General features: G+C 69.1%; 53 protein-coding genes and 2 pseudogenes (2 of these 55 cut by a window edge). 21 read left to right on the plus strand and 34 right to left on the minus strand.

Features of this window, described 5'->3' with window-relative positions; all coding sequences use genetic code 11:
• A protein-coding gene (locus tag HEP81_RS10020; protein WP_078967691.1) for a UvrD-helicase domain-containing protein crosses the window boundary here: on the plus strand, window positions 1-977 show its 3' portion. The gene continues 511 nt to the left of window position 1, outside the view; only the last 977 of its 1,488 coding nucleotides appear in the window; the start codon falls outside the window, past its left edge; the stop codon is at window positions 975-977.
• Window positions 978-1,276: 299 nt separating this feature from the next.
• Here HEP81_RS10020 and HEP81_RS10025 read toward each other — a convergent pair whose 3' ends face one another.
• From HEP81_RS10025 to HEP81_RS10040, 5 genes and pseudogenes are all read right to left on the minus strand, one after another.
• Window positions 1,277-1,681 (minus strand): hypothetical protein, encoded by a 405-nt coding sequence (locus HEP81_RS10025; protein WP_037662452.1) that lies wholly within the window; start codon window positions 1,679-1,681, stop codon window positions 1,277-1,279.
• A gap of 104 nt (window positions 1,682-1,785) precedes the next feature.
• Complete coding sequence (locus tag HEP81_RS10030) at window positions 1,786-3,555, minus strand: relaxase/mobilization nuclease domain-containing protein (RefSeq protein WP_037662449.1); 1,770 nt, start codon at window positions 3,553-3,555, stop codon at window positions 1,786-1,788.
• Entirely contained in the window at window positions 3,555-3,884 is a 330-nt protein-coding gene (mobC, locus tag HEP81_RS41445; protein WP_037662485.1) for a plasmid mobilization relaxosome protein MobC, read from the minus strand. The genes HEP81_RS10030 and mobC overlap by 1 nt, the downstream gene beginning before the upstream one ends.
• Window positions 3,866-4,483, minus strand: a pseudogene (locus HEP81_RS41450) (ATP-binding protein); the annotation flags it as partial. The pseudogene HEP81_RS41450 and the gene mobC, both read right to left, overlap by 19 nt.
• 68 nt (window positions 4,484-4,551) lie before the next feature.
• Entirely contained in the window at window positions 4,552-5,553 is a 1,002-nt protein-coding gene (locus tag HEP81_RS10040; RefSeq protein WP_037662445.1) for a hypothetical protein, read from the minus strand.
• A gap of 373 nt (window positions 5,554-5,926) precedes the next feature.
• On the opposite strand from HEP81_RS10040, the gene HEP81_RS10045 reads away from it, so the two are divergent.
• The 6 genes from HEP81_RS10045 (at window position 5,927) to HEP81_RS10070 (ending at window position 10,570) form a co-directional block, all read left to right on the plus strand.
• Window positions 5,927-6,427: a helix-turn-helix domain-containing protein gene (locus tag HEP81_RS10045; RefSeq protein ID WP_051850596.1), complete on the plus strand. Its 501-nt coding sequence runs from the start codon at window positions 5,927-5,929 to the stop codon at window positions 6,425-6,427.
• 164 nt (window positions 6,428-6,591) lie between these two features.
• Window positions 6,592-7,101 carry a hypothetical protein gene (locus HEP81_RS10050; RefSeq protein WP_243279367.1) on the plus strand — a complete coding sequence of 170 codons (510 nt, stop codon included), beginning with the start codon at window positions 6,592-6,594 and terminating at the stop codon, window positions 7,099-7,101.
• 17 nt (window positions 7,102-7,118) lie between these two features.
• Window positions 7,119-8,297: an MAB_1171c family putative transporter gene (locus tag HEP81_RS10055; RefSeq protein ID WP_421673953.1), complete on the plus strand. Its 1,179-nt coding sequence runs from the start codon at window positions 7,119-7,121 to the stop codon at window positions 8,295-8,297.
• Window positions 8,294-8,911 carry a phosphatase PAP2 family protein gene (locus HEP81_RS10060; RefSeq protein ID WP_037662440.1) on the plus strand — a complete coding sequence of 206 codons (618 nt, stop codon included), beginning with the start codon at window positions 8,294-8,296 and terminating at the stop codon, window positions 8,909-8,911. Before HEP81_RS10055 ends, HEP81_RS10060 begins: the two co-directional genes overlap by 4 nt.
• Before the next feature lie 130 nt (window positions 8,912-9,041).
• Window positions 9,042-9,716, plus strand: coding sequence for an HAD family hydrolase (locus HEP81_RS10065; RefSeq protein WP_037662438.1), 675 nt, complete (start codon window positions 9,042-9,044; stop codon window positions 9,714-9,716).
• Window positions 9,713-10,570: an NAD(P)-dependent oxidoreductase gene (locus HEP81_RS10070; RefSeq protein WP_078967690.1), complete on the plus strand. Its 858-nt coding sequence runs from the start codon at window positions 9,713-9,715 to the stop codon at window positions 10,568-10,570. The genes HEP81_RS10065 and HEP81_RS10070 overlap by 4 nt, the downstream gene beginning before the upstream one ends.
• A gap of 37 nt (window positions 10,571-10,607) precedes the next feature.
• Here HEP81_RS10070 and HEP81_RS10075 read toward each other — a convergent pair whose 3' ends face one another.
• Window positions 10,608-11,081, minus strand: coding sequence for a P-loop NTPase family protein (locus HEP81_RS10075; protein ID WP_338058740.1), 474 nt, complete (start codon window positions 11,079-11,081; stop codon window positions 10,608-10,610).
• A gap of 83 nt (window positions 11,082-11,164) precedes the next feature.
• A complete protein-coding gene (locus HEP81_RS10080) occupies window positions 11,165-12,205 on the minus strand; it encodes an AAA family ATPase (protein WP_037662435.1) in 1,041 nt (346 codons plus the stop codon).
• A gap of 209 nt (window positions 12,206-12,414) precedes the next feature.
• On the opposite strand from HEP81_RS10080, the gene HEP81_RS10085 reads away from it, so the two are divergent.
• Entirely contained in the window at window positions 12,415-12,612 is a 198-nt protein-coding gene (locus tag HEP81_RS10085) for a hypothetical protein (RefSeq protein ID WP_037662434.1), read from the plus strand.
• 263 nt (window positions 12,613-12,875) lie between these two features.
• Complete coding sequence (locus tag HEP81_RS10090) at window positions 12,876-13,103, plus strand: helix-turn-helix domain-containing protein (protein ID WP_274599483.1); 228 nt, start codon at window positions 12,876-12,878, stop codon at window positions 13,101-13,103.
• 108 nt (window positions 13,104-13,211) lie between these two features.
• Here the strand turns inward: HEP81_RS10090 and HEP81_RS10095 are convergent, their stop codons facing one another.
• On the minus strand, window positions 13,212-13,913 hold the full coding sequence (locus tag HEP81_RS10095) for a 2'-5' RNA ligase family protein (RefSeq protein WP_243279369.1): 702 nt from the start codon (window positions 13,911-13,913) through the stop codon (window positions 13,212-13,214).
• Window positions 13,855-15,300: a helix-turn-helix domain-containing protein gene (locus HEP81_RS10100; RefSeq protein WP_167739881.1), complete on the minus strand. Its 1,446-nt coding sequence runs from the start codon at window positions 15,298-15,300 to the stop codon at window positions 13,855-13,857. The genes HEP81_RS10095 and HEP81_RS10100 overlap by 59 nt, the downstream gene beginning before the upstream one ends.
• 441 nt (window positions 15,301-15,741) lie before the next feature.
• Here HEP81_RS10100 and HEP81_RS10105 point away from each other — a divergent pair, with 441 nt between their 5' ends.
• Genes HEP81_RS10105 through HEP81_RS10130 form a run of 6 tightly spaced genes read left to right on the plus strand, consistent with a single transcriptional unit; the run spans window position 15,742 to window position 21,550 of the window.
• Window positions 15,742-16,311: a class I SAM-dependent methyltransferase gene (locus HEP81_RS10105; RefSeq protein WP_243279793.1), complete on the plus strand. Its 570-nt coding sequence runs from the start codon at window positions 15,742-15,744 to the stop codon at window positions 16,309-16,311.
• Window positions 16,308-17,624 carry a N,N-dimethylformamidase beta subunit family domain-containing protein gene (locus tag HEP81_RS10110; RefSeq protein ID WP_037662429.1) on the plus strand — a complete coding sequence of 439 codons (1,317 nt, stop codon included), beginning with the start codon at window positions 16,308-16,310 and terminating at the stop codon, window positions 17,622-17,624. The genes HEP81_RS10105 and HEP81_RS10110 overlap by 4 nt, the downstream gene beginning before the upstream one ends.
• 13 nt (window positions 17,625-17,637) lie before the next feature.
• Window positions 17,638-18,780 (plus strand): glycosyltransferase family protein, encoded by a 1,143-nt coding sequence (locus tag HEP81_RS10115; protein ID WP_243279370.1) that lies wholly within the window; start codon window positions 17,638-17,640, stop codon window positions 18,778-18,780.
• Between the two features lie 6 nt (window positions 18,781-18,786).
• Window positions 18,787-20,382 carry a hypothetical protein gene (locus tag HEP81_RS10120; RefSeq protein ID WP_037662427.1) on the plus strand — a complete coding sequence of 532 codons (1,596 nt, stop codon included), beginning with the start codon at window positions 18,787-18,789 and terminating at the stop codon, window positions 20,380-20,382.
• Window positions 20,334-20,888 carry an FkbM family methyltransferase gene (locus HEP81_RS10125; RefSeq protein ID WP_037662426.1) on the plus strand — a complete coding sequence of 185 codons (555 nt, stop codon included), beginning with the start codon at window positions 20,334-20,336 and terminating at the stop codon, window positions 20,886-20,888. Before HEP81_RS10120 ends, HEP81_RS10125 begins: the two co-directional genes overlap by 49 nt.
• Window positions 20,889-20,911: 23 nt before the next feature.
• Window positions 20,912-21,550, plus strand: coding sequence for a histidine phosphatase family protein (locus HEP81_RS10130; RefSeq protein ID WP_037662424.1), 639 nt, complete (start codon window positions 20,912-20,914; stop codon window positions 21,548-21,550).
• 32 nt (window positions 21,551-21,582) lie between these two features.
• Here HEP81_RS10130 and metG read toward each other — a convergent pair whose 3' ends face one another.
• Window positions 21,583-23,307, minus strand: coding sequence for a methionine--tRNA ligase (metG, locus tag HEP81_RS10135; protein ID WP_037662422.1), 1,725 nt, complete (start codon window positions 23,305-23,307; stop codon window positions 21,583-21,585).
• 341 nt (window positions 23,308-23,648) lie between these two features.
• On the opposite strand from metG, the gene HEP81_RS10140 reads away from it, so the two are divergent.
• Window positions 23,649-24,944, plus strand: coding sequence for a nucleotide sugar dehydrogenase (locus HEP81_RS10140; RefSeq protein WP_037662419.1), 1,296 nt, complete (start codon window positions 23,649-23,651; stop codon window positions 24,942-24,944).
• 11 nt (window positions 24,945-24,955) lie between these two features.
• A complete protein-coding gene (locus HEP81_RS10145; RefSeq protein WP_078967689.1) occupies window positions 24,956-26,002 on the plus strand; it encodes an NAD-dependent epimerase/dehydratase family protein in 1,047 nt (348 codons plus the stop codon).
• Between the two features lie 390 nt (window positions 26,003-26,392).
• On the opposite strand, the gene HEP81_RS10150 is transcribed toward HEP81_RS10145, so the two are convergent.
• Window positions 26,393-26,707, minus strand: a complete 315-nt coding sequence (locus HEP81_RS10150) for a helix-turn-helix transcriptional regulator (protein ID WP_338058741.1) — start codon at window positions 26,705-26,707, stop codon at window positions 26,393-26,395.
• Window positions 26,708-26,946: 239 nt separating this feature from the next.
• Here HEP81_RS10150 and HEP81_RS41455 point away from each other — a divergent pair, with 239 nt between their 5' ends.
• The gene (locus HEP81_RS41455) at window positions 26,947-27,597 is read left to right on the plus strand and encodes a hypothetical protein (RefSeq protein WP_243279371.1); all 651 of its coding nucleotides are present in this window, start codon (window positions 26,947-26,949) and stop codon (window positions 27,595-27,597) included.
• Window positions 27,598-27,645: 48 nt separating this feature from the next.
• The gene (locus HEP81_RS41460) at window positions 27,646-28,317 is read left to right on the plus strand and encodes a tyrosine-type recombinase/integrase (protein ID WP_243279794.1); all 672 of its coding nucleotides are present in this window, start codon (window positions 27,646-27,648) and stop codon (window positions 28,315-28,317) included.
• Window positions 28,318-28,567: 250 nt separating this feature from the next.
• Here the strand turns inward: HEP81_RS41460 and HEP81_RS41465 are convergent, their stop codons facing one another.
• Window positions 28,568-28,726 carry a site-specific integrase gene (locus HEP81_RS41465; RefSeq protein ID WP_243279372.1) on the minus strand — a complete coding sequence of 53 codons (159 nt, stop codon included), beginning with the start codon at window positions 28,724-28,726 and terminating at the stop codon, window positions 28,568-28,570.
• A gap of 449 nt (window positions 28,727-29,175) precedes the next feature.
• A pseudogene (locus tag HEP81_RS42645) lies at window positions 29,176-29,292 on the minus strand (site-specific integrase); the annotation flags it as partial.
• Between the two features lie 451 nt (window positions 29,293-29,743).
• Here HEP81_RS42645 and HEP81_RS10170 point away from each other — a divergent pair.
• Window positions 29,744-31,489, plus strand: a complete 1,746-nt coding sequence (locus HEP81_RS10170) for an MOSC and FAD-binding oxidoreductase domain-containing protein (protein ID WP_037662416.1) — start codon at window positions 29,744-29,746, stop codon at window positions 31,487-31,489.
• 105 nt (window positions 31,490-31,594) lie between these two features.
• Here HEP81_RS10170 and HEP81_RS10175 read toward each other — a convergent pair whose 3' ends face one another.
• From HEP81_RS10175 to HEP81_RS10230, 12 genes are all read right to left on the minus strand, one after another.
• Window positions 31,595-32,521, minus strand: a complete 927-nt coding sequence (locus HEP81_RS10175; RefSeq protein ID WP_243279373.1) for an ABC transporter substrate-binding protein — start codon at window positions 32,519-32,521, stop codon at window positions 31,595-31,597.
• A 59-nt stretch (window positions 32,522-32,580) separates the two neighbouring features.
• The gene (locus HEP81_RS10180; RefSeq protein ID WP_037662414.1) at window positions 32,581-33,336 is read right to left on the minus strand and encodes an SDR family NAD(P)-dependent oxidoreductase; all 756 of its coding nucleotides are present in this window, start codon (window positions 33,334-33,336) and stop codon (window positions 32,581-32,583) included.
• On the minus strand, window positions 33,333-34,025 hold the full coding sequence (locus HEP81_RS10185; protein ID WP_078967687.1) for a TetR/AcrR family transcriptional regulator: 693 nt from the start codon (window positions 34,023-34,025) through the stop codon (window positions 33,333-33,335). Before HEP81_RS10185 ends, HEP81_RS10180 begins: the two co-directional genes overlap by 4 nt.
• A gap of 848 nt (window positions 34,026-34,873) precedes the next feature.
• The gene (locus HEP81_RS10190) at window positions 34,874-36,097 is read right to left on the minus strand and encodes an MFS transporter (protein WP_051850594.1); all 1,224 of its coding nucleotides are present in this window, start codon (window positions 36,095-36,097) and stop codon (window positions 34,874-34,876) included.
• Window positions 36,097-36,615, minus strand: coding sequence for a GNAT family N-acetyltransferase (locus tag HEP81_RS10195; protein WP_037662413.1), 519 nt, complete (start codon window positions 36,613-36,615; stop codon window positions 36,097-36,099). Before HEP81_RS10195 ends, HEP81_RS10190 begins: the two co-directional genes overlap by 1 nt.
• 1 nt (window position 36,616) lies before the next feature.
• On the minus strand, window positions 36,617-37,873 hold the full coding sequence (locus HEP81_RS10200) for a type III PLP-dependent enzyme (protein ID WP_078967686.1): 1,257 nt from the start codon (window positions 37,871-37,873) through the stop codon (window positions 36,617-36,619).
• Window positions 37,870-39,156: a DUF6271 family protein gene (locus HEP81_RS10205; protein WP_037662411.1), complete on the minus strand. Its 1,287-nt coding sequence runs from the start codon at window positions 39,154-39,156 to the stop codon at window positions 37,870-37,872. Before HEP81_RS10205 ends, HEP81_RS10200 begins: the two co-directional genes overlap by 4 nt.
• Window positions 39,153-40,184, minus strand: coding sequence for a phytanoyl-CoA dioxygenase family protein (locus HEP81_RS10210; protein WP_037662408.1), 1,032 nt, complete (start codon window positions 40,182-40,184; stop codon window positions 39,153-39,155). Before HEP81_RS10210 ends, HEP81_RS10205 begins: the two co-directional genes overlap by 4 nt.
• A gap of 670 nt (window positions 40,185-40,854) precedes the next feature.
• Window positions 40,855-42,342, minus strand: a complete 1,488-nt coding sequence (locus tag HEP81_RS10215) for a glycoside hydrolase family 3 protein (protein WP_037654352.1) — start codon at window positions 42,340-42,342, stop codon at window positions 40,855-40,857.
• Between the two features lie 6 nt (window positions 42,343-42,348).
• Window positions 42,349-43,179 carry a carbohydrate ABC transporter permease gene (locus tag HEP81_RS10220; protein WP_037654350.1) on the minus strand — a complete coding sequence of 277 codons (831 nt, stop codon included), beginning with the start codon at window positions 43,177-43,179 and terminating at the stop codon, window positions 42,349-42,351.
• Window positions 43,176-44,174, minus strand: coding sequence for a carbohydrate ABC transporter permease (locus HEP81_RS10225; protein ID WP_037654347.1), 999 nt, complete (start codon window positions 44,172-44,174; stop codon window positions 43,176-43,178). Before HEP81_RS10225 ends, HEP81_RS10220 begins: the two co-directional genes overlap by 4 nt.
• Before the next feature lie 109 nt (window positions 44,175-44,283).
• Window positions 44,284-45,561 (minus strand): extracellular solute-binding protein, encoded by a 1,278-nt coding sequence (locus HEP81_RS10230; RefSeq protein ID WP_037654346.1) that lies wholly within the window; start codon window positions 45,559-45,561, stop codon window positions 44,284-44,286.
• A 324-nt stretch (window positions 45,562-45,885) separates the two neighbouring features.
• On the opposite strand from HEP81_RS10230, the gene HEP81_RS10235 reads away from it, so the two are divergent.
• Complete coding sequence (locus tag HEP81_RS10235; RefSeq protein ID WP_037654344.1) at window positions 45,886-46,626, plus strand: GntR family transcriptional regulator; 741 nt, start codon at window positions 45,886-45,888, stop codon at window positions 46,624-46,626.
• Between the two features lie 23 nt (window positions 46,627-46,649).
• On the opposite strand, the gene HEP81_RS10240 is transcribed toward HEP81_RS10235, so the two are convergent.
• The 9 genes from HEP81_RS10240 to HEP81_RS10280 form a co-directional block, all read right to left on the minus strand.
• Window positions 46,650-48,221: an MmgE/PrpD family protein gene (locus HEP81_RS10240; protein WP_078967293.1), complete on the minus strand. Its 1,572-nt coding sequence runs from the start codon at window positions 48,219-48,221 to the stop codon at window positions 46,650-46,652.
• A gap of 100 nt (window positions 48,222-48,321) precedes the next feature.
• On the minus strand, window positions 48,322-48,690 hold the full coding sequence (locus HEP81_RS10245; protein WP_037654340.1) for a nuclear transport factor 2 family protein: 369 nt from the start codon (window positions 48,688-48,690) through the stop codon (window positions 48,322-48,324).
• 51 nt (window positions 48,691-48,741) lie between these two features.
• The gene (locus HEP81_RS10250) at window positions 48,742-49,692 is read right to left on the minus strand and encodes a diacylglycerol/lipid kinase family protein (protein ID WP_037654338.1); all 951 of its coding nucleotides are present in this window, start codon (window positions 49,690-49,692) and stop codon (window positions 48,742-48,744) included.
• Between the two features lie 193 nt (window positions 49,693-49,885).
• Complete coding sequence (locus tag HEP81_RS10255) at window positions 49,886-50,974, minus strand: cytochrome P450 (protein WP_243279374.1); 1,089 nt, start codon at window positions 50,972-50,974, stop codon at window positions 49,886-49,888.
• Between the two features lie 330 nt (window positions 50,975-51,304).
• Window positions 51,305-52,798, minus strand: a complete 1,494-nt coding sequence (locus HEP81_RS10260; RefSeq protein WP_078967292.1) for an MFS transporter — start codon at window positions 52,796-52,798, stop codon at window positions 51,305-51,307.
• 99 nt (window positions 52,799-52,897) lie between these two features.
• Window positions 52,898-54,409: an MFS transporter gene (locus tag HEP81_RS10265; protein ID WP_037654333.1), complete on the minus strand. Its 1,512-nt coding sequence runs from the start codon at window positions 54,407-54,409 to the stop codon at window positions 52,898-52,900.
• 53 nt (window positions 54,410-54,462) lie between these two features.
• Window positions 54,463-55,473, minus strand: a complete 1,011-nt coding sequence (locus tag HEP81_RS10270; protein WP_037654332.1) for a ketoacyl-ACP synthase III family protein — start codon at window positions 55,471-55,473, stop codon at window positions 54,463-54,465.
• A 133-nt stretch (window positions 55,474-55,606) separates the two neighbouring features.
• Window positions 55,607-56,374 carry a thioesterase II family protein gene (locus HEP81_RS10275; protein WP_037654405.1) on the minus strand — a complete coding sequence of 256 codons (768 nt, stop codon included), beginning with the start codon at window positions 56,372-56,374 and terminating at the stop codon, window positions 55,607-55,609.
• A 29-nt stretch (window positions 56,375-56,403) separates the two neighbouring features.
• Window positions 56,404-56,560, minus strand: the final stretch of a protein-coding gene (locus HEP81_RS10280; protein WP_387904787.1) for an LLM class flavin-dependent oxidoreductase. It continues 884 nt past the right edge of the window; only the last 157 of its 1,041 coding nucleotides appear in the window; its start codon lies off the right edge, out of view; the stop codon is at window positions 56,404-56,406.

Raw genomic sequence — 56,560 nt, forward strand, 5'->3', positions numbered from 1 at the left:
GTGCAGGGCGGTGTACGCACGACAACGTGCGCGAAGTGCTGCAGGTTGCTCTTCGTATCGAGGGCGTCCGCGCCTGCGTGATGGCCTACTTCGCCACGACGATCCGATCCCTGCTCGTCGACGAGGTCTATGACGCAAACGACTTGGACCTAGGGGTCATCCACCTTGCGGCAGACGCGGGCCTCGTCATCACCCTGGTAGGAGACCCGTGGCAGGCTCTCTACGGCTTTCGCGGTGCACGCCCAGAGAACGTCCCCCGCCTCCTGAACCGACTGGGCTTCCAGCGCAGTGAACTCCAGACCTCGTTCCGCTGGCGTGGCAGCGCAGCTCAGACATTGTTGGCACGCCAGCTGCGCGGCAAGGAGAGGGTAGTCCTTCCCGAAGGGGAGGCACGCGACGTCGATGTCGTCCTCGCACGGCAGTGGAGACTTTTGTGGGATGCCGACCCTCATATCCTTCCTCTGGCCGTCAGGACCAAGACAGGCCAGTTCCAGGAAGCCGTCTGCACCCTGCTCCTGAACGAACTCGCCCAGAGCACCTTCGGCCGGCCGGGCATCGACCTCGTCGATGCCCGGACCAGCCTGGGCATCATGGAGAGCGACACTCTCGCACAGCTGCGTCCGCATCTGCGTAATGCCCTTGAGCGCCTGGCAGGTCAGGGCAATCTCAGCGGAATCTGGACCGACTTGGCATCCACAATGGTCGCTATGACGCCCGTCGTGCCGTCGGAAGGCCAGAAACGGACACCCCGGGCCGCCCTCGCCAAGCTGCGCGCGAGGCTCGAGGTCGCCCGTGAGGGGCTGGTCCCCGGCATGACCTGCCACCAGGCGAAGGGGCGGGAGTGGAACCGGGTCGGGGTGAGGCTGGAGGAGATCGACGAGGCCGCGCTCCTGAGAGGTCTCAACCCCACCAACGAAGCCCACCGCGCGCTCTACGTCGCGCTCACCAGGGCACGGCACCTCAGTCTCGCGGTATAAGAGGTCTTGACAAGGACGTTGGACGTGTTCGTGGGTAATGAGGCAGGTCGCGAGATCGGTGGAGGCTTCACGGACGTCGTCGAGTCGTTCTTCTCTGTCTCTCGGCCTGAAGTTGGGCACGGGCACCGACGTGTGCCAGCTGCGCCTCGTACTTGTGGGCCCAGCCGCCGCGATACTCCATCCGCAGTCGGTCGGCCGTGGTCGCATCCCTGAGAGCACGGCCGATGCTCGACTGCCGGTGTCGCCCGATCAGGGCCGTCGGCCGCCAGCAGGGTGGCCGGGCCAGCAGCGAGCACCAGTTACTCCAGATAGGTGCCAGCGAAGGCGCCGTCGAAGCCGAGTGCGATCAGGCCCTGCTCGACACTCGGGTACGTCGTCCCGTCCGGGATGGCGATCATGGAGTCGAAGTCGGCGCGGCTGATCTCGGGCTCGAGCCACTGGTTGCTGCAGCGGCAGCGGATCCAGACGTTGCGGCCGTGGTTGATGAGCAGCCAGTCGCGCCGGGCCCGGCAGGCCGAGCACATCACGGGGATCCCGCGCAGGGTCAGCTCCGGCGGTTGGCTGAGGCAGCGCGTCGCGCCGGGTCCGCTGTGCGGCTGCGTCTCGTACCGGAGTTGCGGCAGCGGATCGCTTGCGGCGGGGGCGACGGGCAGGACGTGGGTCGGCTCTACGTGGTGGTCGGTCGTTCTGAGCACGGGCGTCATCTCCCGGTCGAGGGCTTTCTCTTCATCCGTAACAGCCGGTGAAACCGGTTGTCCAGGGGCTTCGCGCGGTCGGGAGGCCAGTGGCGGGCCTGCCGGACTGCTGGTCAGCGGCGCGGCGGGCGGCTGTGCGGGCCCGGGGCGGCGGGCTTGGGCGAGGCCGAGGGCGCGGTCCGGACGCCGGTCCCGTTGGCCGGAGGCTTGGCGCGGCCGGTGCTGGCCTGCGGGCGTCGAGTGGCTTCGCCCGGGTGGGCGGGGAGCTGGGCGAGGCGGCGCAGTCGCCAGACCAGGACGTCGTTCACGTCCTCGGCCGTGTCGAGTTCGCGCATGGTGATGGCCTCCTGCAGGAGGGCCTTCGGGTCGTGGCCTGCCTGCTCGGCCTGAGCCAGGGTGGCGGCCAGGGCGTCGTTCTTCGTGCTCGTGCCGGGTCGGGTGCGGTTCTCGGGCAGGACGGTGCGGATGGTGGTCTCGTAGGCGCGGCGCTGGGCTTCGGGCAAGGCTCGGCCCTGGTCGCGCAGGGCCTGCATGGGTGCGGCGGCGGCCTGGTGGTAGGCGGCGCGAAGGTGCTCGGCGGCCTGCCGGGATGCTTCGGCCTGCTGGGCGTGACCGCGTGCGGAGTGCCAGCGTGCTGCGGCCAGCGCCACCAGGACGAGGGTGGAGACGAGCATGGCGGTGGTTCCGCCGTCTTCTCCTCGGCCGAGCGCACCTCCGGCCTGGACGATGCCCCGAGCCGCCGAGCGGATCGCCCGGGTGTCGGCGCGTTCGGCTCGGACGTGGCTGCGGGTGGCTCGTTCGAAGGAGCGAGCGGCGGCGCCAAGTTCGGCGCGGGTGGCGGCCGGGGAGGTCTGGGCAACGGCGTCCAGGAGTTCGCCGACTCCGACGAGTTGGGCTGCGGCTTCGTCGTCGTCGCTGTCCAGGAGGACTGCGGCGCGCTCGGCGATCCCGGTGGCGGTGCGTCGCCCCCGTGCAGGCGGTGACCAGTCCGAGCGGCTGCTGTCGGCTTTCGGCAGCAGGCCTGTGTAAGGGGTTCCGTCGGCGAGGCGGCGCTGGATCCTGGGATAGGAGAGGTCGGGGGCCAGGGTCGAGCCCGCGAACCAGACCGGCTCGCGGTCGCGGTTGCGGTCTCCGGGCAGCGCGACCGTGTAGCCGAGGACGTCCCCGGAGGGGGCGTGCCGGAGCTTTACGCGCAGGCCGGCCTCGCGAAGGCGGGTGAAGAACTCGGCTTCGCCGACGGCTCCGGCGACGGCCTGGCGGACGGCTTCGCGCAGCGTCTCGCGCGGTGTCTCGGGTCGGCCGACCCGCTCCGCTTTGAAGCGCTCGGCACTGGTGGGCGTGTTGGCTCCGGTTCCGTCGCCGGGCTTGAGCCGACGCAGGCCCATCTCCTGTTCGATGCGACGGCATTCGGCCTGGGCCTTCTTGAAGTCGTAGTTCATCCTCGGGCGGCGCAGGTCGCCTCGGACCATGGTGGCGAGGATGTGGATGTGGTCGTCAGCGTGGCGCACCGCGACCCAGCGGCAGCCGTCAGGATCGCCTTCGGGGGCGAGGTTGACAGCGTGGACCAGGCGGCGGGCGACGGTGTTCCACTCGTCGTCGGTCAGGATCCGGTCGCCGGGGTCGGTACGGACCGAGCAGTGCCAGACGTACTGGGCCGGCGCCTTGTCGCTGGCCTGCTTGACCCGCAGGTCCAAGGCGGCGGCAAGCCGGGCCAGGGTGACCTTGGGGTCGGGGTCGGGGCTGGTGTCACGGCCGGGGTCGGGGGCGAAGCCGTCCCAGCTGCCGACGAGGTGGGGGTCGGTGTGCTCGTCGCGCTTGCCGGGGCCGTACAGGTAGACGAGCAGGCCGTGGGTGCGCGAGCCGCGTCGGATCTTGGGGACCATCAGAGGCGCTTCTTCACCAGGATGTCGGCCGCGTCGTCCACGCGGGTCAGGACGCGGTTCACGGTCGTCAGGGCGCGGTCGAGTTCGCCGGGGAGGGGCTGTCCTCCGGCGTTGTAGACGAAGGCGATCTGGTTGACGTTGTTGCCGACACGGGAGATGGCGGTGCGCAAGGCGACCAGCTCGTCGATGGCGGCGTCGAGCTGTTCGTTGGTGTGCACGGTCGTCGAACCGCGGGCGACGGCGAGGCCGGCGGCGGCGAGGAAACGGGCGACGGTGACGGCGCGCTGCCTGGCGGCGGCGGTGATCTCGGTCTTCTCGGTGTCGGACAGGCGGGTGGTCGTCTTGTGGGTGCGCTGGCTCGGGTTGCGGGTGCGTCGGCGCGGCTTGCGGTCGGGGAACTTTCGCGGAGGTCGCGCATAGCGAGGTTGGTGGTGATCAGCGTGGGGAGCATCAGGTTGTACCGGCGGTTGATCAGCCGGTAGGTGATCTCCTCGACCCACTCGGAGGTCTTGGCCGCGCCGAGGTCGTCCAGGATCAGCAGCGGGTAGCGGCTGACTGTCTCGAGTTCGCGTTCGGTGTCGTGTCCGGGGCGTGGGCGCAGGTCCGCGTAGAGGTCGGCGGCCGTGGTGGCCCGCCACCTGACTGCGATACCCGCTTCGCCGAAGGTTCGGACCGCGCCGTAGACCTGGTGGGTCTTGCCCGCGCCGGTGACGCCGGCGAGGAGCAGGCTGGGGCCGGTGGTGATCTGTCGTCGCGCGCCGGGGTTGGGTGCCTCGGCTCGGGCGATCACGTCGCGGGTCCAGGCCAGTACCTCGGGGTGGTCGGCGCGGGCAGTCCGGTACCGCGGGGGCATCCGGGCGTCCAGCAGACCCAGCGGCGTGTAGGGCTGGTCCTCGTCAGGGGCGTCGGGGAGGTGCTGCGGGTTCATGCCTCGGGCGGTGAGGATCCGCTGCAGTCGCTGGAGGGCTCCGGCACCGAGGAGCTCGGGCTCGCGCCTCACAGCTCCTCCGCGTAGGCGGAGACCGGGTCGACCGGGTTGATCCACGCTCGGTGCGTGACGCCGGGCCGGGATGCCGTCTGGGCCGGTACGCGGGCGTTCATGGCGTCGTTCACCAGGCTCGGCAGCCTTGAGGGATGGCCCTGGATCTCGGCGTAGCGGGCGAGGCCGGCGCGGATGTGGTCCACGTCGATGCCTTCGGCCAGCAGCTTCTTCAGCAGGCGCCCGAGGTGTCCGAGGACGTCACCGGGCGGGCGCTCGGTGCAGATGCCCACGTACTCAGCGAGGAGGTTCTTGGCGGTGACCGTGCCGTCGGGCGCTGTGCGCCCCGTAGGTGAAGACGATCCAGGATCCATGATCCTGGATCCGGACGTCGAGGCTCCGTCGAGGTTTCGCAGAGGGTTCGGCGAAGCCTCGACGAACTGGCCTTGACCTGTGGTTTCCCCTCCCGTTGGGGAGGCCGTCCCGCTGGTGTCGGGATGCCTGTCGTCGCCGGTGCCCGGAGCCGTGGCGCGGTCGCTGTGGGGACGCGCGGGCTGTGCGGGGCGCGGGTCGACGGCTCGGTGAGGGTTCGCCGAGGGTTCGTCCACTGCTCCCCGAGTCTTCGCCTCGACCTCGACGCAGCCGGCCTTGCACGGGCCGCACCTCTTGTCGCTGTTGTGGGCGACGCAGACCGGGAGCCGGGACTGGCTGGGCCGGTCGATCTTCTGGTGCTCGTACCAGCCGTTCATGTGGAGGTAGCGCTTGCCGTCGCAGCCGGTGTACCGGCAGATCAGTCCGGCGTCGGCGAGCTGCTGGAGGTCCTCCTCCACGTGTACGGGAGTGTGCTCGGCGCGCAGCGGCCAGAGGAGGCCGGCGATGATCGCCGGGTTGTCCCGGTGCCGCCCGTGGTCGTCGGACTGGGTGAACAGGCCGATGTAGGTGACGACCGCGGTGACCGAGCAGGCCGCGACCCGTTCGTTGACGAACAGGTCGGGCTTGACTGTCCGGATGCGGGCCATCAGCTCTCCCGGCGAACTCGACGACGCTGGAGCCGCTGGCACCGGCCCCGCGTCGGGGCTGCCGGGATTCCGCTGCTGGGTGGGCGCATGTGATACTCCGTCTTCATGGACGGGGCTGCGCGGTTGTCGCCTGCAAGCTGGCCGCGCGGCCCCGGATCATTGGGTGCCCTCGGCGAGGGCAGCCGACGGATGTCCGGGAGTTGGCGCTCCCGGGCATCGTCGTTTTGGCTCCACCCCGGCCTGGACCGTTTTCGTGGGTGGGTGGCACGATGATCACACTAGACTGAGATGGGGCGCGGCTGTCAACCAGGGAAGATGAGGATAGGGTGGCCATTCACGCCAGTGGAAGTGACGCAACCGGAGGACGGCCACAATGGACCACGAGAACAACCCACCTGCGGCGCAGGCGGGCGGCGGGGTCACGCTTGCCGGTCGCCTGGATCGGCTGTTCACCACCGTCCACCCGAAGGGGCGCGGCCCGTACAGCTACGAGGAGGTGGCGTCGGGCATCCGCCGACAGGGCGGCCCGACCATCTCCGCGAGCTACATCTGGCAACTGAGGACCGGCGCCAAGGACAATCCGACCAAGCGCCACCTCGAGGCCCTCTCCACGTTCTTCGGCGTGAAGCCCGCCTACTTCTTCGACGACGACGAATCAAAGAAGATCGCCGCCGAACTCGACGCACTCGCCGCCATGCGAGATGCAGGCGTGAGATCAGTGGCGCTACGTGCGTCCGGACTCTCCGACAAGAGCCTCAAGATCATTTCCGAATTCATCGAACGCGCTCGCGAACTCGAAGGCCTCGGGGTCCTCGAAGAGGATTCAATCACCGCCACGGATTCCAGTGGCAAACATCACGGCAGCGTGAGCTGATGCCCCATTAGCAAGGATTAGACGCCCCACTTGCGCATGATTGTCCTGATTCAACCGGCACAGTCGGCAGCCCTCCATATGTGCGACCGGAAATGATCCATATACTCGCCACGGCATCGCGGCAGTGAGTCGCGCGTTCGAGAAGTGTCGGAGTCGGAGGGCAGATGAAGTCCGGTCGTTCGGGGCCTGCCCAAGATCAGGAAATCCGGCTCGCATCCGTCCTGGACGATCTCGACCTTCCGGACCCCTTCAAGATCGAGGAACTGCTCGCCCGCGTGTCCAAGAAGCGCGGCCGGCCTATCCACCTGCACACCTTCCCCGCGATCACCGGTGACGAACTGCCCTGCGGAGCGTGGCTCGCCACAGACAAGGCAGACCACATACTCGTCGAGGACGCAACCAGTCCCCTCCACCGGGACCACATCGTGTTGCACGAGGTCAGCCACATGCTTCTCGGGCACACCCCTCGCCAAACCCTCGGCCGAGCCTTTCACCACCTCGACCCTGACCTCGTGACGGGCGTCCTTGGCCGCACGAGCTACGAGACCGAGGAGGAGCGGAGCGCGGAGACGCTGGCCGGCCTCATCGCGACCCGCGCCGCTCTGCGTAGAACCAGCGACCGGCCCACCCCCACCACCTTGCGTCGGCTCAATGCCGCGCTCAGCGATACCTGAGACGTCCCCCACAAATAATTGACGCGATACCCGCCGTCCTGCTCTGGGCCGTCACCCTCTGGCGTGCCCGCTCCGCCTTCCGGAGACCCGAACGACTCAGTCTCTGGCTGGCCTTCGCGGCACTCGCCATAGCCATGACGGTCCGGCCGGGCGCCATCGCATCGGCGGTCGACAAACACCTGCACGTCACCAACCTGACGTTCCTGATCAAGCACATCTGCGGGACCGTCGCGGCGGCATCGGTCCTCACCTTCGTCGCCGACATGGCCGAGTCGAAGACCGAGATGCGCGTATCCAGGCTTCACAAGGCCGTGCCTGCCATCACGGTCGTCCTGCTGGCTGCCTGCTTCTTCGTCACGCCCCAGCCTCACGAGGCGGAGGACCTCCTGGCGGACTACGCCGACCACGCCACGATCCTCGCGTACGGCGTCATATGGACCTCCTACCTCGGCGCCGCCCTGCTGAGCGCCACACTGCTCTGCTCCCGCTGGGGGCGCCGCCCCGACAGCGGACTCGTGGGCCGAGGGCTGCTCCTCATCGGCACCGGCACCACCGTCGGCCTCGTATACGCCTTTCACCGCGTCGCCGTGCTGTTCATCGACTACCTCGGCAACAGTCCGCGCAATGAACGCGTCAACCACGCGCTCAGCACGGACCTGCTCTTCCTAGCCCTGCTGCTGATCGTGCTGGGCAGCACACTCCCCGCCGCCCCACGCCTCCTCGCCCGCATCCGGGCCCACTGGCAGCTCGTCAACCTCTACTCCCTGTGGCGCACCCTCACCGACGCCGTCCCGGAAACCCGGCTCGACACACCGCCGAGCCGCGCCGCCGACGCCACCAACCCACTGCGTACGCACGACCGGCTGTACCGGCGCACCATCGAGATCCGCGACTCGATCCTCACTCTCGCCGACCACGCACCGGCTGAACTGCGCGGACGCGCCTACGACCGCGCGACCTCCCTCGGCTTCATCGGCGCCCACGCCGACATCACCACCGAGGCCTGCTGGCTCGCCGTCGCCCGCGAGGAGCGGCTCCGCGGCGCGGCCACCGGTTCCGGCGAGCCCATGCCTCCCGCCAGCGGAGGCCGCGACCTGGCCACCGAGATCCGCGCCCTCACCACGCTCAGCACCGCCTACCGCTCCCGCGCCACGCAGGACTTCCTCCGCGCCCACCTTGAGGAGACACCGGCATGACCACGACCACGCAGCTTCCGCCCACTGCCGCTGTTCCTGCCGAGCGGCGCTCGGCCCGCCTAGTCACCGAGGTCCTGGCGCCCGCCAACCTGGTCGTCGGCGTCCTGCTGGTCATCGGCTGGCACTCCACCAACTCCCTCGCGGGTGTGAGTTGGGGCCTGCTGGCCGGCGCCTTCTGCGGCGGCCTGCCGATCGCCTACATCGTCGCCGGCGTCCGCCGTGGCCGCTGGACTGACAAGCATCTCAAGGTCCGCTCCCAAAGGTGGATACCGCTCTTCGTCACCCTTGGTTCTGTCCTCGTCGGCACGAGCCTGCTCCTGGCGCTCGACGCGCCCCGCGAGGTCGTCGCCCTGGTCGCCGCCATGATCGCTGGCCTGGTGCTGACCATGGCGGTCACCGTCTGGTGGAAGGTCAGCGTCCACACCGCCGTCGCCTCAGGCGTCGCCGTCGTCATCACCGTCGCCTACGGCTGGTGGGCCGCCCTCCTCTTCCTCGGCGTCGCCGCCGTCGGCTGGTCCCGGGTCTCGCTGCGCGACCACACGACGGCACAGGTGATCGTGGGCACCATCCTGGGCGGCACGGCGGCAGCCGTGGTGTTCGCGGGACTGCGCTGACCCGTTCGCGCAGGTTCCCCGCGGACCAGCGGACCGAGAGGATGCGCCGGTGGGCCGGGCGGCCGCATCCGGCTCATGGTCGACGAGGCCGTCCGGCCTTACGACGAGCCCGCGCATTAGGCTGCGGGATGTGCGGCGCCCTCTTGTTCTCTTCGACCTCGACAACACACTCGTGGACCGGCGAGGAGCCCTCGCCGACTGGGCCGCCGAGTTCACCACCCGGCACGGTCTGGAGGACGGGGAGCAGGCGTACGTGCTGGGCATGGTGGCCGAGCGGGCCTATCCGTCCACCTTTGACTCGATCCGCACCCGGTACCGGCTGCCCCTATCGACCGTGGAGCTGTGGGGCGCGTACTGCGCAGACATTGCGGACATGGTGTCTTGCCCGGCCGAGGTCCTCGACGGGTTGGACGAGCTGCGTGCAGCGGGCTGGCGAGTGGGCGTGGCGACCAATGGTTCGGTCGACATCCAGCGCGCCAAGCTGCGGGCCACCGGTATCTCCGAGCGTGTGGACGGCGTCTTCGTCTCCGAGGAGGCCGACGCGCGCAAGCCGCAGCCCCGGCACTTCGCCTTGGCCGCGGCCCGCTGCGGCACCGTGCTGGGTGCTGGCGGTTGGATGGTCGGCGACAACCCGGTCAACGACATCGGCGGCGGACGTTCAGCAGGGCTGCGCACCATCTGGATCGGTAGCGACGGCTCTTGGCCGGCGGACGATCCCGGGCCGGACCACATGGTGTCGCATGCCCGCGCCGCCATCGATTTCCTGCTTCTGCACGCCGCCGACCGCGCGAGGACCACGGCGTGACGGACACCATCGGGTTGCTGCACCCCGGCAGCATGGGATCCGCCTTCGGCGCGCAACTGCGCGCCCGCGGCCACATCGTGCTGTGGTGCCCCGACGGACGCAGTGACGCAACCCGCCGCCGGGCCGAGCGCGTGGGCCTCGAGCCCGAGGCACTGCCCGAGCTCGTCTCCCGCTCCGACGTGCTGCTCTCCCTGTGCCCACCGGCCGCCGCGGAGGAGGCTGCCGGTCAGGTGGCCGAGCTCGGCGTGGCTGGCACGGGAACGATCTATGTCGAAGCGAACGCCGTCACGCCGTCGCGTGTGCAGCGCATCGCCGACCGTTTGGCCCCGATGACGGTCATCGATGCCGCGGTGGTCGGATCCCCTCCAGTGGGCGGCAAGATTCCGGTGCTCTATCTGTCCGGCCCCGGCAAGCAGGTCGACCGGATCGCCGAACTCTTCGCCGGAACCGATGTGCGAACTCACGTCCTGGGCGACAACATCGGGCAAGCCTCCGCACTCAAGCTCGCGTACTCCAGTTACCAGAAGGTCTCCCGCGTACTGGCAGCCGTGGCGTACGGAGCGGCCGAGTCGTACGGTGTCGAGGACGAGCTTTTGGTGATCGCAGCGAAGCGCACCCGTAGCTACCTCGTGGAGACGGATTACATCCCCAAGACGGCTGCTCGCGCCTGGCGTTGGGGACCTGAGCTTGAGGACGCGGCGGCACTTCTCGCCGACGCGGGGCTGCCGGACTCCCTCATGCATGCCGCTGCCACGACGCTCGCCCGGTGGGACGGCAACAGAGACGAGCGACTGGATATCGCCGAGGCACTCGAAGCCCTGCGCGGTGAGCGAATCCTGGACGACCGGACTTGAGCAGGGTGCATCCGCTGGATCGCTGACGTCCTGGCCGTCAGGGGCGAGGTGATGTGGTGCGGACGATGTCGTCGATCTTCCTTGCGGCTTCACTGGCTGGCGTCATATCCGTGTCCACGCGCAGCTCCCACTGAGCCTGCGGGTATACCGCAAGGTCGGCCTGGGTGGCGTCCCACGCGGCCAGCCGAGCCGCCGTGTCGGTGTCGCCCCGCTGCGGTGAACGCAGGGCGGTGGTCTCCTTGGAGCACCACAGCAGAACGCGCACCCAGTGCGCCGGGAAGACGGCGGCCACCTGCTTCATCCCCACCATCTGACCGAGGTGGACGACGGGGATTCTGCCGCCTTCCATGGCCTGTTCGAGGCCGGGCCGGTCGATGACATAAACGTTGCCGTACCGGTCGTTGCGGTAGATAACGTCGCCGCGTGCTTCCAGGGCGGCCAGCTGCTCAGGCGTGCCCATCCGGTAGCCCTTGGTCTTCCCGTTCCCGATCTTCAGCCGGGTGAACAGCACATACCGTCCGTCAAGTTCGGTGAGTGCCTCCGTGATCGTGTCTTTGCCTGCCGCCGGCGGTCCGTACAGGAGAACGCCCTGCTTCACTGGAACACCGTCCCGAAGACCTGGCGCACCTGGTCCGTAAGTGAGATCGCGGCCCCAAGCCGGTTGTCGACTACCAAGTGCGGTGTTACTGGTCGCAGTTCGAGGTCGATTCCCGCAGCGTACGTGTCCCAGTTCTGGAGCTTCCAGCTGTCCCGGGCGGCGGACCGGAAGCTGATGTACTCGTGCATCGTGTCGATGTCGCACTGGATCCAGACGACAACGACGGTGACGCCGCGTGCTTCGCAGCGATTGATCAGGCGTCGCATCCACCGAGGATCGGTGGCCTCAGCGATGAACGGCGCGGAGAGCACCGTGCTGATCGCACAGTCGATGTTCGCGTACGCGGTCTCCAGCAGGCACTGGTACTCCAGCGGGCGAACCTTCTCCCGGTAGAGGTCGGTGTGCCGGTCATTCGGATCGCTGCCCATCTCCACGAGGAGCCGCTCGACGAGGGGGCGCGTGATCGGGTCCTTGTCGAGGACGGGCCAGCCGGTGAGCTGGGATATGAAGCGCGCGAACTCCGACTTACCGCTGCCCGCGTAACCACCGACCATCATGAGTGTCGGCTTGTTCGGGTCACCGCCGGTGTGCCGTCGCTTCCAGGCGTCGAGGATGCGCTGCTGCACGCCCTGCCCGTCCGTGTCCTCCGTACCGGGCGAGAGTTGGAGCAGGGCTCGCTCCACAGCCAGCACATGGGCTCCGTTGTGCGGCTCGGTCGACGCGGTGAACCTGAGCGTCCTGGCCTCGTCGGGAAGAGCGTTACGGAAGCCGAGTTCGGGCTCGGTCGCGCGGTAGAGCAGGCAGTACGCGCGGCGGTAGTGCGGTCCCGGGTAGACCTCACCCTGCTCGTGTTGCCAAAGAGTCTGGAAGTTGGCGGCCGGCACTGTGAGCCCGGCGGCCCGGGCCACCTCACGGAGTTGCTCGCCCGCCCCTTCGAGCGTCAAACCGTGGGCTTCCCGTTGCTGTCTCAGCTTGTCCGGGCGCCACCCCGGGCGAGTCTTCCCCACTTCGCCTACCGCCTGCCCATCCCTGGTCATGATCCGGAGCCTAGGTCAGCCTCTCACGAACGCGTGTGATAGCGGGTGTTGAAAAGTCAGGTCACAAGCCCATGAGTATTCGATGAGCAGCATCGGCAACAGCTCGTGATACTCCGTGGACCTCTGAGCCGCTGTCATGGTCACACCGACGCGATCGTTGCTCACCGCCTCGGTCTCCACTATCCGTACGAGTTCGGAGGGGCTCCGCAGTGGCTGTCGATGTTGCTGTCCTGCTGATCCTCGGCATCGTGATCGTCTTCTCATGCCGCGGAGGCGGGCTGAAGGCAGGACACGCCTTGGCCTGTGCTGTTTTCGGCCTCTACCTGGCCGGGACTGAGAACATAGGGCCTTTCGTGAAGGACGCCACGGCGTCGGTCGCGCACCTACTGTCGGGGCTGAGGCTGTGATCGCGACAGCGGCGGCCCCCGGTCCCGGAGAATCTGCCCTTCTTGATCGGGCTTCCGGAACAGATCTGGGCCAGCGCGCCCGCCGGTGTCGGCGCTGCCACTGTCTACTCAGCCGATACAACGGGGACCGTTACTGCGGCAGCTGTGCACGCACAACACGGCATCAACCTGCACCGGCACCCCGCGTACCGCCCGGCGTATGGGCTCGTGCCGACGTCCAGGAAGCTCTGGTCGCTCGCGACTTCGGCAGGCTGTGCCAGCTCGTGCGTACAGTCAGCGGCTTACGGCAGAGCGACATGGCCGAGCTCTCCGGACTGAGCCAGGCCTTCCTGTCCATGCTGGAGTCAGGCGCGCGACGACTGACGAACATCGACAAGATCGTCGAACTGCTCACGGGACTCAACACTCCAGCGGAGTTCACCGGCCCCATGCTCCGAACGCCGAACGGTGCGGGCAATGAGTCCGACGAGTGGCCTGACGCGCGTGCGTAAGCGAGTAGTGGAAGGGCCGTCCCACGTGCGGTGCTCCGCAGTACGGCCAAGTCAGGCACGCCGCGCCGGCACTCTTGCGCTGACGCGCTCTGCTTTGCGGGAATGCGCTCAGACCAAGTCTACTTGATCGATGACATGCCAGCGATAGGCCCGGTCTTCGCGGCGCATCTCGACAAGATGTAGGTGGTCGACCGGCAGGCTGACACTGTCGATGTCGCGGAGCGGGCGGATCGCCTCCCGGACAATGCTGGCGTCCGTCGGGCGGTTGCAGTACGCGATGCCGATATGCGGCCTCAGTGCCGCGGTCGGCTTTCTGAAAGGCAGTTGGCGTTGCGCGCCTGCGACGGACAACTGGGAATGCAGGTCAAGCACGGGAGTCCACGGGGCAACGCTGTAGCGGACCGCGCCGCGGGACGCGGTCATGGGTACGGCCTGGAGCCGGAACCGGCCCGTCGGCATCGCGGCGGTGGTGGCTAGGAGCGTGTCCAGTTGCTCCAGCGAGACTTCTTCGATGGTGCCGATCCGGCCAAGGGTCAGATGCAGGCCATCGGCGTCGATGGAGTCGAAGTTCAGGTCCCGGATCTCGTCCTGGCAGTTTCGAGCGTGCTCGGCGAGCGCCGAACCGGCGGGAAAGACGAGCATCCAGTAGTAGGCGCGCGTCGACGGGGTCCACCCACGCCGGTCCCAGTGGTTGCTCATCTCCTCCACTCGGTCGAAGGCCGCCCAGTCGTGTGCCGCGATGGCCTTGGGGTCAGCCATGTCCGGCGGCGGGGCGGAAGGAAACGCGCTGGTGTCGTGGCTGAGCAGCACCCGGTGCCCTTCTCTTACGGCTATCGCTCGAGAGTGCCATCTTGGCAGAGTTGGTCACCGCTTGGGTCAAGGGAGCGTTGTGCCAGCGTCGTAGCGACTCGGCGTAGTCCCTCACAGTCGGCACCTGATGCCAGGGTGCCGCAGTGGCGTGAAGTTCACCGGCGCGCTGGATGACCGATCGTATCGGCGGACCGCCCCCGGCTTCGAGGACCTCCAAGCCAAGCATCATGGCGTGCTCCACGTCCGGCTGAGGGCCGGCGAGCAGTGCAGTGGCCACGTCCAGGCGAACCAAGGCCCGGCTCCAGGCGGAGTCGGACTGCTCGACGAGTTCGTCGACCTGCTCCGCGTACTGGATGACCTCCCGGGTGTTGCCGAGGGCGACGTGCGCGGTGGCGGCGTTCGCCAGGGTGCGGGCGATGCTGTACGGGGAGAAGGCTATGCACGGTGTCAGACCGTCGGGAAGCCGGTGGTCACTGCTGAGGTCCTCGGCTTCTGCGATGGCCCGCTGTGCACCGACCGCGTCGCCGAGCTTGCCAAGAGCGCGTGCTCGGCCGTTGGCCAGTAGCCGGATCGCCTGCGCGTTGCCCCGATCGATGGCCAGGCCGGCATCGGCCCACTCGAGTGCCCGGTGGTACCGCCCCGCGTAGTAGGCGCCCAGAGACCTGGTGCCGAAGATCCACATCATCAGCTCCGAGTCGTCGATCTCCCGGGCGAGCTGAAGGGCTTCGGTGCTGTACGCGTCGGCGTGGGCCTCATAACCTGCGTTGACCGCCATGTAGCTGAGCAGTCCGGAGGCTCGGGCGGCCAGGCGGAACAGTTCGGCGCGCTGCCGAGGCGGCTGGCGCCCTTCCAGCAGTGTCTGGATGAAGTTACGCAACTCGGACGTCTTGGGGCCGAGCTTGTGCGGCCCGTCAGCCTCGTACCGGTCCACTATGGCACCCACCTGTTGGGCCAGCACGGCCAAGGTGGCGGGCTCGGCGTTGGACGAGATGGTGGTGCTCAGGCGCTTGGCCACGTCGAGCGGGCTCTCCCAGGGTTCCACGGCAACTGGTCCGTGAACTGGCACCACGTGCGGGCGCGGTGCCTCGATCGGATCGTGGGGGCATCGAGCGAACAGCCGCGGCAGGGCATGCTCCGGCACCCCCAGCCGCTCCAGCACAGTCACGATCTTGTCGTAGTGGGTCAGCCGTCTCGATCCGGACTCGAGAGCAGAGAGGAACGGCTGACTCAGGCCGGTGACGCGAGCCATCTCCTCCTGCCGTAACGAGGCAAGCCTGCGGACCCTGGCGATAGCTGGCCCGAAGTCGCCGTCGCGCATGGCCGTGACCACGTCGGCGTCCTGCCACACATGGTCAGGCACGCTGACCGGATGGGGCTCGGCTGCCACCAGCAGCCGAGTGCAGGGGCCACAACGCGGCTCACGGTTGTACCGGCTCAGGTTGAGCCCACATCCATCACACCGTCTTGGCTCGCCTGCCATCACTACCGCCGTCCTCCCCCTGCCGGCTTCTTGCGGATCTCCAGAGCCGGATCACACCAGTGATATCACCGCCGAAATGTGCCATCAGCCGGTTCCTGCCACATCGTTGATGGCCACACCAGGCCCCGGCCGCTGAACCAGCGACGAAGCCATGGCGGCGTCCCGCTGGCCACACACCGTGTGGCCACGCCGAGGAGGCCGCGGCGCACCGGGAGCAGCGGATGGCACCGCCACGTGGAATGAGAGGTCATCGTGCACGACGGCAGGGAAGAACACGACTGGTCACAACGCCAGATCGCCTACTACCGCGCAAGGGCCGCAGAGTACGACGACGCGTACGACGAGCGCATGGACATGCCCCGGCTCGTCGAGGCCCTCGACGAGCTGCCCGTCAGCGGGAACGTCCTGGAAGTCGCGTGTGGTACGGGTCAGTGGACCCAGTTGCTCGCCGACCGCGCGCGCAGCCTGACCGCACTGGACGCCGCCCCGGAGATGCTTCGCATCGCCCGAGCCCGGATGCAGGACACACCGACTCGCTTCATCGAAGCAGACATCTTCACCTGGGAGCCGGACCGTCAGTTCGACACCGTCTTCTTCGCCTTCTGGCTCAGCCACGTGCCGCCCGTGGAGATGGAAGCCTTCTGGGACTTGCTGCGATGGGCGCTGGCTCCCGGTGGCTGCGTTGCGTTCTTCGACGACGCACCCGCGAAGGCGGAGATCGAAGAAGCCGTCTCTGAAGCGCAGGTACCCACCGTGCGTCGTCGTCTCGCTGACGGGTCCCAGCACCTCACCGTGAAGGTGCTGCATGACGCTGCCGGCCTCACCAAGCAGCTGGACAGCCTGGGCTGGGAGGCGCACATCGAGCCGGTCGACACGTACCACTTCGCCGGCATCGCCCGTCCCCGGGGCAGCGAATGAGCACGATCAACGGCTACTGCGCCCGCCCGAGCGTCCGTGCCGGGGAGGTGCTCCGGCTGCATATCGCGACGTCGGCCTCTCGTTTCCGCGTCGACTTCTACCGGTGCGGGGCGGCTCCTGAGCACGCGGGGCACGCCGAGTGGCCGGGCCGCGCCGCCGATCCCGGAACATTCGACGGGGACTGGCAGTGGCCTGCTTACGAGTTCCTCGTACCCCCCGACTGGAGGTCGGGGGTCTACGTGGCCGTGCTGGCCACGGAGGCGGACTACCGCACGCCATCCATGGACTCTCGTGAGGCGCGGATCCTGCTGGTCGTCACTCCCGCCGCTCCCTCGGGCCGCAAGATCCTTTACAAGATCCCGACCTTCACCTACCAGGCCTACAACACGGCCGGCGGCGGTAGCCTGTACAGCGCCTCCCGCGTGACCATGCGCCGCCCCGGGGGCGGCGTCGGGGGCCCTGTCAAGGGGCTGCCCGACCCTTATGAGGCCGCCTCTCCCCGCCAGACGTTCGCGCACTGGGACGCCCCCTTCATCGCGTGGATGGAGGCGAACGGGCTGGAGAGCGACTTCTGTACCGATCTGGACCTCCACGAGGGTCGGCTTCTGTACGACGGATACCACCTTCTGCTCTCCACCGGACACGACGAGTACTGGAGCGCCGAAGGCCGCCGGAACGTCACCGCCTTCCGCGACGCCGGCGGCAACATCGCCAACTTCGGTGCCAACACCTGCTGGTGGCGGGTGGACGTCGCTCCGAGAGGTGCTGGGCTGAGCTGCGACAAGTTTCCTCCCGGGGCCTCCGCCTCGACGGACCCGGACAGCTCGTACGGCTGCCCGGACCACTGGTGGGAGTCCGAGCCCGAGAACACCCTGCTCGGCGTGAGCTACCGCAACGGCGGCGGCCACTGGGAGGGCCCCCGCGCACCGCTCGGGTTCACCGTGACAGAGGGGCACCACTGGATCTTCTCCGGCACCGGCTTGAAGACGGGCGATGTCTTCGGACGCGAGGCAGCCCTGGTCGGCTACGAATGCGACGGGGCAACGTACGAACTCGACGCGGTCGGCCGACCGCGTCCGACGGGCCAGGACGGTACGCCTGAGAACTTCGAGATCCTCGGCATCGCCCCTCTGCCCCCTGACTGGAGCTTCCCTGCCCGTGAGCCGACGACCAGCCCCCGCGCGGCCACCCTCGGCCTGTACACCGCGGCCGGCACTGTCTTCACGGCCGCGACCACGGACTGGGCGCGCCTGCTGGCCACCGACCCTCAGGTCGCCTGCATCACCCGCAACGTCATCACTCGACTCTCCTGACGAAAGGATCAACGTGTTCGAGTACCCGCGTCCACTCAGCGTGGTCATCGGCGTCAACGGCATCGGCATGGGGCACTCCGTCAGGCAGAGTGTGATCGCGCAGTACCTTCGCGACCGCGGACACCTCGTGCGGATCGTCACCAACGGCTCCGCCCGCGTGGAGTACTTCCGCGATCTCGGCTTCCCCGCGTGGGACGGGTGGATGCCGACGCTTCTTGCACGGGGCGACCGCTTACACGCAGGGGATGCCGTGCGCGCCAACGTCTGGCAGACACCCGCCGGTGCCGCCAAGCACCTGCGTCTGCGCCGGATACTTCGGGACACCGGTGTCCCGGACGTGTTCATCACCGACTACGAGCCCAACACCCCGCGTCTGGCTTACCACTTCGGGAAGCCGCTGATCTCCGTCGACCAGCAGAGCAAGTACCGGCACCTCGACCTGCCTCCTGTCGGCCGGTACGCCCGCACCGCTGACGAGCAGCGTCTGCGCTACTTCGCGCCCCACGTCGATCGGTCGTTCATCTGCTCCTTCGTCCCTCTCAAGGCCGACGACCAGAAGCTGGAGTTCATCGCGCCTGTCGTCCCCGACGTGGTTCGGTCCGCCCGGGTCAGCACCGAGCCCCTCGCTACGGCCTACTTCTCACGCTACTTCGACCACGGTCCGGAGGAGTCCGTCCGGGCCCTTGCCGAGATCTTCCGCAAGCATGTCCCGGATCGTGCCCTGCGCATCTACGCCCAGGCGTCAGAGACCAGGGATCTGCGCCAGTACGCCGACGAGAGGATCGAGATCTGCACCTTCGACCGTGAGGCATTCATCGCCGACATGGCACGCTCCGAGGTGGTCTTCTCCAACGCCGGCTTCAACCTCATCAGCGAAGCCTTCGTACTCGGCAAACCGGTCCACCTGATCCCTCTCCCCACCTATGACCAGCACTGGTGCGCCAAGGTCGTCCACGAGGCGGAACTGGGCACCGCATCACCGCACATCATCCCCGGAGCTGTACTCGACTTCCTCAGCCGAAGCCGGGAACTTCACAACAACGTCGTACGCCACCGGGACCAGCACCTCTTGGCCGACCCACGGGAACGGATCGCCTCCTGTCTGGAGACACTTCCCGCGACCAGTCAACGGCCCCTCGCACCATCCGCACGGTAGGCGGCCATGGCGACTCCCCCGCTCCCCGTCTCCCTCGGCATCGGAGTATCAGCGGCTACCGTCGTGGCCTGCTATCGCTTTGTGGTCTCTCCGGCTGTACGAGCCCTCGCCCGCCGCCGCCGAGTCCTGCTGGCCGTGGTTATCGCACTCCCTCTCACGGTACTGGCCGCGTTCCGGCCGTCACCCGAGCCCGGCCCACTGCGCTGGTTCGTCATCATCGTGATTGTCCTGCTCACCTGGCAGGGGGCGACCAGCGACTACGACGTCACAGAGCCCATCGCGCCCCAGCGCCTCGACAAACGGCTCCTGCTCCTCCTCGCGGCTGCCTCGTGTCTGTGGCCGGCGGCCCTGCTGCCGTGGATGGCCGTGCACTGCGGCAGGCTGCGCGGCTGGAAGCACCACGCCATGATGCCCCTGCGTCTGCTCAAGGCGTACCTCGCCTGGTTCTTCGTGGCGATGCTCTTCGGTGCCTCGTGTTCCGTAGCGGCGCTGCTGCTGGTCCTCGGCTGCGTCTCGTTCTCCCACTACGTCAAACCGGTGTGGAGCAAGGCCCGCCTCGGTCCGCACCTCTGGTCGTGGGCCTGGTACAACCGCACCCACTACCTCATGGCCTCCGCCTACTCCTGGGGTTGGGCACGCTTCCTGCGAGCCGAGACCACGGCCCGAGTGCTGCGCCGGGCACGCGTCCTCGATCGGCCCGTCAACTTCCTCACGATGGCCGTCGAGGGCGCTGGACTCATCGCGTTCCTCGACCGCCGTCTGCTCATCGTGCTCCTCCTGACAACCGCCCTCTTCAACTTCGTCGTCGCCCTCGCCTCCGGAATCCTCTTCTGGGAGAACATCGGCGCCAACGTCGCCCTCGCGATCACCGTCACGCTGCTTCCCGGTGCGGAGTACGGCCCGGCGTTCGGCGCGGCCGGCACACTGATCGCGCTCGTCCTGCTCCTGCTCAGCAGCGCCGACCTGCTGTGGCAGCCCTGGCACCTCGGGTGGTGGGACTCGCCCTTCACGGCACGTGTCCACTGGCAGGTCGAGACCGTCTCAGGGGCGAGGTTCGGTCTCTACAACGACTTCATGTGCCCCTACGAGCGCGAGTACGGCCGCGTCCTGGGCTACTTCCTCACCGACGAGCCCGTCCTCCACGGCCACCTCGGCATCGTCTGGGACCGGGAACTGCGTGACCTCCTCGTCCAGGCGGACGGCGACCGGGACCGACTGCACGCGCTCAAGCAGACCTACGGACGCGTACAGGCGGACGAGGAACAGGCGCGCGAACACATCGCCTACCTGACCAGGATGTTCACCCAGCTCAACGCCGGCGCGCAGAAAGGCCCCCTGTCCCGATCACTGCGCCGTCTCAAGGCCCCGGGCGGCCAGCTCTACGGGTGGGGCGACCTTCCTCCTTACCGCGGTGAGGAAGCGGTCCGCCGCATCACGATCCGCTATGAGGAGCGCTTCTACCGCCCCTCCACCGGCGACTTCGTCCTGCTCACCAACCGCACCGTGCAGGAGATCGACCTCCTGACACCCGGCCCAGACCACGGGAGTACCTCATGCGCAAAGTCTTCGTCGACTGCGGCGCGAACCTCGGAATCGTGCTGAACCGCTTCATCCACGAACTTCCCGACCACGACTTCTACGCGTTCGAGCCCAACAAGGACCTGCACCCTTCCATCCACCAGCAGGTCGCGCAGGCCTTCTACTCCCCGCGCGTCAAGATCTCCCAGAGCGCGGTATGGACCCACGACGGGACGATCGACCTCTTCCTCGGCCACCACGAGAGCTCCACCGTGATGCCCGGCAAGCGCGTACCGCCGGTGTATGACCGGCAGATCGACTACAGCTCACCTGTCCCTGTCCCCGCGACCGACTTCAGTTCGTGGCTGCGCCGGACCGTCACCGCCGACGACCACGTCGTCGTGAAGATGGACATCGAGGGCGCCGAGTATCCGGTCCTCAGCAAGCTGCTCGCCGACGGGACGATCAACCTCGTCTCCGTGCTGTACATCGAGTGGCACTACGACCGCTTCCCCGCCATGAGTCGAGCCGACCACGACCAGGTCGCAAACGCCGTATCCGCCTGTGTCGAAGTCCGGGAATGGGACTGACCCGAAGGAGGGGACACCACGCCATGCACTCGAAGCAGATCTACCTGATCAAGCACGGTGAGACAGAGGAGAACCTGCGGGGCATCCACCAGGGCCAGGCGCTCGGCGGCAGCCTCAGCCAGCGCGGAGTCGACGACATCCGCAAGGTCGGCGACAGCCTGGCAGCAGCCGGCATCACCGTGGACCAGATGCTCCTCAGTCCGATGTCCCGCTGTCGGCAGTCCGCCGCGCTGCTGGCCGCCACGCTCGCCCCCGCCGACGTACGAGTCGACGAGCGCCTGGCCGCCAAGAACAGCGGCTACCTCGGAGGCCGGCCCAGGGACCTCGCAGTAGCGGAAGCGAACCGCCGAGGCGTCCCCATCCACCAGCTCCGCACGCCGGGCGGCGAGTCGTCCGAGGACGTGCAGGCCCGCTACATGCGCCTGTGGGACGACGTCTGTGCGGGACCGAACCGCACAACCGTCCTCGTCGGGCACGGCGGAGGAATCGCCTGCCTGCTGCTACGGCTGACCGGGCAGGGCTTCGATCGCTACCTCGATCACGTGCCCGGATCCGCAGGCGTCACATGGGTTGAGGTTGGCGGCACCGCTCCACGAATCCGGCTGATTAACGTGCCGGGTGCGGACCTGCCCGGTCGGCTCAGCACCCGTACCGACCGATGAGAGCGCGGGCGGTACAGGTGCGAGAGATGCGGTCAGGCGTCCTCGGAGCCGCCGAATCGCTCCCGGTAGGACTCCAGATCCTCCTCAGTGATCTTGGTGAAGAGCACCGGCGGAACGGTGAACGCAGTCCCGGCCGGAACGGTGTCCAGGGCCTTGGCCTGCTCGGCGGTCACCCACCTAGCGGTGTCGCCCTCCAGCGCGAAGGCACCACGCATGGCAGCAGCAGTGGACGGAATGAACGGCTCGGAGACCACCGCATACAGGTGGATCAGGTTCATTGCGGTGCGCAGGGTCAGCGCGGCGCCGTCCGGGTCGGTCTTGATCTCCAGCCAGGGCGCCTTCTCCTCCAGGTAGGAGTTGCCCGCGGACCACAGCGCGCGCAGCGCAGCGGCGGCCTTGCGGAACTGGAGCGCCTCCATGTGCTCCTCGTATTCGGCGAGGAGCCGGGCGATCTCCTCACCCAGCTTCGCCTCCGCCTCACCGACCGAGTGGCCCGCCGGGACCTCGTCGCCGAACCGCTTGCGCGAGAAGGACAGCACGCGGTTGACGAAGTTCCCCAGGGTGTCAGCCAGGTCCTTGTTGACCGTGGCGGTGAAGTGCTCCCAAGTGAACGACGAGTCGTCGGACTCCGGAGCGTTGGCGATCAGGAAGTAGCGCCAGTAGTCGCCGGGCAGGATCTCCAGGGCCGCGTCCGTGAAGACGCCTCGCTTCTGGGACGTGGAGAACTTGCCGCCGTAGTACGTCAGCCAGTTGAAGCCCTTGACGAAGTCGACCTTCTTCCACGGCTCGCGCACCCCCAGCTCGGTCGCAGGGAACATCACCGTGTGGAAGGGGACGTTGTCCTTCGCCATGAACTGGGTGTAGCGGACAGTGTCGTCCGCCTCGTACCACCACGACTTCCAGTCACGGACCTCGCCATCCGAAGCGGCGTCCGCCCACTCCTTCGTCGCGCCGATGTACTCGATCGGGGCATCGAACCAGACGTAGAAGACCTTGCCCTCGGCCGCGAGCTCCGGCCAGGTGTCGGCAGGGACCGGGACGCCCCAGTCCAGGTCGCGGGTGATCGCCCGGTCGTGCAGTCCCTCGGTCAGCCACTTGCGGGCGATGGAGGAGGAGAGCTGCGGCCACTCCTCGCCGACCGCGTCGATCCACGCCTCGACCTCGTGCTGGAGCTTGGACTGCAGCAGGAAGAGGTGCTTTGTCTCGCGGACCTCCAGCTCCGTGGAGCCACTGATCGCCGAGCGCGGGTTGAGCAGGTCGGTCGGGTCGAGGACGCGAGTGCAGTTCTCGCACTGGTCGCCACGGGCCTTGTCGTAGCCGCAGTGCGGGCAGGTGCCCTCGACGTAGCGGTCCGGCAGGAAACGGCCGTCGACAGGCGAGTACACCTGACGGATGGCGCGCTCCTCGATGAAGCCGTTGTCGTTCAGCTTGCGCGCAAAGTGCTGGGTGATCTCGACGTTCTGCTGCGACGAGCTGCGCCCGAAGTAGTCGAAGGCCAGCTCGAACCCGTCGTACACGGCCTTCTGCGCGTCATGGGCCTGAGCGCAGAACCCCTCGACCGAGAGTCCGGCCTCCTTGGCGGCCAGTTCGGCCGGCGTGCCGTGCTCATCGGTGGCGCAGATGTAGAGGACGTCGTGGCCGCGCTGGCGGAGGTACCGGGAGTACACATCCGCCGGAAGCATCGACCCGACCATGTTGCCCAGGTGCTTGATCCCGTTGATGTAGGGAAGCGCGCTGGTGATCAGGTGTCGAGCCATCCTCGGATGCTCCATTTCGTACGTACGGCGCCGGAGCCGGTGCCACGGCGGGCCAAAGTCGGGACGCCGCAGCCGTCACGATCGCTCAGCTCGCGGCTTGACGACACTCACCGTGACGATACGGGTCTCCAGGCCACCGCCATCGTATCGAACCAGCGGTTTGCCTTTCCCACAGGTTTCGCGACCTGCATGCCCAGAGCCAAGAAGGCGCTCGGCCGTCCGAGACAGGCGGCCAAGCGAGTCTCGTACGGCCGAGGCGCCTCCCATCTTAGAGCGTCCGCAGCGCCGACGGTCTACATGCACCGCCCTCGTCCCCGCCCGAAGCCCAAGAGGTGGACAGCATGATCAAATACCGCGAGTTCCAGCAGCTCCGCGTCGTCGTAGTCGGGCAGGGATACGTCGGACTCCCGCTCGCCGTCAGAGCCGCTGAGATCGGGCACCGGGTCGTCGGCTTCGATGTGGACGCCCAGCGCGTCAAGCGGCTCGTACGCGCGGAGTCATACATCGAAGACATCCCGGACTCACGCCTTGCTCCGCTCCTTGCCGCCGGCGTCTATCTCCCGACCATCGACCCGGCCGACTGCGCGAACTTCGACGTAGCGATCGTCACGGTCCCCACGCCCCTTCGGGACGGGGTCCCGGACCTCTCCCACGTCGAGGCAGCCGCACGGATGCTTGGCCAACACCTCACACGCGGAGCGACCGTAATCCTGGAGTCCACTACCTATCCCGGCACGACCGAGGAAGTCTTCGGCCCACTCCTCGAAAGCGCCTCCCGCCTGACCGCCGGCCAGGACTTCCGCCTCGGCTACAGCCCCGAGCGCATAGACCCTGGAAACGCCACGTGGAAGCTGGAGAACACTCCCAAGGTCATCTCGGGCATCGACCCCGCGTCCAAGGAAGCCGTCCACCACTTCTACGCGTCCCTCGTCGAGAGGGTCGTCCCGGTCACCAGCTGCAAGGAGGCCGAGCTGACCAAGCTGCTCGAGAACACCTTCCGGCACGTGAACATCGCCCTCGCGAATGAGCTGGCCATCTTCGCCCACGAGCTGGACATCGATGTGTGGTCGGCGATCGACGCGGCCTCCACCAAGCCGTTCGGATTCATGCGCTTCACGCCGGGCCCGGGTGTCGGAGGCCACTGCCTGCCCATCGACCCTTCGTATCTCTCCTGGCGCGTCCAGCGCACCCTGGGCCGCAACTTCCGCTTCGTCGAGCTGGCGAACGACGTCAACAACCACATGCCCGACTACGTGGTCCGGCGCCTCATCGACGGCCTCAACCGGCGCAGGAAGTCCGTCAACGGTTCTCGGGTCCTGCTGCTCGGCCTCGCTTACAAGGCCAACACCGGGGACGCCCGCGAGACTCCGGCGGCCCGCATCGCCGAGCTGCTCATCGGCATGGGTGCAGTGGTCCAGGCGGCCGACCCTCACGTCCTCGACGACGCTCACCCTCGGGCTGCCGACCTGGAGAAGCTCCAGCGAGTGGAGGTAACCCCCGAGTGTCTCGCGGCAGCCGACGCAGTGGTCCTGCTCGCCGACCACGACGCCTTCGACTTTCCCCTGATCACTGCACACGCCCCGTACATCCTCGACTGCCGCCGTCGGCTCGCCGGCGCGCACGTCGACTCTCTCTGAAGGGAAGCCACGTGAAGATCGTGATCACCGGCGGCGCCGGGTTCATCGGCAGCAACCTGGCCCGGACTTTGCTGGAGCTCCGCGAAGTCAGCCAGGTCCGTGTGATCGACAACCTCTCCACCGGTGACAAGGAGAGCATCGCGGGTCTCGACGTCCACTTCTTCGAGGGCGACATCCAGGACGCCGCCCTCCTGGAGCGGGCATTTCACGGCGCGGACGCCGTCGTCCACCTGGCCGCCCTGCCGTCCGTGCCTCGATCCGTGAAAGACCCCCTGGCCAGCCACCACGCCAACGCGACCGGAACCCTCCAGGTCCTCGAAGCAGCCCGTCGGGCCGGCAACCTGCACGTGATCGCCGCATCCTCGTCCTCTGTCTACGGCGCGAACCCGTGTCTCCCGAAGCACGAAGGCCTCACCACCGCCCCGATGAGCCCATACGCGGTCACCAAACTCGCCACTGAGGCATACCTGGGCGCGTATCACCACAGCTTCGGCCTGCCGGTACTCCCCTTCCGCTTCTTCAACGTCTACGGGCCCGGCCAGCGCGCCGACCACCCCTACGCCGCGGTCATCCCCAAGTGGATCAGTGCCGCCCTCAACGGACACGTCGTCACTGTCCACGGTGACGGCACCCAGACACGCGACTTCACGTATGTAGGCACAGTCTGTGAGGTTCTCGCTGACGCTGTCCTGCGCCGGGTCGTCGAACCCAAGCCCGTGAACCTGGCCTTTGGCACTCGCATCTCCCTTCTGAGCCTTGTTCCGGAGATCGAAGCCGCAACCGGGCTCCGGGCTGTCACGGAGCACAGAGCCCGCCGTGTCGGGGATGTCCCTCACTCCCAGGCGGACCAATCACGCCTGCGTGCCCTCTTCCCGACGATCAGCCCCACGCCCCTGCAGGAGGGGATACGAGCAACGGCCAATTGGATCAGTCGCACGAACGAGCGCTGCACATGCGGGCAGGGCGGTAACGCCGCTGCGGGTTGCCGGGGCGCCGCGCGGTTCCGCCGCCTCGGGGATCCGAGCATCCATATTGCGAGTGCTGCACGAGACTGCTGATTCCCTACCGGTGTTCGTCAACAACTGGGACCCTGCCTCTGCCACCCTCCCTCGGGCCCACGCTGCAACGGACGCCGCTTTTTTTTCTCCGCACGGGACGATCGCAGAGCCCCGCACTGAGACCGACGGGACTACGACCTGTCCCAGGTCAGAGGGGTTCCTCGTATCTCCGTTCCAGGGACTTTTCAGGGACTTTCATCCCTGTCCGAGGGACTTCCGAGGGACTTTCCGCCGCGTAACGCGGCAAGCCCCCGAAAGACCGGAAAGGGCCTCCGACGCAGGTCAGAGGCCCTTTCCCAGGCAAAGCCGCAGGTAGCGACAGACGAGTCGGGCTGTACGCCGGGTTCTGTCGCCCGACCAAGGACAAGGGCACTAGCCAATCTTGGCCGATCAGGTCGCGCGATTCACCGCTTGAGCTTCCAGCCATGCCTCTACCTCCGGCCAGCGGTAGCGCAAATAACGGCCGACCTTGTGGGCTCGCGGCCCCTGATGTCGGTGATTCCATATGTGGACCGTATTCAGAGGTACGCCCAGGAAGTCGGCCAGCTCCTCCGCGCTCATCAAGGGACAACGGTCCCCCGCGCCACTGGCGGCTTCTTCCGCACGGGCAGTGGTTCGACGCATGGGCACTCCAAACGGTTCGAAGCGGGCAGGAAAGAACCACGTGAGCGGTACTCCGCTGTGGTGGTGGGCGAACGTTTGCATTGAATTCCGGCCGGACCAAACAGAGGGCCTTTCGGCGAAATACCTACGACTCTTGCGAACTCTCGAAGAACACAGGCGAATCTTCGCTGAGGGTTCGTCGAGCCCTCGTCGAACCCTCAGCGAGAATTCGTCTAGGTGAAATCTTCTCTACCACTCTGCGCCCTTTGTCGCGAAGACCCCAAGAATGCATTTGACATCTTCAGCTCGCCTGGATCAACATCCAATTCACTCAGGGCGCGATGAACGGGCAGACAATCTCGCCGTCGACGATGACCCTGATTGAAAAGAGTCCACAAATAGACTCAAAGGGCCGTTGGAAACTAGGAGTTGAGTCGATGCCGTACGATCGCTGGCACAAGTCGCGCCCGAAAGACGGGGAGTCGACCTGCAAGGAACACGGCAAAGTTCCGACGCGGGACCACGGGACGGGGAAGCGGTGGCAGGCCCGATGGCGCAACAGGGAAGATGTACAGCAGACAGAGCTGTTCCGCACCGAGGTCGAAGCCCGCAGGCATGAGACCAAGATGCGGTCCGGAGTGGACGACGGTTCGTACATCAACCCTCGCGCCGGGGAGGTCAGGGTCAGTGAACTCGCCCTTACGTGGCTCAAGGGGCACGAACACAAGAATCCACGGACTTACCGACGCCACAAGGAGCGGATTCTCCTGCACGTCGTTACTACCGCAGTTGGGAAGATGCGCGTAAAGGACGTGAACGCGTCGTCTTTGCTGGACTGGCTGCACGACCGTCGTCGACTGCTCGAAAGTTCCACGCTGCGCCTGGTCTTCGACAATCTTCGGGCTGTCTTTGACCTGGCCGTGGACGACAGCCTGATACCCAAAAATCCATGCCTCGCCAAATCAGTGCAGGACGCCAAGCCGAAGCGATGAGATGGCGGCCGGGCAGAGCTGACCCTGACGTGGGAGGATACCGAGAAGATCCGTGCCGAACTTCCCGACCGCTACAAGGCACTCGTCGACTGCGGTCGCGGCCTGGGCCTTCGCAAAGGGGAAATATTCGGCCTGTCGCCAGAGGACATCGACTGGGCACATCCGGACGGCCCGATGGTGCACGTGCAACGGCAGGTAGTCCACGACGGCTCGTTCCTGGTGTACGCCCTCCCCAAGGGCGGAGACGACGATGACCCGAAGGACCGGTGGGTCGAACTGACCGACGACGTGGCCATCCCCCTGCGCGAGCACATGGAGAAGTACCCGCCCGTCGAGGTGACCCGACCGTGGGGCAGCAAAGGCGGCGACTCGGTCACGGTGCAGCTGATCTTCTACACTCGGGAGAAGACCGCCATTCAGTCGAATTGGTTCAACTCCTACCGCTGGAAGCCCGCTCTGGCGGCGGCCGGCCTCATCAAACCCCTTGACCCCAACACGAAGGGACGGCGCTGGGAGAAGTCCCGCGACAAGATGATGCACGCCCTTCGACACCTGTACGCGTCGATGATGATCAACGGCGGGGTAGACGTGTACACACTCGCGGATCGGCTCGGACACGCCGATCCTGCGTTTACTCTGCGTAAGTACGTGCACCGGATCGTGGGAGCCGGTTCCAAGATCCGCATCGCGGTCCGGAGCGCCTACACGAAGGCCGCGTGACTCCTGCACTGTTCGGCTTGTGCAACGCCCGTGCAAGATGATCTTCAGACGGTTCGTTTGCGCAGGTCAGAAACTTCGTATAAGAGTTCCGGGACATCTGATACGAGGGTGCCGCCGCACCCCGTCTGACCTGCTTTTAGCGGGTCAGGGAGGGGTGCGGCGGCATCTCTGGGACCTCTCTGGGACTTTGGGCCCCGCAGCGGGCTACGAGCCACGCTCCACGGGCTCGACCGACCGGCCACGGCCGCGGCTACGCGAAGATCGCGAAGTACTTCCGCAGCGTGAACCCGGGGTCGGAGTGCCCCAGCCAGCGTGCCGGGGAGACGATCGATTCGCCAGCCTCCAGTTCCTCGGAGGCGTAGAAGTGGCGCAGGGCGTGAAAGCCGTGCTCCCGGGACGGCTCCCACACACGAGCACCGTCGGTGTTGCCCTCGTCCCGTCACCGAGAGGTTGTAGGTCCTCGGCCGCCGATGCTTGGCCTCCACCGGCGTCTCGGCCGGAGTCGGGTCGTCCCAAGGCAGTGTGACCGGCACCCGCGCGAATGGCTCCATGTGCTGCCGGATGGCCTGGGCCACGCTTGACGGCAGCGGCACGTCCCGGACCTTGCGCCCCTTGGGAAGCGCGAAACACAGCTTCGCCCGCACCATCTTGACCTGCCGCCGGACGTGCACGACCTCCTTCTCGAAGTCGATGTCGTCCGCTGAAAGACCGAGCGCCTCCCCTTGGCGGAGCCCGAGAGCTGGGCCTCCCGTACCGCCAGGACCCGTTCGGGCGGCCACGCCTCGACCCTGCCGGGTGCGTCTCCAGCCGCTTCTGCCAGTGGCGCAGGACTTCCGTACCGATGGCGTTGAGCGGCTGAGCACCCAGGTGGGGAACGATGTGCCGCCGTACCCTCTGCTCGATCCGCTCGATCGTGGACGGGTCACCACTCCGGGTGGGCCACCAGTGGGTCGCGATGCAGTCCTTGAGTGAGATGGCCCCGTCGCGGGGATCGACGAACTCGCCTCGGCGTGCATCGGTCTGGGCCCGGGCGAGCCAGGTCTTCGGGTTCGTGTCAGGAAGCGGTAATGCGGGCGGAACGCTCCTGAGGCCGGACGATGAGCGGGTTGAGGGCGGGGTTGGAGCGGGAGTCGGCCTGCTCCTGTTCGCGGAGCGGACGCGGCAGCGCGGACAGTGGCAAGCCGGCGTGGCGGTTCACCTCCGCCTGCGCCGGGTGCCCGGCGAGGGCGCGCCGCTCACGGGCGGTATCGGTCGTCGGCCGATCCGCATGCATGGGCACGGAGTGGCGAATCCGCCTTCTGGCAGCGTGCCGTCAGAAGGCACGCATACGATGGGAGCGATGTGCGGCTGAGCGCGTTTCCCGGCGAGGCGGCGCGCAGCGTCATGAGGGGGGCTGTCCCGGCTACCACCCCGCAGGAGGTCCACCATGGCGACGCTGTTGTCCGTCAACGTAGGACTGCCCAAAGATGTGCCCTGGCAGGGAAGGACCGTGCACACCGGAGCCTGGAAGGCCCCTGTCCAGGGCTCCCGCATGGTCCGGCGGCTGAACGTCGACGGAGACGGTCAAGGAGATCTGGCCGGGCACGGCGGCGAGATGCGAGCTGTCCTCGTCTACCAGCTGCAGTCCTACCAGTACTGGCAGAAACAGCTCGGGCGCGACGACCTGACCTTCGGGATCTTCGGGGAGAACTTCACGGTCGACGGCCTGCCCGACGACGAAGTATGCATCGGTGACCGGTACCGCATCGGCGAAGCGGAATTCGAAGTCTCCCAGCCCCGCGTCACCTGCTACCGGGTCGGCATGCGCCTGGGCGAACCCACCATGGCCTCCCTGCTCGTCGCCCACCACCGGCCGGGCTTCTACCTCCGAGTGATCGCCGAAGGCCGCGTCCAAGCCGGTGACGCCGTCACGCTCACCCGCAAGGGGCCGGAACAACTCAGCGTCGCCGACGCCGACGCACTGCTCTACCTCCCGGACCGCGACCCCGCGAAGCTGCGCAAAGCACTGAACATTCCCGCCCTGAGTCCAGGATGGCAGCAGTCCTTCCGCGAGCTCGCCGCGCCCGAGCAGCCCGCGCAGGAGCCGGGACAGCCGGGCGAGCAGCCTGGCGAAGAACCGGGGTGGCCGGGCTTCAGGCCCATGCGCGTCACCCGCATCGTCCCCGAGACCCCCACCATCTCGTCCCTCTACCTCGCCGCCACCGACGGCACATCCCTGCCCGAGGCCCGCCCCGGCCAGTACCTCTCCATCCGCCTGGTCACCGACCATGCCGCCCCCGAAGTACGCAGCTACTCCCTGTCCCGCGCGTCCACAGCCGGCACCTACCGCATCAGCGTCAAGCGCGAACCCCATGGGAAAGTCAGCGACTACATTCATGCGAGGCTCCGCCCCGGCGACCTCGTCGACATCGCCAGCCCCCGCGGCACCTTCGTACTGCAAGAACGCCCTGGCCCGACCGTGCTGGTCTCCGCGGGGATCGGTGCCACACCCGTGCTCGCCATGCTCCACCAACTCGCCGCCACGGGAGACCCACGCGCCGTCTGGTGGATCCACACCGCCCACGACCGCGCCCACCACGCCTTCGCGGACGAGACTCGTACCCTTCTGGCCCGACTTCCGGGCGCCGGCGAGTACATCTACTACACCGGCGAAACCCCACGTCCCGACGAGCCCCACATCACTCACGGCCGCCCGACCGCTGCATCCCTCAGGGCCATGGGCATCCCCGCCGAGGCCGACGCCTACCTGTGCGGCCCATCCGCCTTCATGGACGACCTCGCCCGCTTCCTGCGCGATCTGGGTCTGCGCCCACAGCAGATCCATACGGAACGGTTCACCGCTCTGCCCGCCATCACTCCGGGCGTGACCGCCACCGCCGTGATCCGGCCGCACCAGCCACCCGGTCCCACCGCAACCGGGCCCCTCGTCACCTTTGCCCGTAGCGGCATCTCCACCCCGTGGTCACCCGCTCACGCGACCCTCCTCGATCTTGCCGAAGCCTGCGACATCCCCACCCGCTGGTCCTGCCGCACCGGCGTGTGCCACACCTGCGTCACCCACCTCGTCGCAGGCGACATCACCTACACCACGCCGCCCCTCGAACTCCCGGAGCCCGGAACTGTCCTGGTCTGCTGCAGCAAGCCGACCACCGAGGTCGTCCTCGATCTGTGAGCGAAGCAGTCCCAGGGCCGTGGCCACGCGCTATGACAAGCGCGGCTACGTCTTCCTCGGCACCGCCACCCTTCCGGCCACCGCCGCCGAGCTGACCCACCACCATCACGACGGACGTCGCCGATGTCGTTCCACGGGTCCTGATGCCCAGGCTGTGGTGTCCGCAGTCTGGCAGAACTCGGCCGCGGTGACGCCGACGGGAACGCCGAGTTCCGCGGCGACCGCGGTGATCGCCTTGTCGCAGTCGGCGAGGTCGGCCTGGCCGCCGGTGGCGAAGTACGGGGCGATGAACGTCTCGTAGTGGGCTCGGGCTTCTTCCGGCGTCTGTCCGCCGAGGAACGTCTGCATGTGCCGCACCGTGGTGTCGGGGTCGTCGTGGATCACCTGAAGGGCACGCCGGTGGGCTCGTACGACGGCCTGGACCGCGGGGTCGTCGGGTCGGATGTAGGTAGGGTCGACTGCCACGCCAACGGTGGGAATCCGGAAGTGGTCGCCGACCCAGGCCAGCACGTTCCAGCCGTGCTCGGCGGCCACCGCCTCCGGTGCCATGGTGCTGCCGACGTAGGCGGCGTCGATGCTGCCGTCGTTGAGCCGGCGCAGGTCCATGCGGTAGTCGCCGGGCGAGCGGACGATGGTCTTCACGTCGCGGTCCGGGTCGAGTCCGGCCTTTCGCAGCACGATCCGGGCGAACGCGCCGGGCGGGGTGTGCGGGGCGTGGACCGCCAGCCGCCGCCCGGCCAGGTCGGCCAGGGAGGTCAGGCCGGGGCGGCCGAGGAACCAGAACAGCGGGCGCTGGGTGTTGACACTGAGCGCGACCCACGGGGTGCCGTCGGTGAGTCGTGACAGCAGTGCCCGGCCCAGCCCGATGATGGCGCAGCGGCGCAGCCGTTCCACGTCCCAGGTGCAGCCGTCTCGCAGTGCGACGTGGACACCCTCCTCGGCGTAGTAGTCCTGCTGGTCGGCGATGTAGGCGGCGAGTTCTTCGTGCAGGCCCCGTCCGACGTAGGCCAAGTCGATCGTGTGCATGGACATCTTTCGTCGCTCGTTCAAGGGTGTGGGGTGTGGCCGCGTATGCGGAGGCCAGCGGGGTCTCAGTACATGACCATCCCGCCGTTGACCGCGGCCGTGGTCCCGGTCATGAAGGAGTTCTCCTCGGCGGCGTAGAAGGCGACCGCCTGGGCGACATCGGCCGGGCGGGCCAGGCGGCCCAAGGGGGTGGCGGCCACCTGCCGCTGCCTCGTCGCGTCGTCGAGCACGGCATCGGCGGTACGGGACTCCACCGGGCCGGGCGAGACGACGTTGACCGTGATGCCCTGCGGGCCGAGCTCCTGGGCGAGATACCGGGCGAACTGTTCGAGGGCGGCCTTGGAGACGCCCAGCGCGATCATGCCCGCCCGAGGCCGGCGGCTGAGTCCGGTGCCGATGTAGACGAGGCGTCCCCACCCTCGTTCGGTCATCGTGGGCAGTACGGCTTTGGTGACCGCGAACGCCGCGTGCATCTCGGCGTCGATCTTGCCGCCCAGTTCTTCCCACGACATGTCCTGGAACGGCTTGACCGCATACGGGATGAGCGCGTTGTGCACGAGGACGTCGATGCCGCCCCAAGCCGCCTGGACCTGTCTGGCCATGCGTTCGACGGCCGCCTCCTCGCGCACGTCGGCCTGCACGGCCATGGCCCGGCCGCCTGCGGCTTCGATGGCGGCCACGACCTCCTCGGCCGCTTTGGTGTTGCGGAGGTAGTTGACCACCACGCGCATGCCCCGTGCGGCCAGAAGCCGCGCCGTGGCCGCGCCGATTCCGCTGCTGGCCCCCGTCACCAATGCCACCCTGCCGGCTGCCCCGGTCATGGGCCCACCTCCTGCGCGTCGTCGCGGGCCGTCGGGATGACTGGCCTGGGCCGTCCGTCGCCGGTGTCCTGGGCTGTCGGGCGGATCGCCCCGTACAGCACGGTGTCGACGGTCGCCCGCAGCAGATCGGCCGCGGTCCACGCCAGATCACGCGGCAGCTCCGACACGAGCAGCCGCTCCAACGCGCCGCGGGTGATCTCGCTCAGCAGCTCGGGCGGCGCCGGCAGCAGGCCCTGCCGGTGCCCCTCCCGGAACAGCTCGTCGAGCCGCCGGTAGACCACCGCGTCCACACGCTGTTCCACGTACTGGCGCAGCATCGTGTCGCCCCGCCCTGCCGCGAGCTGAGGCGCGCCGATCCGGTCGAGCTCACTGCCCGCCGCGATCAGGAACCGCTGCACCCGCGCGGCGAACGGCTGCCCTGCCGCGTCCTCGGTCGCCGTCACCAGCATGCGCTCCACCGTCGCGAACTGGCGGTCCAGCACCGCGGCCAGCAGGCTGCGCTTGTCAGGGAAATGACGGTAGATCGTCTTCTTGCTCATCCCGAGCTCACGAGCGAGATCGTCCATGCTCACCCGCGCGAAACCCGACCCGAAGAACAGCCAGCCGGCCGCCTCCACGCTCACGTCCGCACGCCGCTCGCCACTGGGGTGGGAAACTGGAGAAACGGAATTAGTTTCTATGGTTTTCATCGTTGCTATCGGCCCCTGCGCTGTCAAGGCATGCCGTGCGGCCGCGGTGCCTGCCGGGCAAGTCGGCCGGGGGCGCAGCTACCGGCGGTGGCCAGGCGCCGACAGCGGTGGCGCGGTGTTCGTCCTCACGATGCCGGTGCGCCGGGGGGCGCGTCTTCACCAGGGCGGTCGGTCAGCCCGTCCTCCCACCGTGAGCCCTCCGCGGTATGAGGCATCCGCGGTGTGGCCGACTGCGCCCGCCCCGACTCGACTGCTCGCGAGCGGGCGGAGTGGACCGCGGCGAGTTCCCGATGGGTGAAATGTCGCTTTGTCAACATTACCGCTCCTGTCGGGGAGCGCATCGGGTGGAGGTGGACTTCGCCGGGTCCGCGCCGCGCAGGCGGAGGTGAACCGCGCCGCTGCCGCGGACGGCGTGGCTGGTCGCCACCGATCACCAGGGACCTACGATCCCGCACGGCATCCACCGAGAGCCAGCCACTGCGAGCTCCAGGCTGTCGCACCCTCGTCGGGCAACAGGGCCTACCTGGAGCTCGCAGTGGCGTACAAGAAGGAAGGGGCGCCCGTAAGCGGTCGGAGTCCTCTGGGACTTCCCTGGGACTTCCGACCCCCATCAACCGGCACGAACATGAAACAACTGAAAGACCATTCACGCAGGTCAGAAGCCGTCAGTCACTCATCCCGAGCTCACGTGAACGCGGGTCCGGGAGGGGGCCGGGGGCGGCTCGGCGTGATGAGGGGCAGGCCCCGCGACTCCGTGCGCGACCGCGCCGCCGGTCGTGAACGGGGCGCTCTGGCCGGTGTCGGCGGTGGTGACAGGAAATGGAGGCCCTTTACGGGCAGTTGGCGATTCAACGAAGAGTCGTCACATCTTCGTGATCCGGGGTGGTCGGGAGCGGGTCTCGCTCCGGGGAACGGCGGATGTTCCAGGGGATCCAGATCGCGGTGGCGGTGACCGCGAGGGCCGAGGCGGCGACCGTTGCCATGCCCAGGGTGAGGCCGCCCGCCGTCGCCACGAAGCCGATCAGGGCGGGGCCGGCCAGCAGGCCCGTGGTGCCCATGGCGGCGACCAACGACAGCGCGTCGGAGCCCCGTTCGGCTGCGGCGACGTACACGCACGGGGTGATGGCGGCCGCGCCGAGGCCGACGCAGGCGAAGCCGAGGAGCGTCGCGGGCACGCCGCCGGTCAGCAGCGCGAGTCCCAGTCCGACGGCGGCCAGCGCGCTGCCCGCGCGTACCACCGGGCCGTCGCCCCAGCGGTCGCGCCAGCGGTCGGCGCAGGCGCGGGCCAGGAGCATCGTCGCGGAGACCACGGCGATGCCCAGCGGGGCGACCGTCGAGGACGCCTTGACGGTGTCCTTGAGGTAGAGGGTCGACCAGTCGTTCATCGCGCCCTCGGTGATGGTGCCGAAGGTCATGGCCGCGCCCATGAGGAGGGTCAGGCCGGAGGGGAGGGACCAGCGTCGTGTGCGTTGACCGTCCGTCTTCGTCGACGCCGTCTCCGTCGGCGCCGGGGCGTCGGGGAGCAGGCCGCGGCGGGCGCACACCGGCAGGAGCAGCAACACCGCGCCCGCGACGGCGAAATGGGCCGGGACGGACTGCGTCAGGCTGGTCACGCCGGAGGTCAGGAGGGCCGCCGTGAGCAGGCCCGCGCTGAAGGTGGCGTGGAGTTGGGACATGGCCGTGCGGTCGTACGAGGACTCCAGAGCGGCGCCCTGCGCGTTCATCGCGACGTTGAGGCAGCCGACGGCGACTCCGTCGGCGCAGACCGCGAGGAGGGCCAGGGGGTAGTTCGGTACGACCGACAGCGCGGCCAGTACGACGATCAGGGCCAGCGCCGAGGCGAGCGACAGGGTGCGGGAGCCCAGGCGCCGCATCAGCACCGCGACCAGCGGGAACGCGGCCGCCGCGCCCGCGCCGCAGGCCATCAGGAGGAGACCCACTTCCCCGGCTCCCAGGTCGAGGCGGGTCTTCAGCGCGGGGAGGCGGGAGACCCAGGTGCCGTACTGGAAGCCGAGGAAGCAGAACAGGGCCGCGATCGACCACTTCGCGCGGGAAAAGGAGGGGGTGGGCATCAGGACGTCCTCAGCGCTTCGCGGGGCAGACGGGCCGACATGTAGAGGGCGTCGGTGCCGTAGGCCGACGGGACGGGGGTCTCCGGGTGGGGCGCGTAGCCGTTCGCCCGCCAGAAGGTCTCCTTGCCGGCCACGGCGATCAGCGAGACCGTCTCGAAGCCGCGCTCCCGTGCCGTCGCGGTGACATGGCGCACCAGGCGGCTGCCCAGTCCCCTGCGCCGCAGCGGGGCGCTGACGACCAGGTCGTGCAGATGGAGGTTGGTCGTGTCGTGGCGGGTGTGCTCGGGGCGGGTCGGGTCCGGGCAGTGTGGGCGGGGGTAGGGCAACGTGAGGGTGTAGCCCGCCAGTTGGCCGTCCACGGTGAGGGCGAAGCAGGTGGCGGGTGAGGCGGCGGCGCGGGAGCGCAGCAGGTGCTCGCCCTCGGCGAGGGAGAGGTGTGCGTACGCCTCGTGTTCGAGGGCGGCGAGCGCGGGCCAGTCGGGGGCCGCTATCTCCCGGATGCGTATGTGGTCGTTCATTTCAAGGCCGTTCGTGGTCTGGGGAGTTGTGCGCGCGTACGCAGACGCAGGGCAGCGGGCCGAAGCCGTTGAAGCCGCCGGTGGTGTAACTCGTGGCGTAGGCACCGGCGGAAAGGATCCACACCGGGTCGCCGGAGGCGAGGGTCCGGGGGATGCGGACCGGGTGCAGGCCGGCGCCGTAGGCGTCGTCGCTGTCGCACGTCGGGCCCGCGATGATCGCCGGCACCGTCTCCCCCGGGTCCGGCTGTCCGGGGAAGACCATGTGGTGGGTCAACTGGTCCATCTCGTACAGGCCGTTGAACTTGCCGCAGCTGAGGTAGAGCCAGTGCGCGTCCGTGCCGTCCGGCCCGCGGCGGTGGGTGAGGCGGGCGACATGGGCGCGGACGGCGCCGTGGTCGGCGACCAGGTGGCGGCCCGGTTCCATGACGAAGGTGACGGGGGCGAGGGCGCGCAGCCGGTCCATGCCCTCGCGGAGCACGGCGAAGATCTTGTCCAGGGGCGGGTCGAGGGGGTTGCCGTGGCGGTCCCGGTAGCCGAGCGCGGGCAGTCCGCCGCCGAGGTTGATGTGATCCGGTACGATCCCCCGCCCGGCCAGCGCCGTCAAGGTCTCGGCGAGCAGGTCGAGGGCGGCCTGCCAGCCCTCGGCGGTCATCTGCTGGGAGCCGACGTGCACGGACAGACCGGCGGGGGTGAGGCCGGCCGAACGGGCCGTGTCCAGGATGCGTACGGCGTCCTCGGGGGCGCAGCCGAACTTGCGGTTCAGGCCCCACAGGGCGCCCTCGCCGCTGGTGGCGAGGCGGCAGAACACGCGGGCGCCGGGGGCGTGCCGGGCGATGGCGGTGACGTCCTCGACGCTGTCGGTGGCGAAGGTGCGGATGCCCTGGCGGTGGGCCTCGGCGATGTCGTGGTCGGACTTGATGGTGTTGCCGTAGTGGACGCGGCCGGGGTCCACGCCGGTGCGGAGGGCTTGCTCTATTTCGGCGGGGCTCGCGGCGTCGAAGCCGGCGCCGCGGGCCGCCAGGCAGTGGAGGACGTCGTCGACCGGGCAGGCCTTGAGGGCGAAGCGGATGTCGGTGAACGGGAGTTCGGCGCGGAGGGAGTCGTACTGGTGCTCTATGCCGGTGAGGTTGTAGATGATGCGGTCGGTGGTGGCGGCGGCGAGTTCGCCGATGGGGACGCCGGGCAACGTTGTCAGGCGGGTGTGGTTTCGATGGGGCTGGGCGCGCGGTTCCCCGCGCTTCTTCGGTGCGGCGTTCATGTGCGGGTCGCTTCGATCAGTGCGGGCCAGGCGTCGATCAGGTCCGCGTAGGCCGTGATGTCCGAGGCGGCCTCGGTCAGCAACTGGTCGCGTTCATCGCTCAGTTGCTCGGCGAACTCCGCGTATCTGCCGCCCAGTTTGCGGTACGAGGTGTCCAGCCGGTCCAGGCGCCAGATGTTCTCGGCCGGGTCCAGGGTGGTGCTGTCGCGGAGGAACGCGGTGATCCGGTCGGGGCGGACCCGGTCGTGGCCGTCCAGGAGGGCGGCGCCGGTGGCGGTCATGCGGTCGTAGACATGGTGGAAGTAGCGCATCGACAGCAGGAACTTCACGAAGCGGCGCTGGTAGGCGGGGAAGCCGGTGGGGGTGCGGCGTTCGGGGGTGTGGAAGTTCTCGATGTGCCGGTTGTGGAGGATGCCGGGCAGCGTGGCGTCGTGGACCAGGTGGAGCAGGAAGTAGTCGCTGCCGATGGTGTCCGTGGCGGGCGGCAGCGGGACGCGTTCGTAGACGGCCCGGTCGAAGGCGATGTTGCACATGTCGACGCGCATCGGGTCGACCAAGGTGAGGGTCGAGCGGTCGCCGGTGAACGGAGCGGTGCCCGCGCCCGTGAAGGACTCGGCGACCAGGTCCCGTTTGCGCTCCTCCGGCCAGTCGGTGGGCGCCCAGAGGCTGACCACGTCGTGGTAGACGGCCGGGTCGAGGCGGCGCATCTCGGCTATGTCCACGGAGAGTTCACCGATGAAGGAGGCGCCGGCCAGGGAGACCGGGCGCCGGGCGTGGGCCGGGTCGAGGTCGGTGTGCAGTCCGGCGGCCGTCGCCTCGGCGGCGGGGCGGCCCAGCCAGGGCAGTTCGTGATGGATGGGGAACACCGGCTGTCCGGCGTGCAGTTGATAGGTGCTGTCGGAGTCCCTGCGATGCAGGGAGCGGCAGCCGAGCGCGGCGGCGAAGAGGAAGGCGCGGTTGGTGCAGGCGCCGTAGGAGACGGCGGGCGGGAGCAGCTGGTCGAGGAGGCCGGAGGACAGGTCTGCGGAGTCAATCAACTCGCGCAGGCGGGTGCGCTGTTGGTCCTCGTCCATGTGGTGGACGGTCACCTGGGGGACGTCGGGGAGCGCGGCGATCACCCGGAGGTGGTCGGCGCGGGTGTCGGCGTCGGCGGAGTCCAGGATCAGAAGGTGGACGTCCACGTCGAAGTGGCGGACCGCGTAGGCGGCCTCCTGGTGCAGGGCGGCGATCGTCGCGGGACAGGCGCGGTTGGTGGGCAGGCAGAGGCAGATGCGGTGCTTCACTTGGCGTCGCCTCCGCCGTTCCAGGAGTCGAGGCCCAGCAACTTGCGTCCCAGCGGATTGAGTTCGGCCGGGCCGTAGCGCTCCGCCTCGGGGCGGCGGGCGTCGCCGAGGAGGGTGCCGTTCCAGTCGGGGGTGGCCAGGGTGCGCCAGGAGTGCACACGGGAGTCGCGCAGGACGGTGTGCTCCTCCAGGGCGGGCATCATCGACAGGTACTGGACGGCCCGCACCCCGCGCTCCGAGCGGTTCGGGGCGACGCCGTGCGCGAGCAGCCCGTTGAAGATGAGCAGGTCACCGGCCTGGAGGTCGGGGCGGACCACGGGGAACTCGGTGCGGTCGGCGTTCGGACGGATCGGGTCGCGGCCGGGTGGCTGGGCGAGGCGCCATTCCTCGAAGCGGCGGAAGAGTTCGGGGGCGCACTGGAAGCCGCCGAGTTCGGGGCGGGTGTCGTTCAGCGCGATGATGCCCTGCACGCGCTGGGGCAGCACGGCGAGGGTGGTGTCCACGTCCCAGTGCAGATCGATGTCGAAGCCCTCGGTGGTGGGCTCGATCAGCGAGCGCGAACGGGTGCCGGCGTTGGGCGGGTTGAGGTTGAGGCGGTCGAGGGTGACCCACAGCTCCTCGCAGTCCCAGACGTCCACGAAGGCGTCGTGGACCCGCTGGTTCTGCCTGCTGTCCCACAGGAGCTGGTGGTGGTACGACTCGACGAAACCGTAGATGAACAGGTGCTGGTCGAGTTCGGAGCGGAACTTTGGCTGCTCGTACCAGGTTTCCGGGCGGTCGGGGTCCAGGCCCTGGAACTCCCAAGCGAAGTCGAGGAGTTGCTTGGCCTCGCCGGGGGTGATGGCCTCGCGGACGACGACATAGCCGTACGTCTGCCAGAACGCGAAGTCCTCGGCCGAGAGCACCCTCAGCGGGCGGGACTTCTCGATGTCGCGCAAGGGGGTGGGGGCGAGATAGGTCTCGCCGTCGGCGCTGAAGTAGGGGCGGTCGGATGCCGCGCGGTGGAGGTAGGGGGCTGGTGTCTGCATGCGAGCACTCCGGGGTGACGGATGTGGGTGGCGGTGAGACATGTGCCGGTGGCATGCGCCAGGGCGTGAAAGGCCCAGGGCGCGAAGGAGTGAGGAGGTCTTTGAGTGGGTGGGTGTTCGGTGCGCGGATGGGTGCGGGAGGAGGGTCGGCGCGTGGATGGGTGCGGGTGCGTCGTGGCTGGTCGCGCACCGCGGCGGAGCCGCGTATCGAGGGCGGCCCCGAGCCCCTCGGGCGCGGATGCTTGCCGGGGTGGGTGTGCTCGGCCCTGCCGGGTTGGGCCGAGCACACCCCGCTTTCGGACGGGGCCGGTCCGGACGAAGAGGATCCAGACCTGGGCCGGATGGGCCGGGCCCGATCCGTCCGGGGCTGGCTGGGCCCAGCTGATCGGTTCAGAAGGGGGCTCGACGAGGGCCGCCCCGTCCGTCCCGGGCGGGGGACCGTGCACGCCGTTCAAACCGGACCCCGTACACGCCGACCGGGCCGGGCGAGCCCCGCATCCGGGGCCCGGCCGGGTCGGCGTGTACAGGGCCCGGCTCGGTCGGCGTCCGCACGGCCCGTCCCAACCGGCACAGGCCCACCGCGCACCGACCCCGCCCCGCCCGCCGTAGGCCCCCCGGACCTACTCCAGCCGGAACACCGCGCCCCCGGCCCCTCGTACCCCCCCCCCGCTCAGCCCCTCACGACCGCCTCCGCCGCCGCGATCCCGCACACGCGGGCGGCGCCGTACGTGGCGATGTGGACGGAGCCTCTCGGGGTCGCCTGGGGCAGGCCCATTTCGACGACAACGGTGTCAGGGCGGGCGGCGAGGAGGGTGTCGAGGGCGGAGCGCATCCAGTCGTGGCGGTGTTCGTCGCGGACGACGGCGACGATCCGGCGCTCGCCTGCCGCGGCGAGGGCGAGGGTGCCCGCGTCCGTGCCGGTGAAGGAGCCGTCCGTGCTGCCGGGCACCAGCCGTCTCAGCTCGTCGGTGACGCCCCAGGGGGTCTGGTCGCCGACGGCGATGTTCGGCTCGGGGTTGAACTGGGCCACGTAGACCGGGGAGTCGACGGGGGCGGGGCCCCCGGCGCGGGTCACTCTCAGTGCCCGGCGCGCGGCCGTCAGGCCGACCTGCGGTGCCGGTTCGGTGCGGGCCGCGTCGCCGCGCGCACCGGCCGTCCAGCGGGCCAGCTCCCGTACCCGGGTGGCCGCGTCGGCGAGCCGTTCCTCGGGCAGTTCACCGGAGCGTACGGCGGCCACGAGCGCGTCCCGCAGGCCGAGCACCGTACCCTCGTCGCACAGTCCGCCGCCCACGCAGATCGCGTCGGCGCCGGCCGCGATGGCGAGGACCACGCCGTGTTCCAGGCCGTAGGTGCCGGAGATGGCACGCATCTCCATGCCGTCGGTGACGATCAGGCCCTGGTAGCCCAGTTCCTCGCGCAGCAGCTCGGTGAGGATGCGGCGGGAGAGGGTGCCGGGGCGGTCGGGGTCGAGGGCCGGGACGAGGATGTGCGCGCTCATGACGGCCCGGGTGCCGGCGGCGATCGCCGCGCGGAACGGGGGCAGTTCACGCGCGAAGAGGGTCTCGGCGTCGACGTCGATACGGGGTACGGCGTGATGGGAGTCGATGTTGGTGTCGCCGTGGCCCGGGAAGTGCTTGGTGCAGGCGGCGACGCCGGTGGACTGCAAGCCCTCGACCCAGGCCGCGGTGTGCCGGGCGACGAGGTCGGTGGCGGCGCCGAAGGAGCGGACGCCGATGACCGGGTTGTCGGCGTTGGCGTTGACGTCGGCGGACGGCGCCCAGTCGAAGTTGACGCCGCAGGCGGCCAGGCGGCGGCCCAGCTCGCGGGAGACCGCGCGGGTGAGATCGGGGTCGTCGACGGCGCCGAGGGCGTGGTTGCCGGGGAAGGACGAGCCGGTGCGCACATCGAGGCGGGTGACGTCGCCGCTCTCCTCGTCGATGGCGATCAGGAGGTCGTCCCGCTCGGCGTGCAACTGGGCGGTCAGGGAGGCGACTTGATTCTCGCTGACGACGTTGCGGCCGAACAGGGCGACGGAGGCGAGGCCCTCACCGAGGCGGCGGCGCACCCAGTCGGGGGCGGTGGTGCCGTCGAAGCCGGGTTGCAGCACCGCGAGGGCGTCGCGGGTCAGGGTGTCTGGGCCGGTGGCGAGTGTGGTCATCGGACGTCATCCCTTCACGGCGCCGTCGGTCAGACCGCTGACAGCCTTGCGTTGCAGGAAGATGAAGAGGATCAGGATGGGCAGCGCGAACAGGGACGAGGCGGCCATGGTGGCGCCCCAGTCGTCGCCGAACGCGGTCTGGAACTGCGACAGCCACAGCGGCAGGGTCTGCTTCTCGATGTCCTTGTTGAGGATCAGGACCAGCGGGAACTCGTTCCAGGCGGTGATGAACCCGAACAGCGAGGTGGCCATGAGGCCGGGCGCGAGCAGCGGGAAGATCACCTTGCGGAAGGCCTGGAGGCGGGTGCAGCCGTCGACCATCGCCGACTCCTCCAGCTCCTTCGGCACGGCGGCGATGTAACCGCGCAGCGTCAGGACGGTGAGGGGCAGCACCATCATCGCGTAGAAGACGGTGAGCGGGACCAGGCTGTTCAGCATGTCGCCGTCGCGCACGATCATGTAGATGGCGATGATCATGACCTCCCAGGGGGCCATCTGCGCCAGCATGAAGGTCACGATGAACCCGCGCCGGCCCTTGAACCGCATCCGGGCGAGCGCGAAGGCGGCGAACAGGGCGATGACGAGTGAGAGCAGCACCGAACACAGCGTCACGGTCACGGAGTTGGCGACCAGGGTCCAGAAGTGGTCGGCGTGCACCGCGCGGTCGAAGTGGCTGAGGGTGAAGTGCTTCGGGAACCACACCGGGTTGTCGGTGATGATGTCGCCGGTCGGCTTGAAGGCCGTGGCGAACATCCAGTAGACGGGGAACACGAGGCCGACGAAGAGGACGACGGCGGTCGCGTTGGGCCAGATACGGCCGAAGAGCGAGCGCTTCACAGCTCGTCCTCCTCTTGCTTGAGCACCATGCGCAGGTAGTACGAGGTGATGACGAGCAGGACCAGGATGGTGAGGAAGGAGATCGCCGCGCCGACCCCGAAGTGCTGGTTTCCGACGCCCTCGACGTAGGCGTAGATCGGCAGGGTCTCGGTGAGGCGGTCGGGGCCGCCCTCGTTCATGGCGAAGACCTGCGGGAACGCCTTGAAGACCCAGATGACTTCGAGGAAGGTCGTGGAGTAGAGGAAGGGCCGCAGGAAGGGCAGGGTCACCGAGGTGAAGCTCTGCCAGGCGCCGGCGCCGTCCAGGGAGGCGGCCTCGTACAGCTCCTTGGGGATGGTGGTCGTCGCGGCGTAGAGGTTGATCGCGACGAACGGGATCGACTGCCACACGATGAGCAGGACGATCACCGAGAAGGTGGAGAACTGGCCGCCCATCCAGTTGTAGTCGGCCATCGAGTGCCAACCCAGCTTGTCCAGGACCCAGTTGACGACGCCGAAGCGCTGGGCGAACAGCCACTGGTAGACGGTGGTGGCGGCGATGACGGGCATGGCCCAGGCGAGGACGAGGCCCACCAGCAGGGTGAGGCGCATCTTCTTGCCGAGGCGGGCCAGCAGCAGTCCGATCAGGGTGCCGATCAGCATGATCAGGACGACGTTGGCGGCGGTGAACAGGACCGAGCGCTCGACGACCTTCCAGAAGTCCGAACCGGTCAGGACCTGCTGGTAGTTGTGGAAGCCGTTCCACTCGGTGAGATGCTGGATGAGCTGCCGCGGGTTGAGGTTCTGGAACGACAGCATGCCGTTCTTGACCAGCGGCCAGCCCAGCAGGACCAGTGTGGCCACCAGCGCGGGCAGCAGGAGGAGATAGGGGGCGGCGGCAAGGCGGGCCGCCGGGGACCGGGAGGCCCGGTCCGCACCGCGCGGCGGCGCCGGCGCCCGGCCCTTGCGGACAGCGGGCCCCCCGGCCGTGTCCGTGCCTTCGGTCTGCACTGACATGAGTCGTCGTCTCTTCCGTGGCCGTACGAAATCGTGTGCCCCGCCGGCGCCGAGGGGCGCGGGCGGCGCAGGTGTGCCGGGGGCGTCGCTGGGACGCCCCCGGCGCGGGTCAGTTCTGCTGGGCCAGACGCTGGTTGATCTCGCCCTCGACGTCCTTGGCGGCGGCGGCCGGAGCCTTACCGTTCAGCACGGCGGTCATGTACGACTTGATGGGGTTCGGGGTGTTCTCCACCGCGGCCCACTCGGGGATCAGCGGGGTGGTGCCGCCCACCGCGGCGCCCGGCGCCGCGGCCTCGGCGGCGGCGTTGCCCTTGAGGTTGCTCTCCAGGGACGTCTTGTTCGGGATGACGCCGCTGAGCTTGGCCAGTTCGCCCTCGTACTGGTCGGACAGGGCGATCTTCAGGAACTCCTTGGCCAGGGACTGCTTCTTGCTGTTCTGGGCGACCGCGAGGTTGGAGCCGCCGAGGAAGACGCCCTCGGGCTTGTCGGCGGTGGCACCGGGGATGGTGAAGTAGCCGAGGTCCTTCTCGATGGACTTGTTGGCCTGGATGGCGGTGGCCGCCTCCCAGCCCATGCCGATGAAGGCGCCGGTCTTGCCCTTGGCGAAGACGGTGGCCTGCTGCGGGGTGGCCTCGTCCTTGTCCTTGGGGGCCTTGGAGTAGGCGGCGTACTTCTTGTAGATCTCCATGGCCGCGGCGACCTTCGGGTCCGCGAGGTTGGAGACGTACTTGTCGCCCTGCTTCTTCACCAGGTCGCCGCCCTGGCCGACGATCAGGCCGTCCAGGAAGTACCAGTTCTGGCCGGGCAGGTAGATCGGCTCGGCGTCCGTCTTCTTGCCGATGGTGTCGAGGTCCTTGAGGAACTCGTCACGGGTCTTCGGCGTGGAGTTGATGCCGGCCTTGGCCCAGATCTTCTTGTTGTAGATGACGACGCGGTTGGCGAAGTACCAGGGGGCCGCGTACTGCTTGCCGTCGTAGACGGACGACTTGGAGACCGAGGCGGTCCAGTCGGCGCCGATGGACTGCTTGAGGTCGCCGAGGTCCGCGAGACCGCCGGTGGACGCGTAGGCCGGGGTCTGGGTGTTGCCGACCTCCAGGACGTCCGGCGGGGTGTCCTCCGAGAGAGCGGTGGTGATCTTCTGCTGGATCCCGTCCCACTTCTGGATCTCGAACTTCAGCTTCGCGCCGGTCTTCTTCTCGAAGGCGGCCTGCACGTCCTTGGACCACTGCGGCGGCGCGGAGCCGTCCATGGTCCACACCGTCAGGGTCTGGCCCTTCCAGCTGCTGGGACCCGCGTCCTTGCTGTCATTGCCGTCGTTTCCGCCACACGCCGCAACGGAGACCATCATGCCCGCGATCACGATCGCGGAAGCGAGCTTGCGCTTCACGCCACCCTCCTCAGGGATGCCACTCAACCCCCCACGCCCTCGGCGGTGACCTGCGTACGACGCTGTTGCACGTAGGGCTCGGGACCTGGCCGCTAATGGTGTAGACCAGTACGGTGGAGCTTGGCCTAGACCTTTCGGGGTGTCAAGGGTGGTCCGGGAGCCGGGTTGAGGCCGTTACGAGAAAGTCACCGGAGCGCTTTCGTCCGCTTCAGGTCCGCACCCGCGGCCGGGTCCGTCCCTTTCGCCCGGTCCGTTCAGTTGGACTAGACCATAGGGCACTTGGTCGCTATAACGGGAGCCCATCGACACAGCCGGAAGGCAGGCATGACCACCGACGTCAGCGGCGCGCGCGTGCCGAAGTACTACCGCATCAAGCAGCGGCTGCTCGCCATGACCGAGGCGCTCCAGCCCGGTGCCGCGGTGCCGGCGGAACGGTTGCTCGCCGAGCAGTTCGACACCTCTCGGACCACCGTGCGGCAGGCGCTCCAGGAGCTGGTCGGGGAGGGGCGGCTGGACCGGATCCAGGGCAAGGGCACTTTCGTCGCGCAGCCCAAGCTGTACCGGACGCTGCAACTCACCTCGCACACCGAGGACATGCGGGCGCAGGGACTGTCGCCGGCCTCGCAGGTGCTCGACGTCGGGGAGGTACCGGCGGACGAGCGGCTGGCCGGGCTGCTTGGGGTCGCCGCGGGGGAAAAGGTGCTGCGGATCGAGCGGCTGCGGCTCGCCAGCGGGGAGCCGATGGCGATCGAGACGACACATCTGTCGGCACGGCGCTTCCCGGGGCTGCGCGGGGTACTGGCGTCGTGTCCCTCGCTGTACACCGCGCTGGCGGAGGTCTACGGGGTACGGCTGTCGTCGGCCGACGAGACGATCGAGACCTCGCTGTCGACACCGCGGGAGGCCGCGCTGCTGGCCACGGATGTGGGCCTGCCGATGCTGCTGATGTCCCGGCACTCACGGGACGCGGAGGGCGCACCGGTGGAGTGGGTGCGGTCCGTGTACCGGGGCTCGCGGTACAAGTTCGTGGCGACGCTGCGGCGGCCCGCGGTCTGGGGGGCGTAGGAGGGCCGGGGCCGGCGGCGCCCTCAGTCCAGGAAGGCCGTCTCTATCCAGCGTCGGACCGCCGAGGGGCGCATCCGGTGGAGGCGGTCGACCGTGTCGGCGACCTCGTGGGGGCCGCCCACCGAGAGGAACTTCTCGCGGACCAGGTCGGCGTGGGAGTGGCGGGTCTCGGGGCCCGCGGCGCCGATGGGGATCAGGCGGGTGCGGGAGATCGTACGGCCGTCGGTCAGGCGGACGGTGACGCGGGCGCCCGTCGCCTTGGTGGAGCTGGAGAAGTCCCGGTCGTCGGCACGGACCGCGCCGACCAGGTCCACGAGTTCGTCGCCGCCGAAGCCGCGCAGCCAGGGCACCGCCAGCTCCCCCGCCTCCCGTACCGCCTCGCCGAACGGGGCGTCGGACAGGAAGAGTTCGCGGGTCATCTCGGTGTCGTGCTCCAGCCGGATCCGCTTGGCCAGCGCCCAGCGGTCGAGGTCGTCCACGGCGGGCGAGGAGAAGTCGTCGACGGAGAACTCGCCGGTGAGGAGCGTGGTCGCCACGGGGTAGGGCACGTCCAGGACCAGCGCGCCGAGCGGGGAGCCGGGACCGGTGACGTAGGCGGCGGCGCGCTGTCCCGCGAACAGGGTGTACAGGGACGCCTCCACGACGACCTCGGCCACGTCCTGCGGGCGCAGCGGGCCCAGTTCGCGGTGGATCTCCTGGGCACAGTCCACGGCCGCGTCGATACCGGGTCCGCCGGGGTGCATCTTGAAGGACAGCGTGTCGGTGTGCCAGCGCCGGCCGAGGCCCTTGGCCACCGCCTGGGGCAGCGGCACCGTCGCGAAGCGGGCGAGGAAGCCGTCGCTGTGCTCCATGATGTCGGGCGCGCCGCGCAGCCCGGCGTACGCCGCGTCGCAGGCGTCCATCGCGGTGCGCACCGGGGTGAAGGTGTTGAACAGCCGGGCGTCGCTGGCCAGGAAGGCGCGCATCAGCGGCCAGTTGGGCATGGCGAAGGCCAGTCCGAAGGCGTTCTCGTACAGGCTCGCGGAGGCCCGGTCGGCGTGCAGCCGCCCGGCGACCGCGCCGGCCAGATGGGTGTGCACGGCGCTCTGGCCGCGCAGCGGTCCGAGGGTCGCGGAGGCGGTGATGCGGGCCGCGCACTCGTTGGCCACGACCACCGAGGTGAGCAGGGAGAGGCCGTCCAGGCGGCGGGCGTAGGCGAAGGCGAGGGGGACGGCGACCGTGGAGTTCGACAGATGGCCGGCGTACGCGGTGTCGTCCAGGTTGAGCCAGGAGCCGAGCGCCGCGAAGACCCCGGCGGCCTGGCGGGGGTCGCGCTGCATGGGGTGCCCGAAGGCGGCCACCAGCTTGCGGCCCAGGGGGTGTTGGAGCCCTGCCCGGATGGAGGCGATCTGCGAGAGCACCTGGCTCGCGGCGAGTTTGAGCACCCGGCACGGCACGGCCTGCGGGCGCAAGGTGGCGGCCCAGTGCGAGAGTTCGCGCAGCGGGGTGTCCGTGCCGGCGGGGCGGCGGGCGGTCGACGGCGACGAGGCCTCGGCCTGCTCGGCCCAGTCGTCGCACAGCGCCCGGGCGACGCTCTCCGCGAGGACGGCGGTCATGGCGGGTACCTTCCGTGCGTGCGTCGAGGGGGAGGACTTCGGTCCTCAACACGGGTGCGGGAGCACCGGATTGCCGGTGCTCCCGCGACGCGTGCCGGTGTTACGCGGCCGGGACCTTGTCCAGGAAGCCGTAGACGGCCTTGATCTTGCCGGCCTCGTCGGCGACGAGGACGTCGAAGCCGATGGCGATCGGCTCGGCGCCGGCCTCGGTCACCAGGCCCCACTGGAAGCGGGCCTGGTTGTGGTGGGCGTCGACGGTGCCGTGCAGCTCGAAGGAGAGACCCTTGAACTGGTCGCGGGCGCCGGCCACCACAGCCGCGAAGCCCTCGCGACCCTCGACCGCGGCCAGCGGGTCGATGTACGGGGCGTCGGCGGTGAACAGCTCGGCAATGGCCGCGGCGCGCTTGTCGGCGTCCGCCTCGTTCCAGATGTCGAGGTAGCGGGTGACGGTGGTGGTCAGGTCGCTCATGCGGGCGATCTCCTTTTTGGTGGTGCTTCTTCGGTTCTTCGGACGGTTGGTTCAGGGGGTGGCAGGCGCCCACACGGGGAGGGCTCCGGGGAGCACCTCGAAGGTGGCCGCGGCGCCGATGCCGTGTTGGTACTCACCGTCGTGCTCCAGCGGGAGGCGGCGGCCGTCGGTGCGTTCCACGGTGATCCGGCGGCCCCGTGCGTAGACGGTCGCCGGATGGGTCATATGGGCGGCGTTCAGGGTCAGTTCGGGAACCTGGGCCGCGGTGACGTCGCCGCCGATGACACAGACGTCGAGCAGTCCGTCGTCGAGCAGCGAGTCGGGCAGTACGTGGTAGCGGCCGCCGCGGTAGGGGCCGCCGCCGACGTTGGCGAGGACGGTGGGGCCCTCGTGCACGATCCGGCCGTCGACCGTGACCCGGCCGGGGTACGGCTCGTACCCGTCGGCGGTGTCGGCGAAGGCGCGGACATAGCGTTCGCGGCCGCTCAGCGGCACCTGCTTCGCGGTGATCAGGGCGTCCGCGATGACGCCCGAACAGGCGCCCAGGTACACGTAGTTGCGGGTCTCGGCGAGGCGTGCCAGGTCGAGTCTGCGCAACCGGGCGCTGCCGCCGATGCCATGGTCGGTGAGGACCGCCTTGAGCGCCTCGCTCCAGGGCCGCTCGCCCCACAGCATCTTGTAGCCGGAGTTGCCGGTGCCACCGGGTATCACCGCGAGGCTCGCCCCGTGGTCGGCCGGCACCAGTCCCTGGACGGCCTCGCGGACCGTGCCGTCGCCGCCGATGGCGACGATCAGGTCGGGGGCGTCGTCGGTGCGCTCCAGGGCGCGGCGTACGGCGACGGTCGCGTCCCCCGGTCCGCTGGTCCGGTGGACCTCGGCCCGCTCCAGGTAGGTGGCGCACAGATCCCGTACCTGACCGACGAGTTCGGGGCTGTGGCTACCGGAGGCCGGATTGGCCAGGATCAGGGCCCGGGTGGGTCCGGGGGCTGCGGTGTCTGCCATGACGGGCGCTCTCCTCACATCGGACGCACCGGCGGTGGACGGAACACGGATGACTCTGCCAAGCGGTCCTGACCTGGCACTGACGCGCTACTGACGCGTCGTCAAGAAACGTCGTGACCGCCCTTCGACCGCAGGTCCCCGCGCCGGACGAGTTCTCCGGACGCGGGAACCGAACCGGACGACCGCCCGGGGATCACCAGGTGACCGGCAGCTCCTGGAGCCCGTACACGATGGTGTTCTCCCGGAAGCGGACGTCCTGCGGCGCCACCGCCAGGCGCAGGTCCGGGAAGCGGGTGAACAGGGCCTTGAGGCAGACCTCCAGCTCCATCCGGGCCAGAGAGGCGCCCGGGCACAGATGGGCGCCGAAGCCGAAGGCGAGGTGTCCGGCGGCGTCACGGTGGATGTCGACCCTGTCGGCGCCGGGGTAGACGGACTCGTCATGGTTGGCCGCGGGGATGGCGACGATCACGCCGTCGCCCTTGCGGATGGTCGCGCCGCCCAGTTCGACCTCGGCCACGGCGGCCCGCACCTGGTTGTCCTGGGAGATGGACCAGTACCGCAGCAGTTCCTCGACTGCGGGCTTGAACAGGCCTTCGTCCGCGCGCAGTTCGGCGAGCTGGGCGGGATCGCGCAGCAGGCTGAGGACGCTGAGGCTGATCTGGTGAGCCGTGGTCTCGTGCCCGGCGACGAGGATGAACCGGGCCATGGCCACCAGTTCCTCGTGGGTCAGCTCGCCCGCGCGCACGTACCGGGTGGCGAGCCGGCTGATCAGGTCGTCCCGCGGTTCGGCGCTGCGCTGGGCGACGAGTTCGTCGAGGAACTTGGTCATCGCGACGAACGCCGCGTACGTCTCCTCGGGGCCGGCCTCCTGGGAGAGGATGACCTGGCTCTGCTCGGTGAAGTCCGCCTCGTCCCGCTCGGGCACCCCGAGCATGCGGGCGATGACCAGCGAGGGCAGCCGGATGGCGAAGTTCGCCACCAGGTCCACCGGCTTCGGTCCGCTCTCCAGCTCGTCCAGCAGCTGCCCGACCAGGAGTTCCACCTCGGGGCGCAGGGCGCGGGTGCGGCGGGCGGTGAACTCGGTCAGGGCCATCCGGCGCAGCCGGCCGTGCTCCGGGTCGTCCATGCGGCTGAAGGACATCACGCCCGGCTCGGGCGGCAGCTGGATGCGGATCGGGAAGCCCGGCTGCTGGTCGTCGGCGCTGAACCGGTTGTCGTTGAGCACCTGGCGTACGTCCGCGTGCCGGGTGACCAGCCAGGCCTCGCCGCCTCTTATACGCACTCTGGACGGTGCTTCGTCGCGGAGTGCGGCGTAGGCGTCCGGCGGCGCGTAGGGGCACGACCGGGGCATGGGCCAATCTGGCAGTTTTCGCTGCTCACAGGCGGACATGGGGTTCCCTCCGTTGGCTGAATCTCAGCGTCGGAGCACATCCTGGTGAGCGGCACTGACGGAAATCTGACGGGTTACTGACTCGTTATATACTGGTAAACATCTGCTTTTATGAAGGCAAAGCGGGTGGCTGATGGATAGTTCGGGACTCGGTGACGAGCAACGAGAAGGGGGCCGGCGCGGGGTGCGCCGGCCCCCTTCGGGGCGGGAGTGCGGGGCGGGTCAGGCGGCCACGGCCGCCGCGCCCGGGTCCGCCGCCTTCGGTCGCGGCAGCAGCTGCACCAGGCAGGCCACCAGGACGCAGATCCCGGCCTGCACCAGCAGTCCGACGCTGAAGGCGTGGGCGTAGGAGTGCGCGGTGACCTGCGATCCGGCGACCCCGAAGAAGACCACGCCGAGCACGGCGATGCCGATCGCGTTGCCCATCTCCTGGGCCGTGGAGAACACCCCGGAGGCGGCGGCCGCGTGCTGCGGGGCGACCCCGGCCAGGACCAGCGAGGCCAGCGGGGCGATCACGAAGCCCATGCCGAGACCGGCCACGACCATGGCCGGAATGCACCAGGCCACGTTCCCGGTGCTGTCCAGGTGCCATGCGGTTTCGGCCAGGCCCAGATTGCCGACCGCCTGGAGCACCGCGCCGAGCGCGAGCACCTGCTTGCCCAGCTTGGCGGCGACCTTCGGCGACTGCGCGGAGCCGAGGAAGAAGCCGAGGCCGAGCGGCATGAACAGCAGACCCGACTTGAGCGCGGAGACGCCGCGGCCCTCCTGGAGGTACAGCGCGAGGACCAGGAAGAAGGAGGCCATCGCGGCGAAGAACACCAGCAGGGAGACGACGCCGATACCGAACGCGCGGTCCGCGAAGAGGCTCGGGTGGACCAGCGGAGAGCCGTCACGGGCCGCCTTGCGGCGCTGCGTCCACCAGAACGCGGCCAGCAGCGGCACCGCCGCCACCAGGCACTCCCAGGTCCAGGTCGGCCAGCCCTGCTCGCGGCCCTGGACCAGCGGCAGCACGATGGCCGTGAGGCCGGCGGTCACCAGCACCACCCCGGTCCAGTCGAGTCCCGTACGGCCCTCCGCGCGGGACTCGGGGACCACCTTCGGGGTGAGCAGCAGGACGACGGCGCCGATCGGGGCGTTGATCAGGAAGATGGTCCGCCAGTCCCAGCCGAAGAGGTCGGCCTTGATCAGCAGACCGCCGATCAGCTGGCCGAACACGGCGGAGGCGCCCATCGTGATGCCGTACGCGTTGAACGCGGCGACCCTGGCCTTGCCCGTGTAGGCGGTGGTCAGGATGCCGAGGACCTGCGGGATGACCAGCGCGGCCGCGGCGCCCTGCACGGCGCGGGCGGCGATCAGTTCGGGCATGTTCGGCGCGATGCCACAGGCCAGCGAGGCCAGCGCGAACAGGGCCAGGCCGATGGCGAACACCTTGCGGCGGCCGTACAGGTCGCCGAGCCGGCCGCCGGTGATGAGCATGGCGGACAGGCCGATGTTGAAGGTCGCCGCCACCAGCTGGATCTCGGCGCTGGTGGCGTGCATGTCCCGCTGGAGCGAGGGGATGGCCACATTGACGATGAAGAAGTCGATGTTGGCGATGAACAGGCCGAGCAACACCACGAGGAGAGCACCCCAGGCGGGCTTGCCGCCGGATTCCCCGTGGTCCGCTGCCGGCACGGACTCGGCACTTCTGCCGGTCAGTTCCGCTTCGGTGGTCATGGACGAAACTCCTCTGTGGTGCGCTGACGGCGTGTCCGTCGGCGGACACGCGGAACGGGACCGGCGGCTGACCCGCGATCGGGCGAGCCGCCGCACGGCTCAGGACGTGGGTGCCTTCTTGGGCGGGCGCGGGAACAGCTGGACCAGGGCGGCCACGCCGAGCGCGAACGGCACCAGCAGATAGACGCTGGCCCGGAAGGCGTCGGCGTAGGCGTCGGGTCCGGTGCCGTTGCCCAGGACGTGGTAGAAGACCACGCCCACCAGCGCGACGCCGATCGCGCCGCCGACCTGGTTGGCGGTGGACAGCACACCGGAGGCCGCGCCCGCGTAGCGCGGGTCGGTGCCCGCGAGGGCCACGGTCGCCAGCGGTGCCATCACCATGGCCATCCCGGCGCCGCCGACCAGCAGCCCGGGCACCAGCCAGGCGACCTCGCCATGGGTGCCGATGTGCTCCACGGCGGCGTACAGCCCGATCAGACTGGCCGTCAGCACCAGCGCGCCGACGGCCAGGGTCTGCCGGCCGAGCACCGCGGCGATCTGCTTGGCGGTCAGCGAGACGCCGAGGAAGCCGACGCCCAGCGGCAGGAAGACCAGGCCGGAGTCGAGCGCGCTGAGCCCGCAGCCCTGCTGGAGGTAGAGGGCGAGCACCAGGAAGAACGACGCCATGCCGGAGTAGTAGACGAGGGCCGTGCTCACCCCGACGGTGAAGGAACGCTGGCGGAACAGCGCCGGGTTGACGAGCGGGCCGCGGTCGGCCGCCGCCAGCCGCCGCTGGTAGAGCGCGAACAGGGCGAGCAGCACCGGGGAGACGGCCAGGCACACCCAGGTCCACTCCGGCCAGCCCTTCTGCTGGCCCTCGGCGAGCGGCAGTACGACGGCGACCAGACCCGCGGAGACCAGCAGCATGCCGAGCGGGTCGAGGCGCGACTTGCCCTGCGCCTTGGACTCGGGAACCACGCGCGGGGCGAAGACCAGCGCGGCGACGCCGATCGGCACATTGACCAGGAAGCAGGTGCGCCAGCTGAGTCCCGCGATGTCCAGGTGGATCAGCACACCGCCGATGAGCTGGCCGAACACACCGGCGAGCCCCATCGTCAGACCGAACGCGTTGAAGGCGCGGATACGGGCGGGCCCGCTGTAGACGGTGCCGATGATGGCGAGGACCTGGGGGCCCATCAGGGCGGAGGCGAGACCCTGGGCGACGCGGGCCGCCACCAGCTGCCCGGCGGTGGGCGCGCTGCCGGCCCAGGCCGAGGAGAGGGTGAACAGGGCCACGCCGATCAGGAACATCCGGCGGCGGCCGTAGAGGTCGCCGAGCCGGCCGCCGGTGATCAGTCCGGCCGCGTACGCGAGCGCGTACCCGGCGACGATGAACTCCACGGCGGACGAACCGGCGTGCAGATCACGCTGGGTGGCGGGGATCGCCACGTTGACGATGAACACGTCGAGGGTGATGACGAAGGTGCCGATCAGAATGATCGGCAGCATCGCCCAGTGCGGGGCCGGGGGCTCCTGCGGTGCCGCGGTGGCCCCCGGGGTGTTCGATCCGGTGGTGCCGGGCTGCTTCCCGTGCTGGCCCGGGGCGGCTTCCCGGGGTTCCTGTAGGGCCATGACGGCCGTTCCTTTCTTCGTTCGGTGGGGAGACTGGGGAGCCGCCCCTCCCGTCACCAGGACGGGGTGTGCAGGATCTCCAGTACGGCTGCGGAGAAGCTGAAGCCCGCGCCGGCCGCGACGACGAGGACGAGGTCGCCCGGTCCGACGGCGCGTTCCAGGACGAGGTGTTCGATGCCGAGGAACTGGTCGCCGGGGCCGACATGCCCGTACTTGCGGCCGACCTCCCAGGTGCTCTGCTTCTCCGTGAAGCCCAGCAGGTCGAAGTTCTCGGGGGTCTTGTTGCGGTGGACGTGCGGGGTGACGACGCGGGCGATGTCCTCGGTCGACACACCCGCCTCGGCCATCACACGCCCGGTGGTGGACATCAGGGCGGCCTCGTAGCGCTCCCAGGAGCCCTCGGCCTCCGGGGTGGCCGCGTGCTGGAGGCCGCGTTCGATCAGCCGCACCTCGGCGCCGGGCTGGAGGGCGAAGGGTTCGAGGCCGCGGTTCCAGCGCTCCAGCGAGTTGTCGGCGCCCAGGGTGGCGGCGACCACCCGGGCGAAGCCGGTGCGGCCGGACACCAGCAGTGCGCTGCCGCCGTCCGCGAAGATGAGGTTCATCTGGATGTTCCAGCGGTCCACCCAGGGCGCGGCGAACCGGTCGCCGGTGGTGAGCAGCACCTCGGTGGCGAGGCCGGAGTTGATGTATCCGGCGGCCAGGCTCAGCGAGCCGACTGCCGCGTTGCAGCGCTGCTGGAGGTCGAAGCCGGGGACGCCGGGGCCGACGGTCTCGTTGGCGACGTAGGCCGCGGTGGGCCACATGTCGTGGCCCTGGTAGCTGCCGGAGGAGTGCAGGACGAGGCCGACGTCCGCGGGCGCGATGCCGGAGCGTTCGACGGCGAGGCGGCCCGCGCGTACGGCCATCTCGGGACCGGAGAGTTCGTCGGAGACGGCGATGTTCTCGAAACCGAGGTTGCGGTGCTCCTCGTCGACCAGGCCCTCGGCGGTGGCCTCTGCCACGGTGATCGTGTCCGGTAGCCATGACCCGGCCGACGCGATGAAGAGGTCTTTGTCGAATCTCATGCTGCTGCTTCTCTCTCGGATGGGTGGCCTCGGCAGTACGTCGGGGAGAGACCGACGAGCGCCGTGTCGGCGGGCCGCCTGTCACCTTCTCGCGACCCGCTGACACGGCGCTGACGCGCGCCGTTTCCCCCGGTCAGCTCACGGCGGCGGCCACGGTCCGCTGGAGCCGGTGTGCGAAGTGGGCGGTGACGGCCTGGGCGTGGGTGTCGATGTAGAAGTGGCCGCCCTCGTACTCGTTGTGTCCCAGGTACGACGGGGTGCGCCCGGCCCAGTGGGTCATGGCGTCCGGGGCCTCCTGGAGCGGGTCGCTGCGGCCGCCGTAGGAGGCGAGCGGGCAGCTGACGCCGGCGCCGTCGTCGTCGTAGTCACCGGCGACCCGCAGATCGGAGCGCAGGGCGGGCACGACCAGGGCGAGCATCTCGGGGTTGTCGTAGACCTCGGCCGGGAAGGAGCCCAACTTCTTGATCCACTCCACCAGTTCGGGCTCCGGCATCCGGCTCTGCTCCTCGGTCGGCTTGAAGAAGCCGACCGGCGACCAGCCGGACATGCCGACCATCGCGGGGACCGGGCCGCCCTCCTCCTCCATGCGGATGGCGAGCCGGAAGGCCAGCTGGGCGCCGAGGCAGTGGCCGAAGAAGGCGAACGGACGGTCGTCCAGGTCGTTCAGCACGGCCTCGTGCAGGGCTTCGAGCAGCGGCCAGAAGTTCTCGTACGTCTCCTCCTCGCGGCGGTTGTGCCGGCCGGGGAGGGTGACGGCCTGCGGGGAGATGTCCGGCGGCAGCAGGCGTTCCCAGTCGCGGTAGATGATGGCGCCGCTGCCCGCGTGGGGCAGCAGGAACAGCCGGATGGAGGCGTCGGGCGAGGGCTCCACGGGGTGGAACCAGTGTCCCTCGCTGGACATCTGGCTGCCGATGGTGCCGATGGCGGTGGTCACGACTGCGTACTCCCTACGGTGGGTGCGGTGCCGAGGGCGCGTACCGCGGGCAGCAGCACCTCGGCGATCTCCTTCAACTGGGGCTCCGGGTCCAGGGATCCGATGCGGATCACCAGGTGCCGGGCGCCGGCCCGGACGTATCCGCCGAGCCAT

Origin of the sequence: Streptomyces griseofuscus (genome assembly GCF_014673495.1) — a bacterium.
Lineage (GTDB): Bacteria > Actinomycetota > Actinomycetes > Streptomycetales > Streptomycetaceae > Streptomyces > Streptomyces murinus.

What these genes read in the sequence shown, in the direction of transcription:
- HEP81_RS10105 (WP_243279793.1), top strand. Translation starts at nt 15,742, where the DNA reads ATGGACATGCCCCGGCTCGTCGAGGCCCTCGACGAGCTGCCCGTCAGC.
- HEP81_RS10195 (WP_037662413.1), bottom strand. Translation starts at nt 36,615, where the DNA reads ATGAACGACCACATACGCATCCGGGAGATAGCGGCCCCCGACTGGCCC.
- HEP81_RS10275 (WP_037654405.1), bottom strand. Translation starts at nt 56,374, where the DNA reads ATGTCCAGCGAGGGACACTGGTTCCACCCCGTGGAGCCCTCGCCCGAC.
- HEP81_RS10045 (WP_051850596.1), top strand. Translation starts at nt 5,927, where the DNA reads ATGGACCACGAGAACAACCCACCTGCGGCGCAGGCGGGCGGCGGGGTC.
- HEP81_RS10200 (WP_078967686.1), bottom strand. Translation starts at nt 37,873, where the DNA reads ATGAACGCCGCACCGAAGAAGCGCGGGGAACCGCGCGCCCAGCCCCAT.
- HEP81_RS10225 (WP_037654347.1), bottom strand. Translation starts at nt 44,174, where the DNA reads ATGTCAGTGCAGACCGAAGGCACGGACACGGCCGGGGGGCCCGCTGTC.
- HEP81_RS10050 (WP_243279367.1), top strand. Translation starts at nt 6,592, where the DNA reads ATGAAGTCCGGTCGTTCGGGGCCTGCCCAAGATCAGGAAATCCGGCTC.
- HEP81_RS10130 (WP_037662424.1), top strand. Translation starts at nt 20,912, where the DNA reads ATGCACTCGAAGCAGATCTACCTGATCAAGCACGGTGAGACAGAGGAG.
- HEP81_RS10125 (WP_037662426.1), top strand. Translation starts at nt 20,334, where the DNA reads ATGCGCAAAGTCTTCGTCGACTGCGGCGCGAACCTCGGAATCGTGCTG.
- HEP81_RS10215 (WP_037654352.1), bottom strand. Translation starts at nt 42,342, where the DNA reads ATGACCACACTCGCCACCGGCCCAGACACCCTGACCCGCGACGCCCTC.
- HEP81_RS10265 (WP_037654333.1), bottom strand. Translation starts at nt 54,409, where the DNA reads ATGGCCCTACAGGAACCCCGGGAAGCCGCCCCGGGCCAGCACGGGAAG.
- HEP81_RS10240 (WP_078967293.1), bottom strand. Translation starts at nt 48,221, where the DNA reads ATGACCGCCGTCCTCGCGGAGAGCGTCGCCCGGGCGCTGTGCGACGAC.
- HEP81_RS10210 (WP_037662408.1), bottom strand. Translation starts at nt 40,184, where the DNA reads ATGCAGACACCAGCCCCCTACCTCCACCGCGCGGCATCCGACCGCCCC.
- HEP81_RS10025 (WP_037662452.1), bottom strand. Translation starts at nt 1,681, where the DNA reads ATGACGCCCGTGCTCAGAACGACCGACCACCACGTAGAGCCGACCCAC.
- HEP81_RS41455 (WP_243279371.1), top strand. Translation starts at nt 26,947, where the DNA reads ATGAACGGGCAGACAATCTCGCCGTCGACGATGACCCTGATTGAAAAG.
- metG (WP_037662422.1), bottom strand. Translation starts at nt 23,307, where the DNA reads ATGGCTCGACACCTGATCACCAGCGCGCTTCCCTACATCAACGGGATC.
- HEP81_RS10110 (WP_037662429.1), top strand. Translation starts at nt 16,308, where the DNA reads ATGAGCACGATCAACGGCTACTGCGCCCGCCCGAGCGTCCGTGCCGGG.
- HEP81_RS10150 (WP_338058741.1), bottom strand. Translation starts at nt 26,707, where the DNA reads ATGCAAACGTTCGCCCACCACCACAGCGGAGTACCGCTCACGTGGTTC.
- HEP81_RS10260 (WP_078967292.1), bottom strand. Translation starts at nt 52,798, where the DNA reads ATGACCACCGAAGCGGAACTGACCGGCAGAAGTGCCGAGTCCGTGCCG.
- HEP81_RS10120 (WP_037662427.1), top strand. Translation starts at nt 18,787, where the DNA reads ATGGCGACTCCCCCGCTCCCCGTCTCCCTCGGCATCGGAGTATCAGCG.
- HEP81_RS10080 (WP_037662435.1), bottom strand. Translation starts at nt 12,205, where the DNA reads ATGACCAGGGATGGGCAGGCGGTAGGCGAAGTGGGGAAGACTCGCCCG.
- HEP81_RS10030 (WP_037662449.1), bottom strand. Translation starts at nt 3,555, where the DNA reads ATGGTCCCCAAGATCCGACGCGGCTCGCGCACCCACGGCCTGCTCGTC.
- HEP81_RS10235 (WP_037654344.1), top strand. Translation starts at nt 45,886, where the DNA reads ATGACCACCGACGTCAGCGGCGCGCGCGTGCCGAAGTACTACCGCATC.
- HEP81_RS10180 (WP_037662414.1), bottom strand. Translation starts at nt 33,336, where the DNA reads ATGACCGGGGCAGCCGGCAGGGTGGCATTGGTGACGGGGGCCAGCAGC.
- HEP81_RS10140 (WP_037662419.1), top strand. Translation starts at nt 23,649, where the DNA reads ATGATCAAATACCGCGAGTTCCAGCAGCTCCGCGTCGTCGTAGTCGGG.
- HEP81_RS10175 (WP_243279373.1), bottom strand. Translation starts at nt 32,521, where the DNA reads ATGTCCATGCACACGATCGACTTGGCCTACGTCGGACGGGGCCTGCAC.
- HEP81_RS10185 (WP_078967687.1), bottom strand. Translation starts at nt 34,025, where the DNA reads ATGAAAACCATAGAAACTAATTCCGTTTCTCCAGTTTCCCACCCCAGT.
- HEP81_RS10270 (WP_037654332.1), bottom strand. Translation starts at nt 55,473, where the DNA reads ATGAGATTCGACAAAGACCTCTTCATCGCGTCGGCCGGGTCATGGCTA.
- HEP81_RS10250 (WP_037654338.1), bottom strand. Translation starts at nt 49,692, where the DNA reads ATGGCAGACACCGCAGCCCCCGGACCCACCCGGGCCCTGATCCTGGCC.
- HEP81_RS10245 (WP_037654340.1), bottom strand. Translation starts at nt 48,690, where the DNA reads ATGAGCGACCTGACCACCACCGTCACCCGCTACCTCGACATCTGGAAC.
- HEP81_RS10170 (WP_037662416.1), top strand. Translation starts at nt 29,744, where the DNA reads ATGGCGACGCTGTTGTCCGTCAACGTAGGACTGCCCAAAGATGTGCCC.
- HEP81_RS10040 (WP_037662445.1), bottom strand. Translation starts at nt 5,553, where the DNA reads ATGGCCCGCATCCGGACAGTCAAGCCCGACCTGTTCGTCAACGAACGG.
- HEP81_RS10190 (WP_051850594.1), bottom strand. Translation starts at nt 36,097, where the DNA reads ATGCCCACCCCCTCCTTTTCCCGCGCGAAGTGGTCGATCGCGGCCCTG.
- HEP81_RS10060 (WP_037662440.1), top strand. Translation starts at nt 8,294, where the DNA reads ATGACCACGACCACGCAGCTTCCGCCCACTGCCGCTGTTCCTGCCGAG.